We start from the raw sequence: 57,671 nt of genomic DNA, 5'->3' as shown, positions 1-57,671 counted from the left end.
AAGCCCTTCACCTGCCGGCCAAGCGCCTTCACCTGCTTCGGGCTGGACGCGACGATGATCTCGCGAGCGATCTGATCGTCGCCGAACAACCGGGCCTTCTCCGCCATCATCCAATGTTCGGCGCTTGGATAGGTCGTGCCTTCGATCGTGAAATCGGCCGGCCACCACTGGCTGAAGCAGGATGCGCCAATGCTCCCGTCCCGGGCGGGCTGATGCCCCCAGAAAAGAAGATAGCCCAGGTCGGATCCGGCTGTGTATTCGGCCTCAAGCCATGGTCGATCATAGATCATCGGCCGACTATACGGAGAAGAAGCCCAATCGCGTCAAGCGGCGACGTTCCGCAGGCTCCAGCTACACTCGGTCGAGCGCCGCGGCGACATCGTCACGCAGATCCTCGAACGCCTCGATCCCGCAGGAATAGCGGACCAGCGTTTCGGGAATGCCGAGCTGCGCGCGTTCCTCCGCGCTGCATTCGACATGGCTGGTCGTACAGGGCGGGCCGGCAAGCGTGTTGACCGAGCCCAGGCTGGCGGCGCGGTGCGCGAGCTTGAGCGCGTTCAGGAAACGCTTGGTCGCGTCGAAATCATCGCCGACCGAGAAGCTCAGCACGCCACCGAATCCCCGCATCTGGCGCGCCGCGATATCATGCGCGACATGGCTCTCGAGGCCGGGATAGAAGACCTGCTCAACCTTGGGATGCGCGCTCAGATAGCGGGCCATCGCCAGCGCGGTTTCGTTCTGCCGCGCGACGCGCAGTTCCAGCGTCTTCATGCCGCGCAGCAGCAGATAAGCCTGGAAGGCGCCGAGATTGCCGCCGGTGATCTCGCGATAATGATAGACCTGACGGACAAGTTCGGCGCTGCCGACAAGCGCGCCGCCCATGGCGTCGTCATGGCCGCCCAGGAATTTGGTGGCGCTGTGCACCACCAGATCGGCGCCCAGCAGGATCGGGTTCTGGTTGATCGGCGTCGCGAAGGTGTTGTCGACGATCGAGATCGCCCCCGCCCGCTTGGCCGAGGTGATGGCGCGTTCCAGATCGATGATCTTGAGCGTCGGGTTGGTCGGCGTTTCCAGATAGACGATCCTGCATCCGCGCGCGATCGCTGCATCCAGCGCATCGCCATCACCGGTTTCGACCAGTTCCACCTCGACGCCCATCTGCGGCAGGAATTCCAGGAACAGTTTCGACGTGCCGCCATAGCTGTCGGAGATCGAGACGATGCGGTCACCCGGCCGCGCGAAGGTGAACAGCGTGTTGGAAATGGCAGCCATGCCGCTGGCGAAGGATGTCGCCGCCTCCCCCTGTTCGAGCAGCCGGATCTTCTCCTCGAACACATCCACCGTGGGATTGGTGTTGCGGCTGTAGATATGGCCGTCGGCGCGAAGCAGCGCCACGTCGAGCCAACTGTCGATATCGGGATAGGCAAAGGGCGCGCTCTGGACGATCGGCACCTGCGCGGCTCCGAAGGCAAGCGGCGTTTCCTCCCCGCCCCAGGCTGCGATCGTTCCCGGCTTGCACGTCTCCAAACTCATTCCACCCTCCGATTGCCCGATTGCCCGATTGCCCGATTGCCCGATTGCCCGATTGGCCCGGGCAAGACATAGGCTGCCGCCCGTGCCGAATGTGGTCAAAATTGATCATTCTCCGGCGTTTTCAGGCGATCTTGCTGCCCCATTCGGCTAATTCGACCGCGAGAGGGAGGATGATTTGAAAACTCTGGATCGTATCGATCGAAAGATTCTCGATATTCTTCAATCGAATAATCAGCTGACCTATGCCGAGATCGCGGGCCTGGCGGCGGTTTCGCCCTCCTCGTGCCGGCGGCGTATCGAAGCCCTGCGCCGTCACGGCGTGATCATCGCAGACGTGGCGGTGATCAATCCGGAGATCCTCGGACCTCGCCTGAAGGTGATCGCACTGGTGACGCTGGAGCGCGACACGCCCGATGGCCATGATGCCTTTCGCCGCGCGATGACCGCGCTGCCGCAGGTCGCGCATTGCCATTTCGTCGCGGGCGGCTGCGATTATTTCGTCCAGTTCGATCTGGAATCGATGGATCAATATGACCGGCTGCTGGAACGCCATTTCACCGCGATGCCGATCGTCAAGCGCGTGGAATCGATGGTTGTGCTGAAGGACGTGAAGAGTGGCGGCATCGGCCGCATCGATTTCGGGAGCGATCGGTGAGTGTCGCCGGCGACCGGTTCGTCGTCATCTCCGGCTGCTCCGGGGGCGGCAAATCGACCCTGACCGCCGAATTGCGCAGGCGCGGCCACGCCGTGGTCGAGGAACCGGGCCGGCGCATCGTCCAAGAAGAGCGGGCGGGCGACGGCGCCGCGCTGCCCTGGGTGGATATGGCAGCCTTCGCGCGCCGGGCGATCGCACTCGCGCTTGCGGATCGCGCGGCCGCCGGCGGCGAGACAGGGTGGGTCTTTTTCGATCGGGGCCTGGTCGACGCAGCGGCAGCGCTCCAGCATGCGACCGGAGAGCCGGTGCTGGGGCCGCTCTGCCGCGCGCATCCCTATCATCGCCGGATGTTCATGGCGCCGCCCTGGCCGGAAATCTACGAGAAGGATCCCGAGCGCCCGCACGCGCTGACGGCGGCGATCGCGGAATATGAGCGGCTTTGCCTTGCCTATGCGCTGCTCGATTATGACGTCACCCCCCTTCCCAAGGCGAGCGTCCGGGATCGCGCCGATCATATCCTGCAGATGCTGGACGATTGATCGGTCGGAAAATATCGCGACGCTGTGCGACAGATCACAGCATTCGTAACAATTGCATGCCAAGCGATCCCCGCCGGAGATGCGTCTCATGCTCCGGTTGTGAGGATGTAACGATGAAGCATACTGCCGTGGGCTGGCCCAGGCCCGAACGAACCGCCGGCAAGACGATGATCGGCTTGCGCGTCGACGATGCTCTGCTCGATGCGCTCGACGACTGGATTATGCGCCAGCCCGGCGGCCTGACCCGCCAGGAAGCCATCAGAAAGATCGTGATCGACCATATCGCCGATTGAGCCTTATCGGCCCGGCATATGATCGCGCCGTTCGGGCCGGGTGCGGCGAAGCATCGACAGCACTTCGCCATTCCCGGCCCGAACGCATGGCCCAGGCTCGCCTCAGCGGCGCCCGCCGAAGCGGAAACTCGCGCTGATCCCGTAAAAGCGCGGCTCTCCGGCAATGAATGTCGGCAGCCCCAGCGCATCGCCGGTATTGCCCGCGTCCTTGATATATTTCTTGTCGAACGCGTTCTCGATGAATGCCTCAATCCGCCAGGCGCCGTCGTCCGCTTCGTAACCGAGGCGCGCATTGACCAGCGCATAACCCTTTTGAAGCTCGTCCTGGATAGTGTCGGCGACGAGCGCGGCGGGCGGCTGCTGAAGCGCAGGCCGGTCATTGTCGTCATCGAAAAAGACGCTGGATTGCCAGGTCAGGCTGGGCGTCAGCACGATGCGGCCCGGCCCGGCGGGCAGCGACAGGACCGCGCCGACCGAGGCCGAATGATCGGGCGACAGGCGGAAACGATTGCCGTCGCGCACGCCCGTCCTGAAGCGGCTGTGATTATAGGCATAGCTCGCGAACAGGCTGATCGCATCATCGGGCACCCAGCGCATCTGCCCCTCGAAACCGTAGCTTTCGGCCTTGCCGGCATTGGTCGTGACAAACTGCGTGCCCTGCTGCACCGTCGTCTGGAAATTGTCGTACTGATAATAGAAAATCGATCCGTCGAGGAACAGCGTGCGATCGGCCAGCGCCGTCTTGGCTCCCAGTTCGAAGCTGTCGACGGTTTCGGATTCGAGCAGGTCGAAGCGCGCAGCGGCGAAAGGCGCCGACGGCGCGGTGGCCGAAAGCACTTCGGGCCGCCGGCCGCGTGCATAGGTTGCGTAGATGCTCGTATCGGCATTCGGGATATAGCGTGCGGTAAGGCGCCAGGTGAGGCCGCCGTCATTAAGATCCGCGGCCTCGATCGGACCATTGCCCGCCGTCGGCTGGAGCCCCAGGCCGAACAGCGGCACCGGATAGGCTGCCGAAGGCGGGATGCTTGCCGCTCCCGGCGCCGCCAGGGCCTGAAGCAGTGCCGTGCGAACGGCGGCGGGCTGGCCGAGCGCGCCGATAAAGCCCCCGAGGATCGACCGCCCGTTGAGCACCGAGGCGGTCAGCCGGCTGCGCTTGTCGTCATGGCTGTAGCGCGCGCCGGCGCCGATCTCGAAACTGTCCGAAAGCCGGACGGTCACGTCGCCGAACAGATCGAAGGCATTGGTGCGCGAGAAATTGGTGACGGTTTCGCCATGCGCCGCCTTCAGGTTCGCCGCGATCGCCTGCGCCTGGGGCGCGGCAAGCGCGACGCCATAGCTTTGCGCCACGCCCTGGAGCAGCGCGCCGGTGAACACGGTGTTGGCAAGCAGGCTCGCCGGCATCGGATCGGTCGCCGGGCGCCCCGGGATCGGCCCGGCAAGCTGGCCGGTCAGGCGCGCGAGCACCGCACGCTCGTCGAACTGGCTGGGGGTGCGCTGCGATCCCGATTCATGGAAATAATTGGCGCCGACAAAGGCGGTGACCGGCCCACCCTCGAAAGTCAGGCGCAATTCCTGGCTGGCCTGCCGGCCGCGCGCATCCTCCGCCGCGGTCAGCACGGGCAGGGAAATGCCGTCCGCGTCGAAGATCTCGAGCGCGGAGAAGCGGCGATAGGCAGTGATCGAGGTCAGTTTGAAACGATCGTTCAACGTCCAGTTCAGAATGCCGGTCACGCCCCAGACCTTGCGGTCCAGGCCGAGCGGGAGTCCGCCCTCGAAGCCCGCGCCCGGCGCCAGCGCCGCGCCGCTGTTGCGGCCGGCATCGCCGATCACCGCCCCCGTCACCGGATCGGTCGGGCGATAGGCGATCGATTTGAACGCGGTGCCGGCCGGACCGTCCTTCTGATAATTGCCGATCACATCCAGCGTGACGGTGCCGAGATCGGCGTGGAAGGCGCCGCGCACCGCCCATGTGTCTGCCGAGTTGAAGTCGCGACCGCCCAGCAGATTCTCGATATAGCCGTCGCGCTGGCGGATGCGCCCGGCGACGCGAAAGGCGGCGCTGTCGCCCAGCGGCATATTGGCCATGCCGTCGAGCATCCACGCATTGTAATTGCCGTAGGATGCCTTGCCCGCCACCTGCCAGTCGCGCGGATCGGCCTTGTTCTGGATCAGGTTCACCGCACCGATCAGCGCACCGCGCCCGTACAGCGTCGATTGCGGTCCCTTGGCCACTTCGATCCGCTCCATGTCGAACAGTTCGACATAGGACCCGCGCGATTTCGAGATCGATACCCCGTCCTGAAAGACCGACACGCGCGGCTCGTTGAACGCGCTCCCGCTATCCGATGTGATGCCGCGCATCACGAATCCGGGATTGTTCGGCGACTGGTTCTGCACTTCGAAGCCCGGCACGAAGCGCGAGAATTCGTCGAATTCCTCGATGCCCATCCGATCGAGCTGCTCGCCGCCGAAAACGCTGAGCGCGATCGGCACGTCGATCGGATCCTGCTCGCGAAGCTGCGCGGTGACGACGATCTCGTCGCGATCCGCCGATTCGGGGGCACCTTGTGCGTGAACGGCAGGCGCCGAGAGGGCGATCAGGCTGGTCGCTGCGAGCGTGAAGGAGCGGACGGACATACGGATTTCCCCATTTTGAAACGCACATCGCCGCTAGAGCGCAACTGTGAAAGAGACGTGACGCCAGGGCGCGATAGTGGATAAGAGGCGCCATCGCCTACCCCATCCAACCATCAGGAGCCCCCATGCAGCCCACCGCGCAGGACGCCGCCGCATTGCTCGATTCACTAGGTGTGACGCGTTCGAACGAGGGGCGTCCGGTGCGATCGCCGATCGACGGCGCGATCATCGGCCATGTGCCCGATTCGAGCATCGCGGATGCCGAAACGCGCGTCGCGGAGGCGATGACGGCTTTCGGCAACTGGCGCGAGGTTCCCGGCCCCCGCCGCGGCGAGCTGGTCCGGCTGCTCGGGGAGGAATTGCGGGCACACAAGGATGCGCTTGGCCGGCTGGTCACGCTCGAATGCGGCAAGCCGCTGTCCGAAGGGCTCGGCGAAGTCCAGGAGATGATCGATATCTGCGATTTCGCGGTCGGCCTGTCGCGCCAGTTGTACGGGCTCACCATCGCCAGCGAGCGGCCCGGACACCGGATGAGCGAGACCTGGCACCCGCTGGGGCCCGTCGCGATCATCACCGCCTTCAACTTCCCGGTCGCGGTCTGGGCCTGGAATGCGGCACTGGCGCTCGTCTGCGGCGATCCGGTGATCTGGAAACCGTCCGAAAAGACGCCGCTCACCGCGCTCGCGGTGATGGCGCTCGCGGCGCGTGCGCTGGCGCGGTTCGGCGATGCGCCTGCGGGGCTGATCGGGATCGTCACCGGTGGCGCGGAGATCGGCGCGGCATTGGTCGATCATCCGGGGATCGCGCTGGTTTCCGCCACCGGCAGCACGCGGATGGGCCGCATCGTCGCGGAACGCGCCGCGAAGCGCTTTGCCCGTACATTGCTCGAACTGGGCGGCAACAATGCGTCGATCGTCACCCCCGCCGCCGATCGGGATCTGGCGCTGCGCGCCTCCGCCTTCGGGTTCATGGGAACGGCTGGGCAGCGCTGCACCTCGCTGCGCCGGCTGTTCCTGCATCGTTCGATCCATGACGCCTTCCTGGAACGGATGCGCGCCGCGGCGGCGTCGATCACGATCGGCGATCCGCGCGACTCCACCAATCTGGTCGGGCCGCTGATCGACGATGCCGCGCTTCAGGGCATGCGGGCGGCACTCGATGCCGCACGCGCGATGGGAGCAACGGTGAGCGGCGGAGAAGTGATCGACGGGCTTTACGTCCGCCCCGCCGTGGTCGCGATGCCCGCTCATGCCGGGCCGGCGCTGGAGGAGACCTTTGCGCCGATCCTCTATGTGTTCGCCTATGACACGCTCGAAGAGGCGATCGCATTGCAGAACGCGGTACCCCAGGGGCTTTCGTCGAGCATCTTCACCACCGACATGCGCGAGGCCGAACGCTTCGTCTCAGCCGCCGGCAGCGATTGCGGCATCGCCAATGTCAATATCGGCACGTCGGGCGCGGAGATCGGCGGCGCGTTCGGCGGAGAGAAGGAAACCGGCGGCGGACGGGAATCGGGCTCGGACAGCTGGAAGGCCTATATGCGCCGCCAGACGAGCACGGTGAACTGGTCCGGCGCCCTGCCCCTTGCGCAGGGCGTCAAATTCGACATTTGAAGCGCAATTGGCGCAGCGTTCAGCGCTGCGCCTCCGCGACCGCCAGCAGCGCAAGCAGGCCGACAGCCAGTCCCTTGACGCTTTCGCCTTTCTCGACGTCGATATATTCGTCGGGCGCATGGGCCCGACCGCCCTTCCCGCCCGAACCGATGGTCAGCGCCGGAATGCCCAGGCTGATGGGGATGTTCGCATCGGTGGAGGACGCGTTGAATTCCGGCGTGAAGCCCTGCGCCTTGATCGCCGCCGCCGTCAGCAGCGCGATCTGCGCGTCGGCTGGGGTGGTGCCCGCCGGGCGATCGCCGATCTTCTTCTTGTCGGCGCTCACCATGCCTTCGCGGGTGGAACGTGCCGCATTCTCGCCCGCCACTGCCTTGTCGATGATGGCGAGCAGCTTCTTTTCCAATCCGTCGAGTTCGGCAGGGCTTTCCGAGCGCATGTCGAATTCCATGAACACCGAATCCGGAATGGAATTGACCGAGGTGCCCCCGCCCGTGACCGCGGCGGCGTAGGTGGTCTTGGGATGCGCCGGCGGCACGATCTCGTAAAGATCGGTCACCGTCCTCGCCATCGCCGCCATCGGGTTGACCAGGCCGAACGCACCGAAACTATGGCCGCCAGGCCCCTTGAACGTCACCCGATAACGCTTCGACCCGACCGCGCCGTTGACGATGCGCGCGGGATTGAGGCCATCCAACGAGAAAAAGGCGGAAGCGCGATCCTTGTAGGATCCCTTGGTGAAGAAATGGCGCACGCCGCGCAGGTCGCCCGGCCCCTCTTCACCCACGGATGCCAGGAAAAGGATATCGTGCTTCGTCCGGATCTTGGCCGCGTCGAGCGCGCGCGCATAGGCGAGCAATGCCGCGACCCCGCGCGTGTCGTCGCCGATGCCGGGCGCGGAAAGCCTGGTGCCCTCGCGCTTCACCGTCACATCGGTGCCTTCGGGAAAGACAGTATCGAGATGTGCGGAGATGACGACCAGCTTGCCTCCCGCCGGGCCGGTGCCCCGCCGGAGCGCGATGACATTGCCGACGGCATCGGTCTCGATGTCGCTCAGGCCGAGCGCCGCGAACTTCTCCCGCACGACCGCGCCGCGCCTGGCCTCGCCGAAGGGAGGCGCCGGGATCTGCGTGAGTTCGACAATCTCTTCGACGAACCGGTCATGATCGCGATCGAGCGTCGCCGCAGCCTGCTTCCAGGCCGGCATCGCGCGCAGCGAGGCAATGGTGCGGTCCGCCGGCACACGCGACTGCGCGCCCGCCGCCACGGGGGCGACGAGCGCGAAGACCGTTGCGATGCGGAGCGCGGCGCGAAAAGTCCGGCCGCGCACTCCGATCACTTCTTGCCGAGCGTGAGGCCGCCGAAGCGCTTGTTGAAGCGCGCCACCTGACCACCGGTGTCGAGCATCTGGCCGCGACCGCCGGTCCAGGCCGGGTGTGCCAGCGGATCGATGTCCAGCTGCATCGTGTCGCCTTCCTTGCCCCAGGTGGAGCGGGTTTCGAACACGGTGCCGTCGGTCATCTGCACCTTGATCATGTGGTAATCGGGATGGACGTCTTTTTTCACGTTTAAGCTCCGAAATTGGCTGGTTTCCGACCAGCCGGGGATGCGAAGGCGCGGCCTTAGGCCAGAATGCCCGCGCATTCAACCTTCAATGATATTGGATTGGAATCACCTGCCTGCCGGCAGATCGCCGATCAATCCTGCGGCGGATCCGCGATCATCGCGGTGAATTCGCACTCAGCCGCCAGTTCGCCGTCGATCAGCGCCTTGCCCGCGAACTTGCAGACGCGCGCGCGCTTCTGGATGAACTCGACCTGCAGGGTCAGCAGGATACCGGGTTCGACCGGCTTGCGGAACTTCACCCCGTCGATGCTCATGAAGTAGACGAGCTTGCCCGAACCGCTGAGGCCCAGCGATTCCACGGCAAGCACGCCTGCAGCCTGCGCCAGCGCCTCGACCACCAGCACGCCGGGCATGATCGGGCGACCGGGGAAATGCCCCTGGAAGAACTGCTCGTTGATCGTCACCGCCTTGATCGCGCGGATCGACCGGTCGGGGATGATCTCCTCGACACGGTCGACCAGCAACAGCGGATAACGATGCGGCAGCGCCGCCATCACCCGCCGGACGTCCAGCGGGCCGATGGCGGGCTTCTGCGTTGCGTCCTCGCTCATCGAGCCGGGATCAACGGCCCTGGGGCTGCTGCGGCTGCGCGGGCGGCGGCGGCGCGGTGACGTTGACCGAGGGGAGCGCGGTGTTGAGTTGCGCCAGCACGTCGTTGGTCACATCCACGCCCGGGCCGATCGCCAGCGTCGCCTGCACGTCGACCGCGAAGTTCGCGCCGCGCGCCGCCATCACCTTCTGGATGATCGGGTTGAGCGCGGTGTTGATCTGCTGGCCGACATAAGCGCGGTTGCGCTGGATGGTCTGCTCGCTGTTGGCGAGTTCCTGCTGCGCGGCGGTCTGCTTCTTCTGGAGTTCGTTGATCCGGTTCTGCAGCGCCGCATCGGGCGCCTTGCCGCCGGCAGCCGTGCGGATCGCATCGGCTTCGGTCTGGAGCGGCTGGCCAAGCTGCTGCGCGCGGGTCTGCAAGGTGGTGAGCTGCGTCTGGAGCTGCGTGTTCGCCGCCTTGCAGGCATTGCATTCGCTGAACACACGATCGCTGTTGATCACGACCACGACGGCGGGGGGCGCCTTCTGCGCAAGCGCCGGCGAAGCGAAGGCGAGACCGCAGGCGGCAAGCAGCGCCTTCTTCGAATATTTGATCATCAGAATTGGGTTCCTACGTTGAAAGTGAACAACTTGGTGTCGTCGCCACGCTCCTTGATCAGCGCGCGCGCGATATCGATGCGGAACGGGCCGAAGGGCGAGTTCCAGTTGACGCCGAAGCCGACCGAAACGCGTGGCTTGGGCGAGTTACCCAGGAATTGTTCCTCGAACGGCGCGATCGTATTGCCGTAAAGGGTCGTGCCGTCCGCGCATGCACCAGTCGGCTTTGGCGTAAGCGCGCCGGTGGTGCTGTTGACGCACTGTTGACCGCCATTCGAATCGAGGATCGGAATGGTCAGCGATGTCGGCTTGCCGTCGCTGCCGACCGGGAAATCCGCCAGCGTCGTCAGCTTCGGCTTGCGAACGCCCCAGACCGAACCGACATCGACGAAGATCGACGGGCGCAGCCCCATTTCGCGCGCGCCCGATCCCAGCGGAATCTCCAGTTCGGCGCGGCCCATATAATAGGTCCGGCCGCCCAGCGCGTCGTCGACGATCGAGTTTCTCTGAACGTTAAGTTCGCCGGTCGTCGAATCATATTGCAGGCGCTGCACGCGGGGGCCGACGCCGCGAATGTCGAAACCGCGGATCTGCGGCTCGCCCAGGAAGAAGCGATCGGTCAGCCGGACCTTCTCGATCAGATTGCCGAGCGCATCGACCCGCTGGTTCTCCAGCGACATGATATGGCCGCCCTCAAGGCTCAGCGAGAAGATGAAGTTGCCGAAGACTTTCCAGTATTTGGACGCGTTGGCGACGGTACGCAGATATTTGACGTCACCGCCGAGGCCCGCGAAATCCTGGCTGATGCTGAGACGGTTGCCCGCCGACGGACGCAGGCGGTTGTTCGTATTGTCGAACGCCAGCGTATAGCCGAGCGAGCTGGTCAGCCGCGTGCCGATCGCGTCGCAGAGATAGCGGCCCGCGAGCAACGGTTCGCAAACGCCGTTGTTGAAGAAGGTATTCTTGTTCAGCGTGACGTCGTCATGAACAAGCTGGTAGCGGATCTGCGCCTGCCAGAACTCGGTAAGCGGCACGCCCGCGCGGATCGAGAAGCCGGTCGAGACCTGCTGATAGGTGGTGTTGCGCTCGCTGCCGAGATAGTTGAACGAGTTATAGTCGCGACGGAAGATGTCGCCACCCAGCGCGATGTTGCGATCGAACAGGTACGGCTCGGTAAAGCCGAGTTCCACCGACTTGGAATAGCTGGAATAATTGATGCTGGTGCGCAGCAGCTGCCCCTTGCCGCGGAAGTTGCGCTGCGTGATCGAGGCGTTGATGATGAAGCGCTCAAGGCTCGAGAAACCCGCCGAAAGCTGGAGTTCGCCGGTCGACTTTTCCTGGACGTTGGTTTCCAGGATGATCTTGTCGGGCCCGGAGCCGGGCTTCTGCTCGATCTCCAGATTCTCCTGGAAGAAACCGAGCGAATTGATGCGGTCCTGCGAGCGCTTGACCTGGAAGCTGTTGAAGGCGTCGCCTTCCGCCAGGCGGAATTCGCGCCGGATCACCTTGTCCTGCGTCTGCGTGTTGCCGTTGATATCGACCCGCTCGACATAGACGCGCGGCGCGTTCGCGACCCGGAAGGTCAGCGACATCGTCTTGTCTTCGGCGCTGCGCCGGAAATTGGGGCTCACATCGGCGAAGGCATAGCCGAACAGGCCGGCCGTCTCGGTGATGCCGTCCACCGTGTCCTCGACGCGCTTGGCGTTGTACCAGTCGCCCTTCTTGATGGTGACGAGCCGGTTGACCGTGTTGTTGTCGAAGTCGCGCAGTTCGCTCTCGACCGCGACGTCGCCGAACTTGTAGCGTTCGCCCTCCTCCACCACATAGGTGATGATGAAGTCGCGCTTGTCGGGCGTGAGTTCGGCAACTGCCGAGATCACGCGGAAATCGGCATAGCCCTCGGTCAGGTAGAATTGACGCAGCTTCTGCTGGTCATAGGCCAGACGATCGGGATCGTAGCTGTCGCGCGAGCTGAAGATGCGGAACAGGCGCGACTGCTTGGTCGCCATCTGTGAGCGCAGATCGCCATCGGAGAATTTCTCGTTCCCCAGGATGTTGATCTGGCGGACCTTCGAGCGCGGCCCTTCATTGACCTCGAACACGATATCGACGCGATTCTGGTCGAGCTGGACCATTTTCGGTTCGACGGTCGCCGCGAAGCGGCCTTGACGGCGATACAGCTCGATGATGCGGGCAACGTCGGCGCGCGCCTTCGAACGTGTGAAGATCTGCCGCGGCGCCAGGCGGATCTCCGGCCGGATCTTGTCTTCCTTGATCCGCTTGTTGCCCTCCAGGATGATCCGGTTGATCACCGGATTCTCGCGGACCTCGATGGTCAGCACACCCGCATCGTCGCGGATCTGCACGTCCGCGAACAATTCGGTCGCGAACAGGTCCTTCAGTGCCTGGTCGATATTTTCGCGCGTATAGGCGCCGCCGGGGCGCAGCGCGGTATAGGAGCGCACCGTATCGGGCTCCAGCCGCTGCGAGCCGACCACGTTCACGGCGCGAATCGTCCCCGAAACGGGGGGCGCGGGCGCGGGCGCCGGTGCGGGAACTGCCGGCGCGGTCTGCGCGAAGGCAGGAAATGCCTGGCCGGCGAGCATGGTGCCGACCAGCAACACCGCCATGTTCCGACTGCCGAAGCCGATGTTGTTTTTCGCCTTCACGCCCATCCTACCCTGAAATAACGCACCGCCCCGCCGGCGGCTGAACCTTGGTTTAGCGGATCGCCCCACCACCGAAAGCAGATGCTTTCAGTGGATATGATCCACCAGCAGCGCACTGCCCTGCCCGATCACCGTCAACCGATCAAGCGCGACAGGCTTTCCCAGACACCGAAAGACGACAAATCGTTGAAGGTGACGAACATCATCAGCGCCAGCAACGCGAGCATGCCCGAACGGAACGCCCATTCCTGAGCCACCGCGCCGACGGGTTTCCGCCGAACCGCTTCGATCGCGTAGAAAAGCAAATGTCCGCCATCCAGCATTGGAACTGGCAACAGGTTGATGAATCCCAGATTAATCGAGATGAGCGCGACGAACCAGATGAAGGTCTCCGGCCCGATCGACGCCATCTCTCCCGAAGCCTGCGCGATCTTGAGCGGTCCGCCAAGCTCCTTCACGGAGCGCCGTCCGGTGATGATCTGACCGATTCCATCGACCATCATCGTCAGGATGCTCTTGATTCGCGACGCCGCGACGCCTGGTGCCTCGATCAGCGAAACCGGCTCGATCACCGGCCGCGCATTGATGATGCCGAGCTGGCCCAATGCGTGGCGATTGCCGAACCGATCCTCCTCGAATCGCACGCCGGCGACGATATCGAGCGTACGAACCGCCCCGTCGCGCTCGATCCGCACCGCCATATGCTCGTTCGGCCGCATCCGCACATAGCCCGCCACATCGTCGAACACCGCCATCGATCGCCCATCGATCGCGATCACCCGGTCCCCCGTGATCATGCCGCCCTTCGCGGCCGCCGATCCGGCGACAACCTGCTCTGCGACCGGCAGGGTCCGGCTTTCGCCATAGGCCAGCGCAAAACCCATCAGGATCAGGAAGGCGAACAGGAAGTTGATCGCCGGTCCTGCGAACACGATCAATGCGCGCTGCCAGACCGGCTTGGCCTGGAAGGTCCGCGCGCGTTCCTGCGGCGGCAGCGCCAGCCAATCGGGCGATGGCTGGCTGACCGCGTTCATGTCGCCCGCGAAACGCACATAGCCCCCCAAAGGCAGCCATGCGAGCTTCCAGCGTGTGCCGCGCTTGTCGGTCCAGCCCTTGATCTCCCGGCCGAAACCGATCGAGAAGGCCTCGATCTTCACGCCGAACCAGCGGGCGACGAAATAATGGCCAAGCTCGTGCACGAAGACGAGCGGCCCGATGACCAGCAGAAAGGCCAGGATCGTCAGCGGAATTCCAGGGTTTTCAGTCACAGGCAATGTGTCTTGAGGCCCTCTTCGGCCAGAATGCGCGCTTCGCGGTCAATCGCGAACACCTCTTCGAGCGTCGCGGGGTCCGCAGGGTCATAGCGCTCCAGCGTGTCCACCACAACCGCCACGATATCGAGAAAGCCGATCCGGCGATCGAGAAAGGCGCGGACGGCGACTTCGTTCGCCGCGTTGAGGATCGCGGGGCGCGCGGCGCTGCCTTCCAACGCGTCTCTCGCCACCGCCAGAGCGGGAAAACGCTCCATATCGGGCTTTTCGAAATCCAGCCGCCCCAGCGTCGTCAGATCCAGCGGTTCGCACGGCGTTCCCATGCGCGCCGGCCAGGCGAGCGCATATGCGATCGGCGTGCGCATATCGGGCGTGCCGAGCTGCGCCAGCACCGAACCGTCGACATAATCGACCATCGAATGGATGACCGACTGGGGATGGACAACGATTTCGATCCGTTCGGAGCCCACTGGGAAAAGGTGATGCGCCTCGACCAGTTCGAGCCCCTTGTTCATCATCGTCGCCGAATCGATCGAGATCTTCGCGCCCATCGACCAATTGGGATGCTTGACCGCCTGTTCAGGCGTGACCGACGCCATGTCCGCCCGGCGCCATTCGCGAAATGGCCCGCCGCTGGCGGTCAGGATGATGCGACGGACACTGTCTAGATCGCTGCCCTCCAGACATTGGAAGATGGCATTGTGTTCGGAATCGACAGGCAGCAGCGTCGCCTGATGCCGCCGCACGGCATCGGTCATCAGCGTGCCTGCCGAAACCAGCGCCTCCTTGTTGGCCAGCGCGATCGTCCCGCCCCGGCGAACCGCCTCCATCACCGGCGGCAGCCCCGCGCAGCCGACGATCGCCGCCATCGTGAGATCCGTGGGGCGGGCAGCCGCCTCGGCAACCGCCCCGGCCCCCGCCGCCGTTTCGATGCCGGTCCCCGCGAGTGCATCGCTGAGCGCCCGATGGCAGGTTTCGTCGGCAACGACGGCGAGCTTTGCCCGCGTCCGCCGCGCGGCGGCGGCCAGCCGCTCGACGTCGCAATTGGCGGTCAGCGCCTCGACGCGAAACCGCTCGGGATTTCGCTCGATCAGATCGAGCGTCGATCCGCCCACCGACCCGGTGGCGCCCAATATCGTGATGCTTTTCATAACATGCCGTCTGCGAGAATGAGCAGCGCGACCATCGGCGCGACCGGCACCAGGCCGTCGAGCCGGTCGAGCACGCCGCCATGGCCAGGGAGCAGCGTTCCGCTGTCCTTCACCCCGGCACGGCGCTTGAGCGCGCTTTCGAAAAGATCGCCGCCTTGCGCGACCACGGCAAGCACCAGGCTTGCAAGCGCCAAGCCCAGCGGAATGCCACCCCAGTGCGCGAATGCGAGTCCCGTGAACACTGCCGCGATCATGCCCCCGGCCAACCCCGACCATGTCTTGCTCGGGCTCACAGCCGGCATCAGTTTCGGCCCGCCGATCGACCGGCCGGCGAAATAGGCACCGATATCGGTGGCCCAGACGATCGCCAGCGTCCAGAAAGCGAGGATCAGGCCGCTATCCTGGCCCCGGATGAACAGCAGCGCCATCGCCGGCAACGAGACATAGACGACGCCGGCCGCAAGCTGGGTGCGCTGAGTAACGATGCCGGTGAAAAAGGTCGCAGCCGCGATCAGGCCAACGGCGAAGAAGCCGGGGCCGGCGGCCAGCGGCGAGATGATAGCGAGCGGGATCGACGCGGAGAACATCGCGATCCGCTTCTGCGACTGGCCGGCGCCCGCGAGATCCGCCCATTCGGAGAGCATGAGCAAGGATGCGACGCTGATCAGGATCCAGAATATGGTGCCGCCCGCGTAAAGCGCTGCGACCGCGACGGCGATCAGGATGATCCCGACAACCGCGCGACGGGGAAGATCTGAAGGTTTGCGCGGTTCAGGTCCCGGTTCAGACGCTGGCTCGGGCGCGGTCATAACCCTCCGAAACGCCGCTCGCGCTGGCCGAACTGCCCGATCGCGGCGGCAAGCGCGTCGCGGTCGAAATCGGGCCAAAGCGTGTCGACGAACATGAGCTCGGCATAAGCGGCCTGCCACAGGAGAAAATTCGAGAGGCGCTTTTCGCCCGATGTGCGGATCAGCAGATCGAGCGGCGGCAAGTCGCTCGTATCGAGGCGCGCCTCGACATCGGCATCGTTGATCGTCTGCGGATCGATTCGCCCCGCCACCGCATCGGCTGCGAAGCTGCGGATCGCGCGGACCAGTTCGTCCTGCGCGCCGTAATTGAGCGCGATCACGAGTGTCGTCCGGCTATTCTCCGCCGTACGGGCGATCGCCGAGTCGATCAGCGAGACGATATCGGGGGACAGCGCACGATAGTCGCCGATCACGCGCAGCCGTACGCCCGCCTCGGCCAGTTCGTCGATATCGTCGATGATGAAGCGGCGGAGCAGCCCCATCAGATCGCCGATTTCGCTGGCCGGGCGACGCCAGTTCTCCGAGGAGAAGGCGTAGAGCGTCAGCACCTCGATGCCGAGATCGCCCGCCGCGCGAACCGTGCGTCGAGCCGCCTCCACGCCTTGCTTATGACCCGCGACGCGCGGCAGCAGCCGCTTCTTCGCCCAGCGGCCGTTGCCGTCCATGATGATGGCGACATGGCGCGGCGCACCGCCCTTACCCGCCGCCGAGGCTGGATCGGCTTTGGCGACCGCCTGATTCACTGACCGAGGATTTCCTTTTCCTTGGCCTGCGCTGCGGCGTCGATCTCGCCGATCGTGCTGTCGGTAAGCTTCTGCACCTCGGTCTCGAGGCGCTTGCGCTCATCCTCGCTGATCTCGTGCTTCTTTTCGTCGGTCTTCAGGCTGTCCATGCCGTCGCGGCGCACATTGCGCGCCGCAATCCGTGCCTTTTCAGCATATTGGCCGGCAAGCTTCGCAAGTTCCTTGCGCCGTTCCTCGGTCAGATCGGGGATCGGCAGACGCAGCGTCTGTCCGTCGACGATCGGATTGAGGCCAAGGCCGGCGGAGCGGATCGCCTTGTCGGTGGGGCCGACATTGCTGCGATCCCACACCTGGACCGAGATCATGCGCGGCTCGGGCACCGAGACCGTCGCCACCTGGTTGAGCGGCATATGCGCGCCATAGACCTCCACGGTCACCGGATCGAGCAGCGATGCGGATGCACGGCCGGTCCGCAGGCCGCCCAGATCGTGCTTCAGCGATTCGACAGCACCGTGCATGCGGCGCTCCAGATCGGCCTTGTCATAGGCGGGCATCGGTCATCCTTTCTCGTTCTGAACGATCGTGGCGGTTCCATCACCCGCAAGCACGCGGGCCAGATTGCCCTCGTCGCGAATGTTGAAGACCACGATCGGGATATTGTTGTCGCGGCACAGCGCCACCGCGCTGGCATCCATCACCTTCAGATCGTCCGACAGGACCTTGTTGAAAGTGACTGTTTCATAACGGGTCGCGGTTGCGACCTTCTTGGGATCGGCATCATAGACGCCATCGACCGACGTGCCCTTGAACAGTGCGTCGCACTTCATTTCGGCGGCACGCAGCGCCGCCGCGCTGTCGGTCGTAAAATAGGGATTACCGGTGCCGGCCGCGAAGATGACCACGCGGCCCTTCTCCAGATGCCGCTCGGCGCGCCTGCGGATGAAGGGCTCGCACACCGTGCTCATCGGAATGGCGGACTGGACGCGGGTGTCGACGCCGATCTGCTCAAGCGCGTTCTGAACCGCCAGCGCGTTCATCACCGTCGCGAGCATGCCCATATAATCGGCGCTGGTACGCTCGAAACCGGCATCGGCCGCAGCCAGGCCACGGAAGATGTTGCCGCCGCCGACGACGATGCAGAGTTCGAATCCGTCCTCCCGCGCCGCCTTGATCTCGCCCGCGACGCGAGCGACGGTGCCGGGGTCGATACCGAATTGCCCCTGCCCCATCAGCACCTCGCCCGAGAGCTTGAGCAGGATGCGATTGAAGCGTTGCCGGGTCATCAGCGCCAAATATTCCGATCAGGACAGGAAAGTGGCGCGGACCTTAGTCAGCCCGCGCCCCAAAGCCAAGTGTGGCTATTGGTGGATTTTTTGTGCAGCCATGCTGCATCCGCGCGCCACCCCCGAACCAACGGAGATGGCGCGCGGGAAATGCGCGATTTAGGCGACGCCTGCAGCCGCGGCGACTTCGGCGGCGAAGTCGCTGGTTTCCTTCTCGATGCCTTCGCCGAGCTGGAAACGGACATAGTCCTTGAGGACGATCTCGCTACCGGCTTCCTTGCCGGCGGCGGCGACGACGTCCGAGATCTTCGTCTTGTTGTCCATGACGAAGAGCTGGCTGAGCAGAGCGTTTTCCTTGCGGAACTTCGCGATCGAACCCTCGACCATCTTGGCGACGATCTCGGCGGGCTTGCCCGATTCGGCGGCCTTTTCGGTGGCGATCGCGCGTTCGCGCTCGACCATCGCCGAATCCAGGCCATCTTCGTTCAGCGCCAGCGGGAAAGCGGCGGCGATGTGCATCGCCAGTTGCTTGCCCAGCGCTTCGAGCTTGTCGGCCGGCGCGGCGCTCTCGAGCGCGACGAGCACGCCGATCTTGCCCATGCCCGGCGCCGCGGCGTTATGGACATAGGAGACGACGGCGCCCTGATCGACCGACAGCGCGCGCGTGCGACGCAGATTCTGGTTCTCGCCGATCGTGGCGATGTTGCTGGTCAGCTTCTCGGCGACGGTCTCGCCATTGCCGAAAGCGGCGGCGGCCAGCGCGTCGATATCGCCATTGGCGTCGAGCGACAGCTTCGCGACGGTGCCGACGAATTCCTGGAACTGCTCGTTCTTGGCGACGAAGTCGGTCTCGGAATTGACCTCGACGGCAGCGCCCTTGGTGCCGGCGACAGCGACGCCCACCAGACCTTCAGCGGCGGTGCGGCCCGCCTTCTTCGCGGCGGCGGCCAGGCCCTTGGTGCGCAGCCAGTCGATCGCGGCCTCGATGTCGCCGTTGGTTTCGGCGAGCGCCTTTTTGCAATCCATCATGCCCGCGCCGCTGCGGTCGCGCAGCTCCTTCACGAGTGCGGCAGTGATTTCCGCCATGGTCTCTTCCTTTTCAGATCGGTTGAATGGAGGCGGGCGCCGTGAAGCGCCCTACCCCGCCAATATTTCAGTCAGACGACGCTCAGGCGTCGCTCTGAACCTCGGTCTCCGCGGCAGCGGCGGCCGGAACCTGCTGGTCCTCGGTCAGCGCGGGCTCGGCCGGCGGCACGGCGAAGGCGCCGATGTCCTGGCCACGCGCCTGGGCAGCGCCCTGGTTGCCACGGGTCGCGGCAGCGGCGACGGCGTCGCAGTAAAGGCGGATGGCGCGGCTGGCGTCATCGTTCGCCGGAACCGGGAACGCGATACCGTCGGGCGACACGTTCGAATCGAGGATCGCGACGACGGGGATGCCGAGCGTGTTGGCTTCCTTGATCGCCAGCTCTTCCTTGTTGGCGTCGATCACGAACATCACGTCGGGAATGCCGCCCATGTCGCGGATACCGCCGAGCGACAGCTCGAACTTGTCGCGCTCACGGGTGAGCTGCAGCACTTCCTTCTTGGTCAGGCCGTGCGTGTCGCCCGAAAGCTGCTCCTCAAGTGCCTTGAAGCGCTTGATCGAGTTGCTGATCGTCTTCCAGTTGGTGAGCATGCCGCCCAGCCAGCGATGGTTGACATAATGCTGGCCCGCGCGACGGGCGGCCTCGGCGATCGGCTCCTGCGCCTGGCGCTTGGTGCCGACGAACAGCACCTTGCCGCCACGGGCAACGGTCTGGTCGATGAAGTCGAGCGCGCGCGCGAACAGCGGCACGGTCTGCGACAGGTCGATGATGTGCACCCCGTTACGGTCGCCGAAGATGTACGGCTTCATCTTGGGGTTCCAGCGGTGGGTCTGGTGGCCGAAATGCGCGCCGGCCTCGATCAATTGCTGAATGGTGACGACAGGTGCCGCCATGGTCTTTCTCCTTCCGGTTGGTCCGCTGGGAAGCAAGAACCGTGAACAGGCCACGGCACCGGTATGTGCGCTTCCCATGTGGGATGGGCGGGGCGCTTAGCGCCGTACCGAGTGGAAATCAAGCCCGGGGGGCCGCTTGACAACGGAACAAATCAAGAACATAAGCGATGAAACCGGAACAAATCGGCACGCAATCGCGTTGTCCGCAGCAGTTCCGGCCCCGTGTCCGCCTGGCGGACCGGAGATGCAGGAGGATCGCAATGGCTGGGTTCGCGTCTTATTTGCTGTTCGTCGCCGGACTGATGACCGGCCTTGGCGTCATCGTCTTCACGCTGGTCGATCGCTGGGATGCGATCCTGGCGGCGCTTGCCGGTGAGCAGATTCCCCACCGCGCGCAGGTGGTCTCCCGCCATGTCGTGCGCATGCGGCCGAAGGCCCGCACCTATCGCCCCGTTCCTAGCCGGCAGCAGATCCGGCGCGCAGCCGCCTGACCTTGGCATAGCTGCGTACGCCGAACGGGATCATCGCGACATAGAGCACGCTGATCGCGGACAGGGTGGCCCAGGGCGCGGACAGCAACGCCGCACCGAGCAATCCGACAATGGCGATCGCTTCCAGCCGGATGTTCCGGCGCAAGCGGAGTGATGACCAGCTGAAGGTCGCGACGTTCGAGATCATCAGGAACGCGACGAAGACCAGCCAGGGCGCGACCACCCAGACTTCGCGCATCACGGCAGCCGGTTCGCCCAGCCACAGCCATACGAACATCGGCAGCAGGGCAAGCCCCGCTCCGGCCGGCGCCGGCACGCCGGTCAAGAAGCCAGCCGATTTATGCGGCTGTTCCGTGGCGTCGATATTGGCGTTGAAGCGGGCGAGGCGAAGCGCACAGCACACGGCATGGGCAAGCGCCAGCACCCAGCCGAACTGGGGCAGATGTTGCAACGACCAGAGATAGATGATGATCGCAGGCGAAACGCCGAAGGCGATCACGTCCGACAGCGAATCGAGCTCGGCGCCGAAACGGCTTTCCCCCTTGAGCAATCGGGCGATGCGCCCGTCCATGCCGTCCAATATGCCCGCGACGATGATCGCGGCGGCCGCCCTTTCCCAATCCCCGGCGATGCCGAAACGGATGCCGGTGAGCCCGCAGCACAGCGCGAGCGCCGTGACCGCATTGGGGGCCAGCGCACGCAGCGGAATGCCACGGCGCGGCGGCGCGATGCGCTCCTCGCTCATTGCGGAATGGCGTCCTGCGGTTCTCCGCGGCCCAGCACGCCCAGCACGGTCTCCCCTGCGACGCAGCGCTGGCCGAGCGTCACGCGCGGCGCGGTTCCCTCCGGCAGATAGACGTCGACACGGCTGCCGAATCGGATCAGGCCGACGCGCTGACCGGCCGCGACGATGTCACCGGGTTTCACGAACGGCATGATGCGGCGCGCGACGAGGCCGGCGATCTGGGTGAAGCCGATCCGCACACCGTCCCGATCCTCGACCAGGATATGCTGGCGTTCGTTATCCTCGCTCGCCTTGTCGAGATCGGCATTGAGGAATTTGCCCGAAATATAGACGACCTGCTTGATCGTGCCGCCGATCGGCGCGCGATTGATATGCACATCGAACACACTCATGAAAATCGAGACGCGGGTGAGCGGCGCATCGCCCAGCCCGCCCGCCCCTGCCAGCTCGCGCGGGGGCAGCACGGTCTGGATCAGCGTCACCATGCCGTCGGCGGGCGCGATGATCAGCCCTTCGCCGCGCGGAACCGAGCGCACGGGATCGCGGAAAAAGGCGGCGATCCACAGGGTGATCCCGGCCATCGGCCAGGCCAGCGTCTCCCACGCCATGAAGGCGAAGAAGGCGGTGATCGCACCCGAGATGAGGATGAATTTGCGACCCTCCGGGTGAACACTCGGCCAGCGCCATTTGACGCCGCCGGCCATCGCCGTGCTTTCCGGCTGTTTGATTTCCTTCATCCACTCTCTTTAAGGGGGCATCCGACGGGTGACAACGCTGCTGTACGGCACGCGCCCTTGCGCCCTTCCCGACGCCGTCCCGGTTGATTGCCGGTGCCCGCGCCTATAGGGGGCTTGCAAACTCCCTGGGAAAGAAAGCGAGCAACGCATGGCGAAGATCAAGGTGAAAACTCCCGTCGTCGAGATCGACGGCGACGAAATGACCCGAATCATCTGGCAGTGGATCCGGGAACGCCTGATCCTCCCCTATCTCGATATCGACCTGGAATATTACGACCTCGGCATCGAGAAGCGTGACGAGACCAACGACCAGATCACCGTCGACGCGGCGAAGGCCATCCAGAAATACGGCGTCGGCGTGAAGTGCGCCACCATCACCCCCGACGAGGCGCGCGTCGAGGAATTCGGCCTGAAGAAGATGTGGAAGTCGCCCAACGGCACGATCCGCAACATCCTGGGTGGCGTCGTCTTCCGCGAGCCCATCGTGATCCAGAACGTGCCCCGCCTTATTCCGGGCTGGACGGATCCGATCGTCGTCGGCCGTCACGCCTTTGGCGACCAGTATCGCGCCACCGATTTCCGCGTGCCCGGCCCCGGCAAGCTCAAGATGGTTTGGACCGGCGAGGACGGCCAGCAGATCGAGGAGGAAGTGTTCGACTTCCCGTCGTCGGGCGTCGCGATGGGCATGTACAATCTCGACGATTCGATCCGGGATTTCGCGCGCGCCAGCATGAACTACGCGCTCGACCGCAAATGGCCGCTCTACCTCTCCACCAAGAACACCATCCTCAAGGCTTATGACGGCCGCTTCAAGGATCTGTTCCAGGAAGTGTTCGACGCCGAGTTCAAGGACAAGTTCCGCGACGCCAACATCGTCTACGAGCATCGCCTGATCGACGACATGGTCGCATCCGCGCTCAAGTGGAACGGCCGCTTCGTCTGGGCCTGCAAGAATTACGACGGCGACGTCCAGTCCGACCAGGTCGCGCAGGGCTTCGGTTCGCTCGGCCTGATGACCTCGGTCCTGATGACGCCCGACGGCAAGACGATCGAGGCGGAAGCCGCGCACGGCACCGTCACGCGCCACTACCGCATGCACCAGCAGGGCAAGGCGACGTCCACCAACCCGATCGCGTCGATCTTCGCGTGGACGGGCGGCCTCAAGTTCCGCGGCAAGTTCGACGACACGCCCGATGTGGTGCGTTTCGCCGAAACGCTCGAGGAGATCTGCATCAAGACCGTCGAGGACGGCGGCATGACCAAGGACCTCGCGATCCTGATCGGCCCCGATCAGGCGTGGATGACGACCGAGCAGTTCTTCGAGGCGATCCGCGTGAACCTCGAAAAGGCGATGGCCGACTGGAAGTAATTCCGGACGGACCCGCGAAAACAGGGGCCTCGGCGAAAGCCGGGGCCCTTTTTTTGTTCCGGGTGCGATCCCTTGGCCCTATTGCGCGTTCTTCGCACGATGGCCCTGGCCACCTATGACAGAAAGGCAGTTCCGATCCATGGCGCGCACCGGCAAGACCCGTCTCGAAGTCCGCAACGCGGCGCCGTCGGATGTGGTGGGCATCCAGCGCCTGATCGCGCGCGCCTATCCCGAATTGCCCGGCTACACCCAGGGCGTACTTCGCGGCCAGATCAACAATTACCGGGAAGGCGTGTTCGTCGCGGTCTATGACGGCAAGATCGTCGGCTATTGCGCGTCGATGCGCGTGCCGGCCGCGCTGGCTCTGGGCGCGCATGACTGGGACGAGATCACCGGCAACGGCTTCGGCTCGCGCCATGATCCCACCGGCGACTGGCTCTACGGCTACGAGATGTGCGTCGATCCCAAGCAACGCGGCTTCAGGATCGGCCAGCGGCTATATGATGAGCGCAAGGCGCTGGCCGAGCGGCTCGATCTGTCGGGCATCGCCTTTGGCGGCCGAATGCCCAATTATTCGCGCCTCAAGCGCCGGCTGGACGGCCCTGACGACTATGTCCGCAAGGTGATCGAAGGAAAGATCGCTGACCCCGTCATCGGATTTCAGCTGAAGAACGGCTACGAATATATTGGAATATTGAAGAATTATCTGCCTGAAGACAAGAAATCCGCTGGCAATGCCGCACATATGGTGTGGCGCAATCCCTATGTCGAAGCGGATGCGCCCAAGGAATTCAGGGTTCCGCGCGGCGTGGAAAGCGTGCGGCTGGCGACCGTCCAGTTCCAGGCGCGCGCCGTGGCCAGTTTCGAGGAATTCGTGCGCAGCGTCGAATATTTCGTCGACGTCGCATCCGAATATCGTTCCGATTTCGTTGTCTTTCCCGAGCTGTTCACGCTGCCGCTATTGAGCTTCGAGACGCGCAAGCTGTCGCCGATGGAGGCGATCGACGCGCTGACCGCCTATACGCCCCGGATCACCGCCGAACTCAACCGCATGGCGCTGGAATACAACATCAACATCATCGGCGGATCGCACCCGACGCGCGCCGAGGATGGCGACATCCAGAATGTCGCCTATGTCGCGCTGCGCGACGGATCCACCCATGCGCAGGAGAAGATCCACCCCACGCCCAACGAGCGCTACTGGTGGAACATCAAAGGCGGCGATTCGATCGACACGATCCAGACCGATTGCGGGCCGATCGGCGTGCTGATCTGCTATGACAGCGAATTCCCCGAACTCGCGCGGCGGCTGGTCGATCAGGGTGCGCGGATCATCTTCGTCCCCTTCTGCACCGACAGCCGCCAGGGCTATCTACGCGTCCGTTACTGCAGCCAGGCGCGCGCGATCGAGAACCAGTGTTTCATGGTGCTCTCGGGCAATGTCGGCAACCTGCCCGGCGTCGACAATATGGACATCCAATATGCGCAGAGCTGCATCCTGACGCCCTGCGATTTCCCCTTCGCCCGCGACGGTATCGCGGCGGAAGCCACCGAGAATGTCGAGACGCTGACCATTTCCGACGTCAATCTGGCGGATCTCACCTGGGCGCGCGCCGAAGGCACCGTCCGCAATCTCAACGACCGGCGCTTCGACCTTTATCATATCGAATGGGACACCGCCCACGCGCATCCGGATACGCTTCCTGTCGGCCCCGCCCCCGCCGAGAAGCACAGCCCCGGCGGCGGCTGACGGCTTCGCTCAGCGGCCGATCAACGCCTGATCGATCATCTTGCGGGCGATTTCGCGCTCGCCCATGATCGTCAGGTCCGCGCCGAGCTTCTGGAGATGCGCGATCTCGTCATCGGAATGCGCGCGCGCGACGATGCGGATCTTCGGGTTGAGCTTGCGCGCCTGCGCGACGATCTGCCCGGCTTCGAAACTCTGGGGAATCGCGACGAACAACAGGCGGGCATCACCGATCTCGGCCCTTTTGAGCAGATCGGCATTGGCGGCGTTGCCGCATAGCACCGTCGCCTTTTCGTCGTCGGGGAGCGCCAGCGCATCATCCTCCATTTCGACGATGGTGACCTTCTCGCCAGCCTCCAGCAGGCTCTCGCCCACCGTCCTTCCCACGCGGCCATAGCCGACGAGCACGACATGGCCGGCGATCGCGGGCCTGGGGGGCCCGCCGATCGCATGCCCACCCTCGCCCACGACCTTTCCGATCACCCTGTCGATGATCACGAACAGCAGCGGATTGAACATGATCGAAATGATCGCGCCCGCCAGGATCAGATCGCGCGCGTCCGCCGGGATCAGCTTGAGCGACGATCCCAATGTGGCGAGAATGAACGAGAACTCGCCGATCTGCGCGAGGCTGGCCGAGATGGTCAGCGCGGTCTTGTCCGAGCGGCCAAAGGCGCGGACGATCGCATAGGCCGCGACAGACTTGCCCAGGATGATGATCGCGACGGTCGCGACCAGCGAAAGCGGATCGGTGATGAGGATATAGGGATTGAACAGCATCCCGACCGATACGAAGAATAGCACCGCGAACGCATCGCGCAGCGGCAGGGTTTCCTCACCCGCGCGCTGGCTGAGCGGCGATTCCGCCAGGATCATGCCCGCGAAAAAGGCGCCGAGCGCGAAGGAGACGCCGAACAGCATCGCCGCGCCGAACGCCACGCCCAGCCCGATCGCCAGCACCGCCAACCGGAACAGTTCTCGCGATCCGGTATGCGCGACATGGTGCAGCGCCCAGGGAATGACGCGCCGGCCGACGATCATCATGAAGGCGACGAAGGCGACGACCTTGCCGATCGTGATCGCCAGCGTCGTGCCGATCGAATGGTCGCCGCTGCCGCCGCCCGCGAGCGCCGGCAGCAGGACGAGCGCCAGGACCATCACGAGATCCTCGACGATCAGCCAGCCGATCGCGATCTTGCCCCGCTCGGTATCGAGGATCCGGCGTTCCTGAAGCGCGCGCAACAGCACCACGGTACTGGCGACCGACAGGGCCAGGCCGAATACGAAGCCGGCGGTCGTGTCCCATCCCAGGAGATAGGCGAGCCCCATGCCGAGCAGCACCGCCACCGCGATCTGCACCAGCGCGCCGGGAATCGCGATATTCTTGACCGAGAGGAGATCGCGGACCGAGAAATGCAGCCCCACCCCGAACATCAGCAGGATCACGCCGAGTTCGGCCAGTTCGTTGGCGATCGCCTGATTGGCGACATAGCCCGGCGTGAAGGGGCCGACGACGACGCCGGCGAGCAGATAGCCGACCAACGGCGAAATCCGGAGGCGGAAGGCGAGCGCTCCGAAGATGAAAGCGAGCGTCAGGCCCGCGACGATGGTTGCGATCAGCGGCGTTGCGTGAGGCATCAGTTCTCCAAGAATGTTCCTCTTTGCTAACGACTGGATTCGAAGATTGCGACCCCATCGCAATGCTTTTTCTACCCAAAAGCTGGAAATCGGCGATCGCAGCCGCAATGATGCCTCATGGCAATTCCCGTTGAATCACATGCGCTGAGCGATTCGCTCGTCATTCTGGGCGCCGCCGGTCTGGTGATCCCGGCCTTTGCGCGTTTCCGTATCAACCCGGTGATCGGGTTCATCCTGGTCGGCATGCTCGTCGGTCCGTCGGGACTGGGATCGCTCGTCGGCCAGGCGCCCTGGCTTTATCATTTCACGATCACCGACGCGCATTCGATCGAACCCTTCGCGGAACTCGGCATCATCCTGCTGCTGTTCTCGATCGGGCTCGAACTCTCGTTCAAGCGCCTGTGGAACATGCGCCGGCTGGTGTTCGGGCTGGGCGCCGCCGAACTGGCGCTGTCGGGCCTGGTGATCGCGCTGGCCCTCGCGATGATCGGGCAGAGCTGGGCCGGCGCCATCGGGCTGGGGCTGGCGCTGGCGCTGTCATCCACCGCACTGGTGCTGCCGATGACGGGCACGACAAGCCCGGTGGGCCGGTCCGCTTTCTCGATGCTGCTGTTCGAGGATCTGGCGCTCGTCCCGATCATCTTCGCGCTGGGCGCGCTGGCGCCCTATGCCCAGAGCGACGGCGTCGACAATCTCGTCAGGACGCTCTGGCTGGGCGGCCTCACCGTCGCCGCGATGATGGTGCTCGGCCGGCTGCTGCTGCCGCGCCTGTTCGCGCAGGCGGCACGCACCAAAAGCCCCGAACTGTTCCTGTCCGCCAGCCTGCTCGTCGTCATCCTCGCCAGTATCGCGACCACCGCCGTCGGCCTGTCGCCGATCGTCGGCGCGTTGCTCGCCGGCCTGCTGATCGCCGAGACCGAATATCATACCGAAGTCGAGGTGATGACCGCGCCGTTCAAGGGGCTGGCGCTGGGCGTGTTCCTGATCACCGTCGGCATGAGCCTGGACGTTCGCGTGATCGCGGAGAACTGGCTGCCGCTGCTGACCGCAGTTGTCGGCGTGGTGATCGCGAAGACGGTGATCACCACGCTGATCCTGCGCTTCAGCGGCGAACGGTCTGCGGTCGCCGCCGAAACCGGGCTGCTGATGTCGTCGCCATCCGAAACCACGCTGATCGTGCTCGCCGCTGCGGTGAAGGCGCAGCTCATCACCCAGCAGACGGCAGCTTTCTGGCAGATCGTCACCGCGCTGGGGCTGACCATCACGCCATTGCTCGCGCGTGTCGGCCGCGATGTCGCTCGCCGCGTCGAACTGCGCGACGCACCGGCGGAGGAAGCGCATGACGAGAGCACGCCGCGCGCGATCGTCATCGGCTTCGGCCGCGTCGGATCCTTGGTGTCGGACATGTTGAAGGCGCATGGCAAGCCGATGGTCGCGGTCGATGCCGATATCGATGCCGTCGCGCGGGCGCGGAAGGCGGGCTATCCCGTCATCTTCGGCGATATCGGCCGGCCGGGCATGCTCGACCGGCTGGATCTCGGCAATGCCGGCGCGGTGATCCTGACGATGGACGATCCGGTGCAGGTCGTGCGCATCACCACTCAGGTCCGCAAACGCTACCCCGATCTCACCATCGTCGCGCGCGCGCGCGACACCGATCATGCCGCCGAGCTCTATCGCGCGGGCGCCACCGATGCGGTTCCCGAAACGCTGGAAAGCTCGCTCCAGCTATCCGAAGCGGTTCTGGTCGACCTGGGCGTCGCCATGGGGCCCGTCATCGCCTCGATCCACGAAAAGCGCGACGAGTTCCGCAAGCTCATCAAGGATCATGGCGAGCTCGACCGCGAACCGCGGCTGAGGCGCACGAGGCTCAGTGAAGTGAAGGGCTGAACGGGCCGTCAGGCCGGCACGGACTCCAGAACGCTCCGCACCGCAGACAGGGCATCAGCCGCCTTGTCGCCATCCGGACCGCCGCCTTGCGCCATGTCCGGGCGGCCGCCACCGCCCTGACCGCCCAGCGCCGCGACCGCCGCCTTGACGAGATCGACCGCACTGACCGCGCCGGTCAGATCGGCGGTGACGCCGACCGCGACCGAGGCACGCCCGTCATTGACGGCGACCAGCGCAGCGATGCCCGAGCCGAGCCGCGTCTTCATCTCGTCGACCGCGCCGCGCAGCCCCTTGGGATCGAGCCCTTCGACCACCTGACCCAGGAAGGCGTGACCGCCGACCTGATCCGGCCCCGCCGCATCGCCCCCGGCGGCACCGCCGCCGCCCAGCGCGAGCGCCTTTTTCGCGTCGGCCAGTTCGCGTTCGAGCCGCTTGCGCTCGTCGAGCAGCGCGGCGACGCGCGCCGGCACTTCGTCGGGCGAGGATTTGAGCGTGGCCGCCGTTTCCTTCAGCCGCTCGTCGCGGGCGTTCAGCCACACGCGCGCGCCCTCGCCCGTCAGCGCCTCGATCCGGCGGACGCCGCTCGAAACCGCGCTTTCGGAGATGATCTTGAAGATCGCGATATCGCCGAGCGCGTTGACATGGGTGCCGCCGCACAGCTCGACCGAATAGCTCTTGTCCGCGCCCGCCCCCATCGAGAGCACGCGCACCTCGTCGCCATATTTCTCGCCGAACAGCGCGAGCGCACCGGCCGCGACGGCATCGTCGGGCGTCATCAATCGCGTCGAAACGCTCTGGTTGCCGCGGATCTGCGCATTCACATCCGCCTCGATCTCGGCGATCTGCGGCGACGTCAGCGCCGAGGGATGCGAGAAATCGAAACGCAGACGATCGGGCGCGACCAGGCTGCCCTTCTGCGTCACATGGCCGCCCAGCCGATCGCGCAAAGCCGCGTGCAGCAGGTGAGTGGCCGAGTGGTTCGCGCGCAGCGCGTCGCGGCGCGCGACGTCGATCGCAAGGCGAACCGTATCGCCGACAGCGACGCTGCCCGTATCGATACGCGTCTTGTGCGCATGCAGCCGGCCAAGCGGCTTCGACGTGTCCTCGACCACCGCCTGCAGGCCGCGATCGCTGGAGATCGTGCCGGCATCGCCCATCTGGCCGCCGCTCTCGCCGTAGAAAGGCGTCTGGTTGGTCAGGATGGTGACCGCATCGCCCGCCTCGGCGCTGTCGACGCGCGCACCGTCCTTGACGATGGCAACCACCTGCCCTTCGCCATCGCTAGCGGTGTAGCCGGTGAATTCGGTGCCGCCGAGTTCCTCGGCGATATCGTACCAGACCTCGTCCGACGCCTTGTCGCCCGATCCCTTCCACGCCGCGCGCGCCGCCGCCTTCTGCGCCGCCATCGCGGAATCGAAGCCGGCCCGATCGACGGTCAGGCCGCCGACGCGGAGCGCATCCTCGGTCAGGTCATAGGGGAAACCATAAGTGTCGTAGAGCTTGAACGCGGTCTCGCCGGGCAGCACATCGCCTTCGTTCATGCCCGCCGTCGCCTCGTCGAGCAGGCGCAGCCCGTTCGACAGCGTCTGGCGGAATCGCGTCTCTTCCTGCAGCAGCGTCGCCTCGATCAGCGGCTGGGCGCGCACCAGTTCGGGGAAGGCGCCGCCCATTTCGGCCACCAATGACGAAACCAGCCGGTACATCAGCGGTTCCTTGGCGCCGATCAGATGCGCGTGGCGCATCGCGCGGCGCATGATCCGGCGCAGCACATAACCACGCCCTTCATTCGCGGGCAGCACGCCATCGGCGACCAGGAAGCCCGCCGAACGCAGGTGATCGGCGATCACCCGATGGCTCGCCTTGAATTCGCCATCGGTGGCGGTGTGGGTCAGCGCGCCGCTTTCGGCGATCAGCGCCTTGAACGTGTCGGTATCGTAATTGTCGTGAACGCCCTGAAGCACGGCGGCGATGCGCTCCAGCCCCATGCCGGTGTCGATGCTCGGCCTGGGCAGGTCGCCGATGATCTGATCGGCCTCCTGCACGAACTGCATGAAGACGAGATTCCAGATCTCGACGAAACGATCGCCATCCTCGTCGGGCGAGCCCGGAGGGCCGCCGGGGATATGATCACCATGGTCGTAGAAGATTTCCGAGCACGGCCCGCAGGGCCCGTCCGATCCCATCGCCCAGAAATTGTCCTTGGTCGGAATGCGGATGATCCGGTGATCGGGCAGGCCCGTGATCTTCTTCCACAGATCGAACGCCTGATCGTCGGTATGATAGACGGTGGCGGTCAGCCTTTCGGCGGGGATGCCCCATTCGCGGGTCAGCAGCGTCCAGGCGTGGATGATCGCCTGTTCCTTGAAATATTCGCCGAAGCTGAAATTGCCCAGCATCTCGAAAAAGGTGTGATGCCGCGCCGTATAGCCGACATTGTCCAGATCATTGTGCTTGCCGCCGGCACGCACGCATTTCTGGCTCGACGTCGCCAGCGAATAAGGCCGCTTCTCAAGCCCGGTGAATACGTTCTTGAACGGCACCATGCCCGCGTTCACGAACATGAGCGTCGGATCATTATGCGGCACCAGTGGCGCGGACGGCACGCGCGCATGACCGGTGCTCTCGAAATAGTCGAGGAATGAGCGGCGGATGTCGTTGGTCGATGTCATGAGCGCGACTTAGAGCAGATCGTGAAAAAGTGGGAACCGGTTTTTGTATCGGCAAGCGCCGCGCCCGAAAATTCCCGATTTTCCGAAGAAAACGGCGCCGCGGTCGGAGAAAATGACCGCGATCCATCGATATGCAGTCGCCCCTTGCATTCCGGCGCGCACAGGCAGAGCATGATTCGCACGCGGGGAAGAGGAGAAACAATCCCACGAGTTAGGAGAGGTCATATGGAGCATCAGGCAGGCGCTAGAGCCGTCGCGCTGGTCGGTCCGGCCGGCGCGGGCAAGACCAGTCTTGCGGAGGCATTGCTGTTCGCATCGGGCGCGATCCCGAGGCAGGGCGCGGTATCGGCGGGAACCAGTGTGGGCGATGCGAGCGCGGAAGCGCGATCCCGGGGCGGATCGACCGAACTCAACCTGATGCGTTTCGACTATCTCGGCGACAGTTTCACGCTGCTCGACACGCCGGGCGCGATCGGCTTCCAGGCGGACGGCGACGCCGCCGTGATGGCGGCGGACCTTGCGGTGATCGTGATCGATCCCGATGAAGCCCGCGCCGGCCTGGCCGAACCGTCGCTGCGCAGGCTGGAAGCGCTCGGCGTGCCCCATGCGATCTTCGTCAACAAGATCGACCAGGGGCGCGGATCGATCCGCGAATTGCTCGATGCGCTCCAGCCGCTCAGCCGCGCGCCGCTGATCGCGCGCCAGATCCCGATCCGCGACGGCGAGAAGGTGACCGGCTGCGTCGATCTCGCGCTGGAGCGCGCCTATCATTATCGACCGGGCAAGGAAGCCGAGCGCATCGAGATTCCGGGCGAATTGAAGGAGCGTGAAGCCTCCGACCGTTTCCGCATGCTCGAGCGATTGTCCGATCACGACGATTATCTGCTCGAGCAATTGCTGTCGGACGAAACGCCCGAACTCGAAACGGTGATATCCGATCTGGCGCGCGAGGCGCGCGACGGGCTGGTCGTGCCGGTGGTGTTCGGTTCCGCGCTCAACGGCTTCGGCGTGCACCGACTACTCAAGATGCTGCGCCATGAAACCGCGACCGCCGAGGCCGCGGCCGAACGGCTGGACTTGTCGGGCAGCGGCGCGTTCGTCTTCAAGGTGTCGCACGGCAGCGCGGTCGGCCGGCTCGCCTATGCGCGCATCTTCGGGGGCAGGCTGCCCGAGGGCGCGGAGTTGCACGACGCGGCGGGAGACAGCTTTCGCGTCGGTGGCCTCTTCTCTGTGCAGGGCGCCACGACCGCGAAGCTCGGCGCCGCCGAACCCGGCGCCATTGTCGCGCTCGCCAAGCTCGACGAGGCGCGCGCGGGCCGCTGGCTCGGCATCGGCGTCCGCCCCAAGGGCGAGCCTCCCGCCCTTGCCCGGCCCGCCACCAACGCCGCCGTCGCCATCGTGACCCGCGATCGCAAGGACGATGTCCGCCTGTCGACCGCGTTGCAGAAACTGATCGAGGAAGATCCGTCGCTTGCCTGGGAGCAGGACGAGGCTCTCCACGAAACGCTGTTGCGCGGGATCAACGACGAGCATCTGAACATGACGCTCGCCAGGCTCAAGCGGCGCTACGGCGTTGCGGTCGAGACGCGCAGGCCGGGCATCGCCTATCGCGAATCGATCCGCAAACCCGCCACCCAGCGCGGCCGCCACAAGAAGCAATCGGGCGGTCACGGCCAGTTCGGCGATGTCGTCATCGAAATCCGCCCGCAATCGCGCGGCGAAGGCTTTGCATTCGCGGATCGCATCACCGGGGGCGCCATTCCCAAGCAATGGATCCCGGCCGTCGAGGACGGCGTACAGGACGCGATGACCAAGGGGCCGCTGGGCTTTCCGGTGGTCGATGTGGCCGTGATGCTGACCGACGGCTCCTTCCATTCGGTCGACAGTTCGGAACTCGCCTTCCGCACCGCCGGGCGGATCGCGATGGCGGATGCCCTGCCGCAATGCGCGCCCTATCTGCTCGAACCGGTTTGCCGCGTGACCGTCTCCACGCCAGGCAGCGCCACGTCGAAGGTCAGTTCCACCGTCTCCAGCCGGCGCGGTCAGGTGCTGGGGATCGACACGCGCGACGGCTGGTCGCGCTGGGACGTGGTCGAGGCGCTGGTGCCAGAGGCGGAACTGCACGGCCTCGACGCCGAACTGCGCTCGCTCAGCCAGGGACTGGCCAGTTTCGAGGCCCGCTTCGATCATCTCGCCGAACTGAGCGGCAAGCATGCCGAGGATGTCGTGAAACAGGCGAAAGCGACGGTTTGAACCATAAGCGCTTGACCGCCGCGCCATGATGCCCTTCCTAGGGCGCTTCGTTGGACCTTGATCGTGCCGGGCGTTCGCCCGATGCGGTCAAGGTCCGATCATATCGAGCAGGATCCGGCTCGATTGGAGGCGAAGGCGCGTGGCGCCATTGCCCATATGGCCGGAATCACCTTGGGGGAGAACATCGTGGCCAAGCGCCTGACGACCTATATTCTGATCGGGCTGGCGCTCGGCCTCGTGATCGGCTGGGCAATCAATGCCGGTATCGCCGACGGCAGCGAGGCGGCCAATGAGCGCCTCAAGGAAATCGCGGGCTATTTCTCGATCGTAACCACCTTGTTCCTGCGGCTGATCAAGATGATCATCGCACCGCTGGTCTTCTCCACGCTGGTCGTGGGCATCGCGCATATGGGCGACACCGCGGCGCTTGGGCGCGTCGGCCTGCGTTCGCTGACCTGGTTCATCGGCGCCAGCCTGGTGTCGCTGACCCTCGGCCTCGTGCTCGTCAACCTGCTCCAGCCCGGCGTCGGGCTCAACCTGCCGCTGCCGCCCGTCACCGAATCGGCCGGGCTGGCGAAGGCCGGTTTCAGCCTGAAGGATTTCATCACCCATCTGGTGCCCGCATCGATGATCGAGGCGATGGCGACCAACGAGATCCTGCAGATCGTCGTCTTCTCGGTGTTCGTCGGCGTCGCGATCACTGCGGTCGGCGAAAAGGCCGCGCCGCTCGTCAAGGCGACCGAAGCGCTCGTCCACGTCATGCTGCAGATCACCGATTATGTGATGCGCTTCGCGCCCATCGCGGTGTTCGCGGCGGTCGCCGGCACGCTCACCGAGCGCGGCCCGGGGGTGATCGGCGATCTCGCCTATTTCATGGGCAGCTTCTATCTGGGCCTCATCATCCTGTGGGCCTTGCTGCTCGGCGTCGCCTTCCTGGTCGTCGGCAAACGCACCGGCCTGCTTGTCCGCTATCTGCGCGAACCGATCCTGCTGGGCTTCTCCACCGCATCCTCCGAAGCCGCATTCCCGCGCACGCTGGAAGCGCTGGACCGCTTCGGCGTGCCGCCGCGCATTGCCAGCTTCGTGCTGCCGCTGGGCTATTCGTTCAATCTCGACGGCTCGATGATGTACATGACCTTCGCGGCGATCTTCATCGCCCAGGCCTATGGCATCGACCTGACGCTCAGCCAGGAAATCACGCTGCTGCTGGTGCTGATGGTGACCAGCAAGGGCATCGCCGGCGTGCCCCGCGCCAGCCTGGTGGTGATCGCGGCGACGCTGCCGCTGTTCAAGATCCCCGAAGCCGGCCTGTTGCTGATCCTGGCGGTCGACCATTTCCTCGACATGGGCCGCACCGCGACCAACGTCATCGGCAATGCTGTGGCAAGCACGGTGATCGCGAAATGGGAAGGCGGGCTCGATCCGATCGAACCCGCGGAATCCGATCCGCCGAAGGCGCCGAGCAATGTTCCCGGCGCGGCGGAAAAGGCACCGGACAGCTTCCGCGACGTTTGACCCGCGTTCGGGAGCGGAAACATCCACACGTCCTTCCGGCAAAAGCCGGAATGACGTGTTGGCTCCTTCAAGCGTAGGCGTACGGCCCGCCCCGCTCCAGCGCGGCGGCATAGGCGGGCCGGGCATGGATGGCATCGAGCCATGCGATCGTCGCCGGGCGCGACGCATCGAGACCGGCACGCTGCCGCGACGCTTCCAGCGGAAAGCTCATCATCACATCGGCGGCGGTGAAGACATCGCCCGCGAACCACGGCCGCGACGCCAGCTCGGCCTCGACGAAATCGAGATGCTGATCGACCATCGATTGAATGCGGCCACGGGCGGGACGCCCCAGCAGGCCGAGCTTGTTGATGACGAGCATCACCAGCAGCGGCGGCATCATCGAGCCTTCGGCATAATGGAGGAAATGGCGATAGCGTAGCGCCGCTTCCCGATGCGCGGGCGGGCCAAGGCGGCCATCGCCGATCTCGACCAGATATTCCAGGATCGCCGCCGTTTCAGCGACGATGCGTCCGTCATGTTCGATGACGGGCGATTTGCCGAGCGGATGAACCGCCTTGAGCTCCGGCGGCGCCAGCATGGTCCTCGGATTTCGTTCGTAGCGCTTGACCGTATAGGGCAGGCCAAGTTCCTCGAGCATCCAGAGAACACGCTGCGACCGCGAATTTTCAAGATGATGGACGGTGATCGTCATCGGCGTCTCCCGGCCGCCCGTTCATGAATAGAGCGGCAGGCGGCGTCGAGCCACAGTCTCGCATCTTTCGCACGAATGGCGAGAGGGATTTCTCGAGAGCTGCTCAGCCGCTTCGGGATTCCATCAGAACATCCCTCGCCGTCATTCCCGCGCACACGGAAATCCAGGGACACAGAGCTTGATGATCGACATTTTTCTGGATCCCCGCATGCGCGGGGATGACAGGAAAGTCGCGTCAAACACGAAAGGCCCGCCGACATGCGACGGGCCTTCCCTGTGCTTGAAGCGTAAGCCGATCAGATATCGTCGTCCGCCTCGGGTCCGGTCATCATTTCCTCGGACACCTTCTCGGTGCGCGCACGGATCGCGCCCTCGAGTTTCGCGGTGAGCTCGGGGTTTTCCTTGAGGAAGGTCTTGGCGTTCTCGCGCCCCTGCCCGATCCGGACCGAGTCGTAGGAGAACCAGGCGCCCGATTTCTCGACAAGCCCGGCCTTCACGCCGAGATCGAGGATTTCGCCGATCTTCGAGACGCCTTCGCCATACATGATGTCGAATTCGACCTGCTTGAACGGCGGCGCGACCTTGTTCTTCACCACCTTCACGCGCGTGGTGTTGCCGACGATATCGTCACGATCCTTGATCTGGCCGGTGCGGCGGATGTCGAGACGGACCGACGCATAGAATTTCAGCGCATTGCCGCCCGTCGTCGTCTCCGGATTGCCATACATCACGCCGATCTTCATGCGGAGCTGGTTGATGAAGATCACGATGCAGCGCGAACGGCTGATCGAGCCGGTCAGCTTGCGCAGGGATTGCGACATCAGGCGCGCCTGCAGGCCGACATGGCTGTCGCCCATCTCGCCCTCGATTTCGGCCTTCGGCACCAGCGCGGCGACCGAGTCGACGACGAGGACGTCGATCGCGTTGGAGCGCACCAGCGTATCCGTGATCTCCAGCGCCTGCTCGCCCGTATCGGGCTGCGAGACGATCAGTTCGTCGATGTCGACGCCCAGTTTCTTCGCATAGACGGGATCGAGCGCATGTTCCGCGTCGACGAACGCGGCGGTGCCGCCCATCTTCTGCGCTTCGGCGATGACATGCAGCGCCAGCGTGGTCTTGCCCGAGCTTTCCGGGCCGTAGATCTCGATAACCCGGCCGCGCGGCAAACCGCCGATGCCGAGTGCGATGTCGAGCCCGAGCGATCCGGTGGAGATCGCCTCGACCTCCATCGCCTCGCGCGAGCCGAGCTTCATCGCCGATCCCTTGCCGAATGCGCGATCGATCTGGGCGAGCGCCGCCTCCAGTGCTTTCTGCCTGTCCATATTTCCCTTGTCGGATTCGATGAGCTTGAGTTGTGCCGCCATGGCCCGCCCTTTCCGTAGATCGATCGCGTGATCCGTTCAACGCATGATGGCGGTGTATATGATTTGTTCCAAAAGAACAAGAGTGGAACATAATTTTGTTCCAGCAATGTTCCAACACGAAAGGGCGAGGCGTTTCCGCCCCGCCCTTTCCGGCTGAAACATGGGGAGGCGCCCGGCATCCGCCGGACGCCTTCTCCTTAGAAATTCGCGCCCAGGCTGATCAGCTTGAACACGAAAGCGACCCACAGCAACACGAACGCGGCAAGCGCCAGCAGCACGCTCCAGGTCTTGGAGAACCAGCCGCGCCGCGCCTTGAAAGCCCGCACCGCATTCCAGACCGCCAGACCGAACAGACCGGGAATGACGAGGATGCCCAGGATCTGCAGCAGCCAGATACCGGTGGCGGGTGTCGTTCCCTCGAAGGCGACCGAGATCAGGAACATCCAGCCGAGCGGTACCGCCAGCGCGAGCCAGCAGAACAATCGCACCACCCGATAGGTCGAAAGATCGCGTCCGGTAAGCGCCAGCGCGGCGCCATAGCGACGGCGGTTGATCGCCCCTGCCGGCCAGGACAAGGCCGTCAGCGCGATCACGATCAGGCTCGCGATCAGCAGCGGCATCAGCCAGGCGGTGTCCTTGTGCCAAGGCGCCCGGTCGAACACCATGATCGGTGCGATCGGACCATAGGCGACACGGACGACCTTGCCGTTCTCCACCTTCGCGCCGAACAGTTCGCCATCCTCGACCGAACGCCAGATGAAGGGCGCGACCTCCACCCATTTGCGCGGCGCGTCACCCAGCGTGGTGAACGCATCGACCGAAAGCTTGCCGTCCTTGTCGGTCGTCACCTTGAGCTGGCTGAGCAGACCCAGCATCGCTCCGAAATTCTCGACCGCCGCACGGCTGTTCTCGTAAGTGCCGGCGACCATCGCCGCATGTTCCTTCGCCGTCGGCAGCTCCTTGGGCACCGCCGTATCCTTGGCGGGGAAATAACGGTCGGCGAACTGGCGGAAAAAAGCGGTGCGGATCGGGCTGATCGCGCCGTCCTTGCCCGCACTGTTCGCCGAAATGTAGATGCCCACCTTTTCCTGCGGGAACAGGATCAGTTCCGAATGGAACCATTTGGTGTCGCCGCCATGCGCGATCGCACTCTGGCCGTTCACCTTCTGCTCGTAGAAACCGAGCATCATCCGGTCGAGCCCCGGGATCGGATCATTGGCCGGCGAATGCATCAGCTTCGCGGTTTCGGGCTTCAGCAGCGGCCCGCCATCGGCGAGGTGCGCGATCATGAACTTGGCCATGTCGCCGCCGCTGATCGCCGAGCTGCCGGCCGGCGCCATCGCGATCAGCTCATAAGGCTTGGGCTCGGTCGAGGCGGCCTGATAGCCCTTGGCCATGAAGGGCTGGAGATTGGCCGGAAGCGGCTGGCGGAAGCTGGCATGCGTCATGCCCAGCCGCTGGAAGATGTTGCGTTCGATATAATCGTCGAACGGCATGCCGGAAAGGCGCTGGACGATATAGCCGGCCAGCGCGGTCGCATAGTTGGAATAGGCGGGCGTCGATCCCGGTGCATAGACGCGCTGCGGCGTCCAGCGCTTCAGCGCGGCCTCCAGCGAGGCGACCGGCCCCTTGTCGACGATCAGGTCCCGCCCCGCTTCCTCGAAGCCCGGGGTATGGGTCATGATGTTCCGCATCGTCAGGGGCTTGCCCTGATAGGCGGGGATCTTGAAATCGAGATAGGTGTTCACATCGGCGTCGAGATCGATCTTGCCCTGCTCGACGAGCTGCATCACCGCCGTCCAGGTATAGAGCTTCGACACCGATCCCGGCCGGAACAGGGTGGTGGCCGGATCGACGGGCTTGCGCGCGGCGACATCGGAGAAGCCGAAGCCGCGCTGCGTCAACACCTGTCCGTCCTTCACGATCACGACGACCGCGCCGGGAATATCCCCGCGCGCCAGCGCGTAAGGCATGAAGCCGTCGAGCCAGGTGTCCGCATCTTCCTTGGTCAGCGCGCGGCGGCCGTCGATCGCCGGCGCGGCGATCGCCCCGCCGGCGGCCGAAGTTGCGGCAGGCGCCGGAACCAGGGCCGGCGATGTCTGCTGCGCCTGCTGGGCAACACCCATGCCGGCGGCAAGCGTCAGCGCCGCCCCGAATAATGACTTGATCAGTCTCATATCGCTTTGAACCCCCGCCCTTATCGTGATGCCGCCGGATCGTCGCCAGCGGCTTGGGGGCATGCTGCCTCTTTTCCAATCGAGATGCAACGATCCCGATTGGAAATCAGAGGCCGATATGACGAAGGCCGATCCTATTCGGCGCGGCGGAATTCCAGGCCGTACATTTTGAGGACCGGTTTGCCGTCCGCCCCCGTCACGAAGCTGGCGGTCTGGCCATTCTCGCCATTGATCATGTCGGTGGGCGAGGTCGGCACGAATGTGAACGACGCGCCCATCGCTTCCAGGATCATGTTGCCGCCGCCGCTCCGGGCAGTGACCGTGACGCGATCTCCGCCGGCCTCGCCGATCCACTGGCCTTCGCGCGCGGCCAGCACATCGGGCGCGAGCGCAACGCTCTTGTGCGCGACCGGCTTGAAATCGGGCCAGCCATAGGCCTTGGCCACGCTGCGGACGATCTCCATCATCACCTGGCCGCCGGAATCGCCATTGGTCATCACCGCCACACCGTCTCCGGTGCGCGGGTGGATGATCCAGAATGCACGGAAGCCTTCGTTCGCGCCGCCGTGCGAAAAGGCGAGTGCGTCGCCCTCACCCTTCACGCTCGGCCCCAGGCCGTAATCGCCCATCACCGGCGTCGCCATCGCGGCCGCGGTCGCCGGGTTGAGCACCGCACCGGCCTCTCCCTTCCAGGCCTTGGTCAGCGCAAGGCCGAATTTCGCAAGATCCGTCGGCGTCGTCCACAGCCCAGCCGCCGCCCCTTCGGGATAGGTGTGCCACCCGCCGGCGATCGGCTTGCCGTCTTCGCCATGGCCGTGCGCGAAGCTGCCCTTGGCAGGCAGGGCATAGCCGCTCAGCGTCATCCCCGCCGGCACCAGCACCCGATCACGCACGACATCCCCGAAAACCTTGCCCGTCGCATCCTCGATCATCTGCTGCGCGATCTGATAGCCGCCGCCGGAATATCGCCAGCGCTCGCCCGGCTTCGCTTCGGAGACCACGGCCTTGGTGTTGGCGGGCGGTGTACCGTTCAGCACCTGGATGTTGGTGGCGACCGGAACGCCCTGGGCATAGCCCGGAAATCCGTGAATGGTCGTGCCGCCGGTATGCGACAGCAGCGCGCGCAGCGTGACGGGCTTGTCCCTGGTGAAATCGCTGGCCGGCAGTTTCCAGCTCTTGAGCGTCGCATTGACGTCGGTATCGAGCGAAAGCGTGCCTTGCTGGACCAGCGAAAGCGCGGCGATCGCCGCCACCGGCTTGCTGATCGACGCGGCCTGGAACCGCGTATCGGGCGTGACCGGAGCCTTTCCATCGGCCGAAACCACGCCATAGCCGCGCGACCAGACGATCTTGCCATTGTCGACCACCGCAATGCTGACGCCAGGCACTTTCCAGCGTGCCATGCGCTGTTCGATCGTCCAGCTTTCCGCCTTGCCGTCGATGATCGTCGCCGCGATCAAGCCTGTTTCGACCGTGCGCTGCTGAGCCGTGGGCGCGGTTTGCGCGACGGCCGGGACAGCGAACAGCACGGCACCGAATGCCGCCGACACCAAAAGATTACGCATCATGCCTCCCCGACTCAAAGTCTTGTCGGGGCGATTGGTCGGCGAGTCAGATCAAGGCGTCAAGAGCGGCCCTGACGCCGTCCATCGTATAGGGCTTCGCAAGCATCGGCGCGGCGCGATGCGCCTCCGGCGCGCCGTCGGCGTTGCCGCCGCTCGCCAGCAGGAACGGCTTGCCCGCCGCTCTCAGCGCATCGGCGACCGGCCAGCAATGTTCGCCGCCGCGCAGATTGACGTCGAGGATCGCGGCGTCGAACGCGCCAGCCTCGACCAGCGGCATCGCCGCCGCGATGCAGTCGGCCGATCCCGCGACCTGATGATCGAGAGCGTCGACGAAATCCTCGAGCATCATGGCGATCAAGGGCTCGTCTTCGACGATAAGGATGCGTAGCCCCGGCATTGGCGGCTTCATAGCAGCCAAAGCATTCCGCGAAAGACCTTTATTTCGCTTCCATCACCGAACGCGCCGCTTCGGCGAGTTGCTGGACGGAGAACGGCTTTGGCAGGAAGGCCACACGATCGAGGTCGATCGATTTGCGAAGCTGCTCCTCGGCATAGCCGGACATGAACAGGATCGGCAGATCCGGCCAGGTCTTGCGGGCGATCCGAACCATCGTCGGCCCATCCATGGTCGGCATCACCACATCGGAGATCAGCATGTCGATCGCCGCGCCGCTGTTCAGCACCTCGAGCGCATCCTCCCCGTTCGAGGCGGTCAGCACGGTATAGCCATGACGGGTGAGCGCACGCTCGGCGACCGCGCGGACCATATCCTCGTCCTCGACGAGCAGGATCGTGCCCGATCCCCAGAGCTCGCCCTGCTTCAGTTTGGTCGGTTTCACCGTCTCCACCGCCGGATCGACATGATGGACGGGCAGATAGATGGTGAAGCGGGTGCCCTCGCCCGGCTTCGAATCCGCGAAGATGAAGCCGCCGGACTGTTTGACGATGCCGTAGACGGTCGAAAGGCCGAGACCGGTCCCCTTGCCCACTTCCTTCGTGGTGAAGAAGGGCTCGAAGATCTTGGGCAGGATCTCCGGCGGAATGCCCGAGCCCGTGTCGGAAATGCTGAGTGCGGTATAATCGACGATCGGCAGCAACTCGCTGCCCATCTGGCGCACTTCGGACGCCGGCACCGCGAATGTCTGGATGGTCACCGTGCCGCCGCCACGCCCCTGCATCGCATCGCGCGCATTGACCGCAAGATTGACGATCACCTGTTCGAGCTGGCCTGGATCGGCGCGCACCGCGCCCAGGTCGCGGCCATGGCTGACTTCCAGAACGACAGTCTCGCCGAGCAGCCGCTTGAGCAGGTTCGACACTTCCGAAATGACGTCGGGCAATTGCAGGATCTGCGGACGCAGCGTCTGCTGGCGCGAAAAGGCGAGAAGCTGTCGCGTCAGGCTGGCCGCGCGGTTCGAATTGCTGCGGATCTGCTGGATATCGTCATAATCGCTGTCGCCCGGCGCATGGCGCATCAGCATCAGATCGCAATGGCCGATGATCGCGGTCAGGATATTATTGAAATCGTGCGCGACGCCGCCGGCAAGCTGGCCGACCGCCTGCATCTTCGTCGCCTGTTCCGCCTGGCGCTTGAGCTTCGATTCCTCGCTGGTATCCTTCAGGCTCAGCAGCACCGCCGCCTCGCCCAACCCGCGCGCACCCGCGATCGTCAGCGCGACGGGCTCTTCCGGATTGGCGCGCAGCCGCACCGCGATATCGCCCGATAGAGCCTGCTGGCCGGTGCCGAAGCGCCGCACCGTATCGGCCACCGCCGCCTTGTCCTCGCGCACCACCAGATCGCCCGGATAGACGGGCATGGTGCCAGGCTCGATCGTCGCCGCGCGCGCGAACGCCTCGTTGATGAACAGGAAGCGGCCGTCGCGATCGGTAAGCGCCAGCCCCAGCGGCAGCATCGAAAGCAAGGTCTGGAGGTGCCGGCCGGTGCCGCTCTTGCCCGCGAAACGCTCAGGCTGGGCCGCATCGTCATCGATCAGGAAGATCAATGTCGGGCTCTCGATCATGCCGGCTTCGAGCGGCATCTGCATCAGCCTGAGCGGATTGCCTTTCGGTCCTTCCTCGGCGAAGCGCAGCACGCCTTCGCGATCGGAGGTCAGCATGGTGACGAAGTCGCGCCCCTCGATCGCCGCGTCGGGACGTCCCGCCGCGCGGACGATGAAGGCGCGGTTGGCGGTGCGCACGCGCCCTTCCCCGCCGACGAGCGCGACCATGATCCCGGCCTCGCCCAGCCGGTCGCCGCCGTCGCCCTCGATCAGCCGGCGCGCCTCCGCCCGCAGGTCGAGCGTGCGATGCCGGGTGAAGCGCCAGAGCAGGTGATCCTCGGCGCGGCCGCTGCGGATGACACGTGCTGCCAGGCGCGCGCCATTGGCTTCGATCAGGTCGACGCTGCCCAGTCCGTCACGCCAGGCCTCCCGGCCGGCGGCGGTCAACTGCGTGACGCCGCCCTGCCCGATCGGCAGGCTCGGCGGGGTCGCGAAGCCCTGAAACCATTCGCCGTAGAGATTGTTGGCGCAGACGAGGCGCCCTGCACGATCGGTGATCGCGATCGCCGCGCCGTCATTGTCGGCGGCCTCGCGCGTCAGCGACCAGTCGATCCCGCCGGCCTGCACATCCGCGGGCGGATAGAGCCGACGGAACACGATCATCAGCGTGCCCGCCGTCACGATCGCCGCCGCGAAAGCGGCCGCCATCACGCTATTTGCCGTGGCGTAGAGAATCAGGAGCGCCGATACGAACGCGCCGCCGCCGATCATCGCCCAGAGCATGCGATCCGGTGCGTCGGGCAACGGATCGGGGCGGTTGGTGAGGAGCGGCGGTGCGGACATGCGTGATCTCCGTCTTCGCCGCCGTTCAGCCGGGCGTCAAGCGCCCCGCGAGCCCATGCCGAAGATCAGGGCGTGTGCACCGGCACGTCGATATGACCATGGCCGCGCCGCCGCCATTTCGCGCCGATCCACCAGCGCCAGAACAGCGCGGCGATCACATAGCCGAGCGCTGCCGCGATCACCGAAATGATGAACAGCCCCGCCAGCAGCGCCGGTGCCGCATCGGAAAAGAACCACGCCGCCCAATCGGCCAGGCTCGCGCCTTCCGAGAACAGGGTCGACAAGGTCGTCACATCGGCATGCAGCCCGAAAGCCCGGTTTCCGACGAAGATCGACGCCGCAAGCAGGAACGGTGTGGTTGCCGGATTGCTGAGGAAGGTCATCGCCGCGCCGATCGGGATGTTCGCGCGGCACGGCAGTGCCAGCATGGCGACACCGATGATCTGGATGCCCGGGATCAGCAGGAATATGCCGACGAACAGGCCCAGTGAAACGCCGCGCGGCACCGATCGCCGCGTGAAGCGCCACAATTCGCTATGCGCGATGCGATGCGCGAACGGACGCAGCCAGCGGCTTTCGATCAGTTCCTCTCGGCGAGGACTGTTGCGGCGCACCCACGCCGCGAATTTTCCGGGCTCCCTAGCCACGGTCGCGCAGGATCCTGGCCTGGTCGCGCTTCCAGTCGCGCTCACGTTCGGTCTCACGCTTGTCGTGCATCTTCTTGCCCTTTGCGAGCGCGAGCTCGACCTTGGCACGCCCCTTGCCGTTGAAATAGATCGAGAGCGGGATGAGCGTCATGCCCTCGCGCTGGACGCCGACGCGCAGCTTGTTGATCTGGCGTTCGTGCAGCAGCAGCTTGCGCGGCCGCTTCGGCTCGTGATTGAAACGATTGCCATGGCTGAACTCGGGCACATTGGCGTTGACGAGCCAGACCTGGTCGTCGCGGACCTCGGCATAGCTTTCCGCGATCGATCCCTCACCGAATCGCAGCGATTTCACTTCGGTGCCGGTCAGCGCGATTCCCGCCTCGAAGAACTCCTCGAGGAAATATTCATGCCGCGCCCGCCGATTCTCGGCGACCGTCTTGACCTTGTCGAATTCGGTGGGGCGCGGACGAGCCATCAGGTGAGACCAGCAATCTCCATCGCCGCATCCACCGCCGCGCGGCTCGCGGCGGACGGAAGCGTCATCGGCAGACGGACGTCGGGGGAGAAATCGTTGCGCATCCGGTTGAGTGCGTATTTCACCGGACCAGGTGAAGCGTCGCTGAACAGCGCGGCGTGAAGCGGATAGAGCCGATCCTGAAGCTGCAGCGCGATATCCCAGTCGCCGGCCGCGCAGGCCGCCTGGAATTCGGCGCACAGCCGGGGCGCGACATTGGCGGTGACCGAAATACAGCCGACGCCGCCCATCGCCATGAAGCCCAGCGCCATATCGTCATTGCCGGAAAGCTGGCAGAAACCGGCGCCGCAAGCGAGCCGCTGCGCCGTCACCCGTGCGACATTGCCGCACGCGTCCTTGACGCCGATCACCGTCGGCAGCGCGGCCAGCCGTGCCATCGTCGCCGTCTCGATATCGGTGATCGTGCGGCTCGGCACATTATAAAGCATGATGGGCAGGTCGCAGCGCTCGGCCAGATACGCGAAATGCGCGTAGACACCCTCTTGATTGGGCTTGTTGTAATAGGGTGCAACGACAAGCGCGGCGGCGGCCCCCGCTGCCTTCGCGACCTTCATATGCTCAAGCGCGACCACGGTGTCGTTCGAACCACAGCCGGCGATCACGGGCACCCGGCCCGCCGCCTGCTCGATCGTGACCTCGATGACGCGATTATGCTCTTCGATCGTCATCGTCGCGGATTCGCCGGTGGTTCCACAGGGCACGAGTCCCTTGCTTCCCTCGGCGATCTGCCAGTCGATAAAGGCACGAAAGGCGCTCTCGTCGAACACCCCGTCGCGAAACGGCGTCGCCAGAGCCGGAATCGACCCGGAAAACATGCCTTTGCTCCTTCAATTCGTCGCAGGACCGCGTCTATAGATCGCGCATGCCACATAGGTTTCGTTGTTCAGCGCCTGATAAGGACCGCACTGCCAAAATGTCCAGCATGGTTGTACGATTGATTGCAGCAGGATTGATGCTTTCGGCATCGAGCGTGGCGATGGCGGAGACGCTGAGCCCCGACCAGAGGAGCTGGTACCAGGCGCAGCTTCAGGGCGTGAGCACCGGCGCACTGCGGCCAGGCCGCACCGATCCGGTGGCCGACGCCGTCGTGACATGGAACCGGCTGCGCCAGTCGGACAATTATTCCTTCTCCGACTATGCAAGTTTTCTTGTCGCGAATCCCGGCTGGCCGGGCGAATCCGCCATGCGGAAAACCGCCGAACGCGCAATCAATCCCAATAATTACTCGCCGCCGCAGGTGGCCGCCTATTTCGAGCGGATGCCGGCGCTGACGACCACGGGCGAAGCCCGCCATGCCATCGCATTGCTGGCGATGGGGCGGACCGAGCAGGCACGCGCCGTGGCGCGGCGTGCCTGGACCGGCGGCACGCTCTCCCCCGAGGACGAAGCGCGAATCATCGGCGCGTTCGGCAGCACGCTGACCAGCGCGGATCACGACCTCCGCATGGAGCGGCTGCTCTGGTCGAACGCCAGCAACGCGGCGGTCCGCCAGCTTTCCTTCATTGCGCCCGACAGGCGCCCGCTGTTCGAAGCGCGAATCGCGATGCAGACCAAGGCGGCCGATGCGGCGACCAAGGCGACGTCACTCGACGACCGGTTCCGGAACGACCCCGGCTATATCGTTGATCGCGCGGGCTGGCTGCGCACCACCGGCAACAGCCCGGCGGCACGCGCCTATCTTGCCGGGCCGCGCAGCCTGACGGTGCCGCCGCTCGATGCGGAGGAATGGTTCGAGACGCTGCTGACCAATGCGCGCGCCGCAGCGAACGATACGCAATGGACGCTCGCCTATAATATCGCGAGCCGGATCGACGATGGTTATGCGCCGGGCATCGACATCCGCGACCGCCCGATTGGCGAACGCGACGATTATACCAGCCTGGCATGGCTGGCGGGCACCACGGCGATGCAGAAACTCGGCCGCCCGGCCGATGCGATCGGGATGTTCGAACGCTATGCGCTCGCCGCGCGTTCGCCGCAGACTCAGTCCAAGGGCTTTTACTGGGCGGGCCGTGCCGCGCTCTCTGCCGGGCAGGCGGAACGCGCCAACGGCTTTTTCCAGCGCGCCTCCGAATTCAACGACCAGTTCTACGGCCAGCTCGCGCTCGAGCGGCTGGGCATGCCGATCCCGCCGCCCTCGATCGGGCCGACGATCACGCCGTCCGCCGCCGAACGCTCCGCCTTTTTCGATCGCAGCGTCGTGCGCGCCGCGCGCATGCTCGGCGAAATGGGCGACTGGCGCGATCAGACCCAGTTCCTGCGCACCATATCCAACGATGCGAAGAGCGATCTCGACCATCATTTCGCCGCCGAGCTGGCCAGCCAGATCCGTCGCCCCGATCTGGGCGTGATGATCGCGCGCAGCGCCCGCATCAACGGCCATAACGACTATGTCCGCAGCGGCTTTCCGGTGGTGACCTTGCCGAGCGGGCATGAATCGAACTTCACCATGGTCCATGCGATCACGCGCCAGGAAAGCCAGTTCGACCGCGAGGCCGTCAGCCATGCCGGCGCGCGCGGCCTGATGCAGCTGATGCCCGGCACGGCGCGCGAAACCGCCGGAAAGATCGGCGAAAGCTACAATCTCGCCAATCTCACCGGCGATCCGCTCTACAATATCCGGCTGGGATCGACCTATTTCCAGTCGATGCTCAACTATTTCGGCGGCAGCTATCCGCTGGCGGTCGCCGCCTATAATGCCGGCCCCGGCAATGTGAACAAGTGGCTGCGCGCCAATGGCGACCCGCGCACGCCGGGCATCGACATGATCGACTGGATCGAACAGATTCCGATCTTCGAGACGCGCAACTACGTTCAGCGCGTGCTCGAGAATGCAGTGGTCTACGACGCGATCAATCCGGACAAGGCGCGCAGCAAGGGCGCACGGACGCCACTGTCCTGGTATCTCGGGAAACGAAGCGCGGGTTAGAGCATTTTCGAGTTGACCTTTTACGGTCAGCGACTCGGAAAATGCGACTGCAAAAAACCAGAGCGTTTCCACTCGACGTGGGAACGCTCTGGCGATGGCGGTGGCCTGGGACCGCCCTTCCAGCTAGAGCGGCCGCGCGAAACCTGAATCGCGAAGTCCGCTCCAGATATTTGTGATCGCATCGTTTTTGCGGAAAACCGGTTCCCACTTTTCCGCGCGATGCTCTATTGCCCATGATATGAGCGCGGACCGTCCCAACTACATCACGCCCGCCGGCTATTCCCGGCTGCACGCCGAATATCAGCAATTGCTGTCCGACGAGCGCCCCAAGCTGGTCGAGGTCATTTCCTGGGCGGCGGGCAATGGCGATCGTTCCGAAAATGGCGACTATATCTATGGCCGCAAGCGCCTGCGCGAGATCGACCGACGCCTGGGCTGGCTCGCCAAGCGCATGAAGGCCGCGAAAGTGATCGATCCCGCGCAGCAGGAAGACCGCCGGCGCATCTTCTTCGGTGCCACGGTGACGATCGCCGACGAGGAGGATCGTACACGAACGCTCACCCTGGTGGGCGACGACGAAGCCGATGCGGGCAAGGGCCTGGTCGGATGGAACGCGCCGCTTGCCCGCGCCCTGCGCGGCGCCGCGATCGGCGATCTTCGTCGCGTGGAACTGCCGGCGGGCGTGATCGAATATGAAGTGACCGGGATCACTTATCCATAAGCGCCGCCCGAACGATCAATCCTCTTCGTCCGCCTTGTCGGGCTTGTAGCCGAACGCCTTGTGCGCCAGCTTCACGACCTCCGGATCCAGCGCCGGCGGCTCCATCTTCACGCCCGCTTCCAGCCGGTCGGCGACATGCATCATCGTGGCGATGCGCGCGGCCTTCTTGTTGTTGGCGTCGATCGCCTTCCACGGCGCCCAGCGCGTGTCGGTGATCGCGAACATGTCGTGCATCGCCTTGATATATTCGGCCCGGCGCGCGCGATTTCGGAAATCCTCCTCGCCGGTCTTCCAGCGCTTCCACGGGTGGTCGAGCCGGCTCGCCAGGCGCTTGTCCTGTTCGTGCTGCGTGATGTGAAGGAACAGCTTCACGATCGTCGTGCCGGCATCCTTCTGCTGCGCCTCGAACTCGTTGATCTCGTCATAGCCGCGCCGCCATTCGGATTCGCTGGCGAACCCCTCGACGCGTTCGACAAGCACGCGGCCGTACCAGGAGCGATCGAAGACCGCGATCTCGCGCGCACGCGGCAGGCGGCGCCAGAACCGCCAGAGGAAATGACGCTCCTTTTCTTCGGGCGTCGGCGCCGAAATCGGCCAAACCTCGAAATAACGCGGGTCGAGTTCGGCGGTCATCCGGCTGATCGCCCCGCCCTTGCCGGCCGCATCCCAGCCTTCGAACAGGATGATGGCGCGCGCGCCATGGCAGATATAGGCGGCCTGCACGCGCGCTAGCCGCTCCTGCGCGGCCTTCAGCGCCTCGTCATAATCGCCTTCGAACTTCTCGCCTTTTTCATAGTCGCTGAGGTCGATGGGCATGGCAGGCTCCTTGATCCCACGCCGAACGGGCACGGGATGTCCTGACATGCCCTCACCCGGCCCCTCCCGCAAGCGGGAGGGAACGGCGTGATCAGCTCTTTGCCGGCTGCTCGACGATCCGGATGTTGAGTTCGCGAAGCTGCTTGTCGGTCACGGCGCTCGGCGCGCCCATCATCAGGTCTTCCGCCTTCTGGTTCATCGGGAAGACGATGACTTCGCGAATGTTCGGCTCGTCGGCCAGCAGCATGACGATGCGGTCGATGCCCGGCGCCGATCCGCCGTGCGGCGGCGCACCGAACTTGAACGCGTTGATCATGCCCGCGAAATTGGTGTCGACCTCTTCCTGGCTGTAACCGGCGATCTCGAACGCCTTGTACATGATCTCCGGACGGTGGTTCCGGATCGCGCCCGAGCTCAACTCGATGCCGTTGCAGACGATGTCGTACTGATAGGCGAGGATATCGAGCGGATCCTTGGTCTCCAGCGCTTCCAGCTCACCCTGCGGCATCGAGAAGGGATTGTGGCTGAAGTCGACCTTCTTGTTGTCCTCGTCCCACTCGAACATCGGGAAATCGACGATCCAGCAGAATGCGAAGGCGTTGGCATCGATCAGGCCGAGTTGCTCGCCGGCCCGCGTGCGCGCCAGACCCGCCAGCTTCGCGGCGTCGGCTTCCTTGCCGGCGGCGAAGAACACGCCGTCATCGGGGCCGAGGCCAAGTGCCTCGATCAGCTTCGCGGTCGCTTCGGGACCGTGATTCTTGGCGATCGGGCCGCCGGCTTCACCACCCTTGATGTTGATATAGCCGAGACCCGAATAGCCTTCGGTGCGCGACCAGTCGTTCATCTCGTCGAAGAATTTGCGGCTGCGCTCACCCGCCTTGGGCGCCGGGATCGCACGGATCGTGCCGCCGCCCGCGACGATGCCGGCGAAGATGCCGAAGCCCGAGTCGCGGAAATGTTCGGTAACGTCGACGATCTCGATCGGGTTGCGCAGATCGGGCTTGTCGTTGCCGTATTTCAGCATCGATTCGCGATAGGGAATGCGCGGGAACGGCGCGGGCGTGACGCTGCGGCCGTTCGCGAATTCCTCGAACACGCCGTGCAGCACCGGCTCGATCGCGGCGAACACGTCGTCCTGCGTGACGAAGCTCATCTCGAAATCGAGCTGGTAGAATTCGCCCGGGCTGCGATCGGCGCGCGCATCTTCGTCGCGGAAGCAAGGCGCGATCTGGAAATAGCGATCGAAACCGGCGACCATCAGCAGCTGCTTGAACATCTGCGGCGCCTGCGGCAGCGCATAGAATTTTCCAGGATGGACGCGGCTGGGCACCAGATAGTCGCGCGCGCCCTCGGGGCTCGACGCGGTCAGGATCGGCGTCTGGAACTCGGTGAAGCCCTGGCCGATCATGCGCTGACGAATCGAGGCGATCACCTTGCTGCGCAGCACGATATTGGCGTGGATCCGCTCGCGGCGCAGATCGAGGAAGCGATAACGCAGGCGGATATCCTCGGGATATTCGGCGTCACCGAACACCGGCAGCGGCAATTCCTGCGCCTGCGACTGGATCGCCACGTCACGGGCGCGGATCTCGATCTCGCCGGTCGGCAGATTGGGGTTCACCGTCTCCGGCGAACGCGCGACGACATCGCCCGTCACCGTGATCACCGATTCGGCGCGAGCCTTGTCGATCACCTTGAACGCTTCCGAATCCACGTCGGTAACGATCTGGGTGATGCCGTAATGATCGCGAAGATCGACGAACAGCAATCCGCCGTGATCGCGCTTGCGATGGATCCAGCCCGAGAGGCGAACGCTCTCTCCAACCTGTGCGGCGCGCAATTCCGCGCATTTATGGGTGCGATAGGCGTGCATGATGCTCGTTTTTCCGGTTGTTCGTCGGCAATGCCGGTGAAAGGCCGCTAACACAGGGGCGAAGCGGCTTTGTCAACCCGCGAGACGGGTATAAGGGGACGCGATGCACGTTCATCCGCTCATCACCGACTCGAAGACCCTCTCCGATCTCTGCTCCCGCCTCGCGCGATCGCCCTTCGTGGCGGTCGATACCGAGTTCATGCGCGAGAACAGCTATTGGCCGGATCTCTGCCTGATCCAGATCGCCGACGAAAGCGAGGCGGCCGCGATCGATCCCAAGGCCGAAGGCATGGATCTGTCGCCGCTGCTCGAGCTGCTGGTCGATAATGAGGATGTGCTGAAGGTCTTCCATGCCGGCGGGCAGGATATCGAGATCGTCCATAATCTGACGGGCAAGACGCCACATCCGCTGTTCGACACGCAGATCGCGGCGATGGCGCTGGGGCAAGGCGATCAGGTCGGCTATTCCAACCTGGTCGACAGCTGGCTGGGCATCACGCTCGACAAGGGCGCCCGCTTCACCGACTGGAGCCGCCGCCCGCTCGACCAGCGCCAGATCGACTATGCGATCGGCGACGTCACGCATCTGGTGAAGATCTTCCCCAGGATGCTCGCGAAACTGCGCAAGACCGGCCGTGGCGACTGGCTGGATCAGGAAATGGAGCGGATCGCCGATCCCGACAATTACGTCACCATTCCCGAACAGGCATGGCAGCGAATCAAGGTGCCCAGCCGCAAGCCCGAAGTGCTCGGCCGGCTGAAGGCGCTGGCCGCGTGGCGCGAGCGCGAGGCGCAGAACAAGAATCTGCCGCGCGGCCGCATCGCCAAGGACGAAACGCTGGCCGACATCGCCGCGCATCCGCCGCGCGTCCAGTCCGATCTCGCCAAGGTCCGCGGGCTTTCCGGAAGCTGGGCGGGCAACGATATCGGCGCGCGCATGATCGCGGCGCTCGCGGCCGCGACGCCGCTGCCCGCCGCCGAGATGCCCGTCCGCGAAGATCGCACGCCGGGGCTGGGCAAGGACGGCACGCTGGTCGCAGACCTCCTCAAACTGCTGCTGAAGATCCGTGCACGCGAATCGAGCGTCGCGCCGCGACTGCTGGCGCGAACCGACGAGCTGGAAATGCTCGCCGCCGGCCGCCGCGACGGCCTGGCGATCCTGGAAGGCTGGCGGTTCGAACAGTTCGGCCGCGATGCCCTGGCGCTCGTCGAGGGCCGGCTTGCCTTTGCCGTGCGCGGTGGCAAGCTGATGATGACGATGGCGGATACGGAGGGCACGGCATGATGCGTTTCGGGCTGATCGGATGCGCGTTGCTGGCCGGGTGCGCGACGGTTCCGGCGGAGACAGCGGCGGGGGGCGGCGAATGCCGCAATGAGGGGCTGGCCGCCTATGTCGGGCGGACGGTGAGCGCCGAGCTGGGTGCGGAACTGCTCAAGATTTCAGGGGCACGCACCTTGCGCTGGGGACCGCCCGACAGCGCGATGACGATGGACTTCCGGCCCGACCGGCTGACCGTCAGCTACGATCGCGACAACAAGATCACCACGGCAAGCTGCGGCTGACGCTTCGCGAAGCGCTCAGGCGAGCGTCATCTCGCTGCCGAGCCCCATCGCGACGGCGAGTTGGCGATGTCGGCGCTCGACCGCTTCGCCATACAGTTCGGCATCCGGTGTCGCGATCGCCAATTGCAGCCGGTCCCCCACAACCGACAGGCGGCTCTGGCGAAGCGGCCCGGCGACACCGCCGCTGAAACGCTGGCCCAGCCGCATCGCCAGGCCCCAGAGCGCGGCCTTTTTCAGCGCATCGGGGCGTGCGAGCGGGGCAAGCTGCGCCAAAGGCGCGCTCCCCGCGCCGAAACTGGTGGCGAGCGCCTGCCCCATCATCGCGCGGCCCGTGGCATCGACGGCCGCCCAATTGCCGTGCAAGGCGATTTCAAGCCCGCGTTCCGCGCGGAATTCGGGGTTCGCATGCCAACCCACATCGGCAAGCAGGCACGCGGCATGCCGCAGGCGCGCGGTGGCCGGCGCCTCCTCCCCGAACAGCGGCGAAATCCACCGATCGAGCAGGTCGCCATGCTCCGGGAAACGGCTGAGCCGAGCCCCTTCCATCCGGGTCGCCGCGATCAGCGGATCGATGCGTCGCGTCTCCGCGTCGAGCCTGCCGAACATCAGTCCCTCGCGCAGACCCGACGCCGAAACGATCAACTCGCTTGGCCCAAGATGCGCGACCACTGCGGACAGCAAGGTCGCGGCGTCCCCGAGCGTCGGGATACGCGATGTCGAGAGCGTCGCAAGGTCCTGCAGCTTCTTGCGGTCGACCTTGGCGAGCGACCGCACCAGATGCGTCGCCCGGTCCGGCGGCATGCGATAATGATGGATGATGGGGAGCGGATAGCCGGTGAGATACATGTCGAGCCGCGCCAGCGCGCGCCACGAACCACCGACCAGATAAAAGGGCAGCCCCTCCGCCTGATCGAGCCAGCGCTGTTTCCGGACCATCTTGCCGAGCGTCGTGCGCAACGCCGATTTGCCCTTTGCGCGGATCGCCGCGAGCCTCAGCACGCCCAAGGGCAGCGAAATCGATTCATGCGTCGCGCCATCACGGACGCGGATAAGCTCCAGACTGCCGCCGCCCAGGTCCCCCACGATGCCGTCCGCGTCGGGAATCGCCGACAGCACGCCGAGCCCGGCCGCTTCGGCTTCCTGCTCCCCCGAAAGCAATTCGACGTCGAGGCCGAGTTCGCCGATGCGCCCAAGAATGTCGGCCGAATTCGCGGCTTCGCGGATCGCGGCGGTGGCGACGGTGCGCAGCCTCGCCACGTCCATCTCGTCGGCCAGACGGCGGAAGCGGCGCAATGCGCGCAGCATGACCTCGATCGAGGCCGAATCGATGACGCCATCGCGCGACAGGTTGCGCCCCAGACCCGCCATCACCTTTTCGTTGAAATAGATGTCGGGCAGCCGCTCCGGACCGTCGAAGACCACGAGTCGGATCGAGTTCGAGCCGATATCGATGATGGCGCGGCGCGGAATGCTGTTCTTGCCGCTCACCTCAGTCCGAACCCCATTTCATCGCCCGGACGAAGCCGGGGTCCATCCATCCATGGCGACGCACTGCGTCGCCCGGCTCTGCATAGGCTGCACGATCCGCCGGATCGACAAAAAAGTGCGGCTATTACCGCCGGCGTCGGAGGCTGAGCTTGGGCACCGCATCGCTGTTGTGCAGCGATGCGCCACGGCCCGAAAGCGAGGGGTTCGTCATGAAATAGCGATGAAGGTTGAACGGCCGGTCGTCGGGAATGATGCGGTCGTAATCGCCATCGGCGTTCAGTTCCCAGCTCTGCTCATTGTCGAGCAGGTTGGCGAGCATCACCTGATCGAGCACCTGATCGTGAACGGTGCGGTTCTCAATGGGCAGCATATATTCGACGCGCCGGTCGAAATTGCGCGGCATCCAGTCGGCCGAGGAGATATAAACCTTCGCGCCGTCATTGGGCAGCGCCTTGCCGTTGCCGAACGCCCAGATGCGGCTGTGCTCCAGGAAGCGCCCGATCACCGATTTCACGCGGATATTCTCGGACATGCCGGGAACGCCCGGGCGCAGGCAGCATATGCCGCGCACGATCAGGTCGATCTCGACGCCCGCATTGCTGGCTTCGTACAGCTTCTCGATGATGTCGGGATCGACGAGCGAATTCATTTTCGCCCAGAGCGCGCCGGGCCGGCCGGCGCGGACGTGATCGATCTCCGCGTCGATCAGCGCGCAGAGCGACGAGCGGAGGTTCTTGGGCGACATCGTCACCACCTCCAGCCCCGGCGGATCCACATAGCCGGTGATGTAATTGAAGATCTGCGCGGCGTCGCGGCCGACGCGCGGATCTGCGGTGAAGAAGCTGAGATCGGTGTAGATGCGCGCGGTGACGGGGTGGTAATTGCCCGTCCCGAAATGGCAGTAGGTGCGATAGGTGCCGGCCTCGCGCCGGACGACCATCGAGATCTTGGCGTGGGTCTTCCAGTCGATGAAGCCATAGACCACCTGCACGCCGGCGCGTTCGAGCTGCGCCGCCCAGAGCAGATTCTGCTCCTCGTCGAAACGCGCCTTCAGCTCGACCACGGCGGTGACGGACTTGCCCGCTTCCGCCGCGTCGATGAGCGCGCGGATCACCGCCGATTGCTTGCCCGCGCGATAGAGCGTCTGCTTGATCGCCACCACGTCGGGATCGTCCGCCGCCTGCTTCAGGAAGGCGAGCACGACATCGAACGTCTCGTAAGGGTGGTGGATGACGATGTCCTTGTCGCGGATCGCCGCGAAGCAATCGCCGCCGTGCTCGCGAATCCGCTCGGGAAAACGCGGCGCATAAGCGGTGAACTTCAGATCGGGCCGATCCTCGTCGACCAGTTGCTCCAGTTCGCCGATACCCAGGAATCCCGCGGTTTCGGTGATCAGGGCATCCTCGCCGCCCAGTTCCTGCTTCACCAGCTTCTCGACGTCGGGCGTCATGCCGCTTTCGAGCTTGAGGCGGATCACCCTGCCCCGCCGGCGGCGCTTGATGGCGCTGCGGAAATAGCGGACGAGATCCTCCGCTTCTTCCTCGATCTCGATATCGCTGTCGCGGATGATACGGAACGCGCCCGAACCGACGACATCATAGCCGGGGAAAAGCTGCCCCGCCGAATGGCGGATCACCGTTTCGAGCGAGACGTAGCAGGCCGTATCGCCGCCCGGTACGCGAACGAAGCGAGGCACCGCCGCCGGCAGCATCAGCAGTTCCCGAATCGATTCGCCATCGGAACGGCGCTTGAGATCGAAGACGACGCTCAGCCCCTTGTTCGGAATGAACGGAAAGGGATGCGCCGGATCGAGCGCCTGCGGAGTCAGGATCGGGAAAATCTGCTCGCGGAAATGGACGGCGAGCCAGTCGGAAACCGCGCCATCGATCTCGTCGACGCCGAGCACGCGAATGCCCGCCTGGCGCAGTTCGCCCCGGATCTCGCGCCAGATCGCCTGTTGTTCGGCCATCAGTCGATCCGCCTGGCGCGCGATTTCGGCGAGCTGCTGCGAAATCGTCATGCCATCGGCCGAGCGTTGCTCGACCGCCTGAAGCTGCTGTCCCTTCAGCCCGGCGACGCGAACCATGAAGAATTCGTCGAGATTGTTGCCCGAGATCGACAGGAAGCGCAGCCGTTCGAGCAAGGGATGCGCCCGGTTCGTCGCCTCTTCCAGCACACGGCGGTTGAAAGCGAGCCAGCTCAGTTCCCGGTTGAAATAGCGCGCGCCGGGCTGAACCGGCACATCGGGTTCGTCGTCGTTGCCAAAGGGAATGGGGGCGGGTCTGCTGCTCATGCCCGCAGCCTAACCGCTGGAATGTGACTCGTCGATGACTCCCATCTCCGCCAGCACCTGCCGTGCGAGCGTGATATTGATGCGGCGACGGCGGGCGAGCGCCGCCTGATCGATCAGATCGACGAAGCGGAGCACCGCGATAAAGCTGCGCTCGATCCGCGCCACCACGAACGCACGGAACTCGGGCGTGGTCACGATGCCGCGCGTGCCAAGCTGCTTTTCGATCAGCATGTCAATCAGCCCGTCGTCCGGATCCTCCAGGCGGATGATCGGCGTCGCCGCCAGCCTGGAGCGCAGATCGGCCAGACGGGGACGCCAGTCGCCCGGTGTCCGGTCGGTGACGATCAGCAATGGCTTCCGGATCTCCTGCGCGGCGTTCCAGGCATGGAAGATCCTTTCCTCGGACTGTTCCTCGGCATTGTCGATCAATGTGCCCTTGGATTTCAGCGCGAAGATGCGCCCAAGCAGGCTGCGGCCGGACTTGCGCGGCCCGGTCAGCACCGTCGCCCAGACCGGCCAGGTCCCGACATGCTCCAGATGGCGGACGGCCGCGGCATTGGACGCACTGACAAGGAAATCGGCATCGGTCTCGTCCGCCGGCCAGTCGAGCGGAAGAGCGATCTGGCTCACATGCAGGCCTTCATTGGCGTGCCGTGACCTGATCTTCGGGCGGCGGCGTCGCCGTGGCGCGGCGGATGCGCAGCACCCCGCCCCCTTCGTCGACGCGCCAGCCGCGTGCGGCGAGCGCCGTGCGCAGCGTCGCGATGTCGCCGGCATAGACCACGCGCATCACCGAGATGCCGCCAAGCGCCAGGCTGGTGGTCGATGCGCTCGACACGCCGGGAACGGCGCGGAGCGCACCTTCGGCACGCGTGACCGAGCCGACATCGGGCGTATCGAACTGGATCGTGACGTTGAGTGCGCCGGTCGGAACCGACAGGTCCGTCGCGGCACCAGCGGCATCCTCCGTCGGCAACGCCTCTTCGAGCGCGCTCGCATCCACGGGTTCCTCGATGATCAGTGTCGGATCCGGCCGGAGCATGCCGAACGCCTGCGCACGCGAATAAGCCTGATCGAGCCGGCGCACGCCTTCGTCGAGCATCTTCTCGAGCGCCGCCGAATTCTCGGCGCGCAAGGTGAACTGGTCGAGAATGCGGCTGTCGGGC

50 protein-coding genes (2 of these 50 running past the window's edge) are annotated in these 57,671 nt (G+C 64.9%); 14 read left to right on the top strand and 36 right to left on the bottom strand.

Features of this window, described 5'->3' with window-relative positions:
- The 3 genes from ybiA to K7G82_RS30170 all read right to left on the bottom strand — a co-directional run.
- Window positions 1-290, bottom strand: partial view of a riboflavin biosynthesis intermediates N-glycosidase gene (gene ybiA, locus K7G82_RS03685; protein ID WP_222988493.1) — the 5' portion only. It extends 277 nt beyond the left edge of the window; 290 of the gene's 567 nt are visible here — the first part of the coding sequence; the start codon lies at window positions 288-290; its stop codon lies beyond the left edge, outside the window.
- A gap of 61 nt (window positions 291-351) precedes the next feature.
- Entirely contained in the window at window positions 352-1,533 is a 1,182-nt protein-coding gene (locus K7G82_RS03680; RefSeq protein WP_222988492.1) for a cystathionine gamma-synthase family protein, read from the bottom strand.
- 121 nt (window positions 1,534-1,654) lie between these two features.
- The gene (locus tag K7G82_RS30170; RefSeq protein WP_246623238.1) at window positions 1,655-1,849 is read right to left on the bottom strand and encodes a hypothetical protein; all 195 of its coding nucleotides are present in this window, start codon (window positions 1,847-1,849) and stop codon (window positions 1,655-1,657) included.
- Between K7G82_RS30170 and K7G82_RS29995 the strand changes: the two genes are divergently transcribed.
- From K7G82_RS29995 to K7G82_RS03665, 3 genes are all read left to right on the top strand, one after another.
- On the top strand, window positions 1,769-2,188 hold the full coding sequence (locus K7G82_RS29995) for an Lrp/AsnC family transcriptional regulator (RefSeq protein ID WP_425517243.1): 420 nt from the start codon (window positions 1,769-1,771) through the stop codon (window positions 2,186-2,188). The two genes, K7G82_RS30170 and K7G82_RS29995, sit on opposite strands and share 81 nt — an antisense overlap.
- Window positions 2,185-2,727: an AAA family ATPase gene (locus K7G82_RS03670; RefSeq protein WP_222988490.1), complete on the top strand. Its 543-nt coding sequence runs from the start codon at window positions 2,185-2,187 to the stop codon at window positions 2,725-2,727. The genes K7G82_RS29995 and K7G82_RS03670 overlap by 4 nt, the downstream gene beginning before the upstream one ends.
- A 113-nt stretch (window positions 2,728-2,840) precedes the next feature.
- Window positions 2,841-3,020 (top strand): hypothetical protein, encoded by a 180-nt coding sequence (locus K7G82_RS03665; RefSeq protein WP_222988489.1) that lies wholly within the window; start codon window positions 2,841-2,843, stop codon window positions 3,018-3,020.
- Window positions 3,021-3,122: 102 nt separating this feature from the next.
- Here K7G82_RS03665 and K7G82_RS03660 read toward each other — a convergent pair whose 3' ends face one another.
- Window positions 3,123-5,657, bottom strand: coding sequence for a TonB-dependent receptor (locus tag K7G82_RS03660; protein WP_222988488.1), 2,535 nt, complete (start codon window positions 5,655-5,657; stop codon window positions 3,123-3,125).
- A gap of 125 nt (window positions 5,658-5,782) precedes the next feature.
- On the opposite strand from K7G82_RS03660, the gene amaB reads away from it, so the two are divergent.
- Window positions 5,783-7,270, top strand: coding sequence for an L-piperidine-6-carboxylate dehydrogenase (gene amaB / locus K7G82_RS03655; RefSeq protein WP_222988487.1), 1,488 nt, complete (start codon window positions 5,783-5,785; stop codon window positions 7,268-7,270).
- 19 nt (window positions 7,271-7,289) lie between these two features.
- On the opposite strand, the gene K7G82_RS03650 is transcribed toward amaB, so the two are convergent.
- From K7G82_RS03650 to rpsB, 13 genes are all read right to left on the bottom strand, one after another.
- Entirely contained in the window at window positions 7,290-8,597 is a 1,308-nt protein-coding gene (locus tag K7G82_RS03650; RefSeq protein ID WP_222988486.1) for a M20/M25/M40 family metallo-hydrolase, read from the bottom strand.
- Window positions 8,598-8,602: 5 nt separating this feature from the next.
- Window positions 8,603-8,833, bottom strand: a complete 231-nt coding sequence (gene rpmE, locus K7G82_RS03645) for a 50S ribosomal protein L31 (protein ID WP_222988485.1) — start codon at window positions 8,831-8,833, stop codon at window positions 8,603-8,605.
- Between the two features lie 131 nt (window positions 8,834-8,964).
- Window positions 8,965-9,444 carry a 3-hydroxyacyl-ACP dehydratase FabZ gene (gene fabZ, locus K7G82_RS03640; protein WP_222988484.1) on the bottom strand — a complete coding sequence of 160 codons (480 nt, stop codon included), beginning with the start codon at window positions 9,442-9,444 and terminating at the stop codon, window positions 8,965-8,967.
- Between the two features lie 10 nt (window positions 9,445-9,454).
- On the bottom strand, window positions 9,455-10,039 hold the full coding sequence (locus K7G82_RS03635; RefSeq protein WP_222988483.1) for an OmpH/Skp family outer membrane protein: 585 nt from the start codon (window positions 10,037-10,039) through the stop codon (window positions 9,455-9,457).
- Window positions 10,039-12,714 (bottom strand): outer membrane protein assembly factor BamA, encoded by a 2,676-nt coding sequence (gene bamA, locus K7G82_RS03630; RefSeq protein ID WP_222988482.1) that lies wholly within the window; start codon window positions 12,712-12,714, stop codon window positions 10,039-10,041. The genes K7G82_RS03635 and bamA overlap by 1 nt, the downstream gene beginning before the upstream one ends.
- A 128-nt stretch (window positions 12,715-12,842) precedes the next feature.
- Window positions 12,843-13,976, bottom strand: a complete 1,134-nt coding sequence (gene rseP / locus K7G82_RS03625; RefSeq protein WP_222988481.1) for an RIP metalloprotease RseP — start codon at window positions 13,974-13,976, stop codon at window positions 12,843-12,845.
- Window positions 13,973-15,130: a 1-deoxy-D-xylulose-5-phosphate reductoisomerase gene (locus K7G82_RS03620; RefSeq protein ID WP_222988480.1), complete on the bottom strand. Its 1,158-nt coding sequence runs from the start codon at window positions 15,128-15,130 to the stop codon at window positions 13,973-13,975. Before K7G82_RS03620 ends, rseP begins: the two co-directional genes overlap by 4 nt.
- On the bottom strand, window positions 15,127-15,939 hold the full coding sequence (locus tag K7G82_RS03615) for a phosphatidate cytidylyltransferase (protein WP_222988479.1): 813 nt from the start codon (window positions 15,937-15,939) through the stop codon (window positions 15,127-15,129). The genes K7G82_RS03620 and K7G82_RS03615 overlap by 4 nt, the downstream gene beginning before the upstream one ends.
- Window positions 15,936-16,682, bottom strand: a complete 747-nt coding sequence (locus K7G82_RS03610; RefSeq protein WP_222988478.1) for an isoprenyl transferase — start codon at window positions 16,680-16,682, stop codon at window positions 15,936-15,938. The genes K7G82_RS03615 and K7G82_RS03610 overlap by 4 nt, the downstream gene beginning before the upstream one ends.
- On the bottom strand, window positions 16,679-17,236 hold the full coding sequence (frr, locus tag K7G82_RS03605) for a ribosome recycling factor (RefSeq protein ID WP_222988477.1): 558 nt from the start codon (window positions 17,234-17,236) through the stop codon (window positions 16,679-16,681). Before frr ends, K7G82_RS03610 begins: the two co-directional genes overlap by 4 nt.
- A 3-nt stretch (window positions 17,237-17,239) precedes the next feature.
- Window positions 17,240-17,965, bottom strand: a complete 726-nt coding sequence (pyrH, locus tag K7G82_RS03600) for a UMP kinase (RefSeq protein ID WP_222988476.1) — start codon at window positions 17,963-17,965, stop codon at window positions 17,240-17,242.
- 159 nt (window positions 17,966-18,124) lie between these two features.
- Window positions 18,125-19,051 (bottom strand): translation elongation factor Ts, encoded by a 927-nt coding sequence (gene tsf / locus K7G82_RS03595; protein WP_222988475.1) that lies wholly within the window; start codon window positions 19,049-19,051, stop codon window positions 18,125-18,127.
- Window positions 19,052-19,133: 82 nt separating this feature from the next.
- Complete coding sequence (rpsB, locus tag K7G82_RS03590; protein WP_222988474.1) at window positions 19,134-19,943, bottom strand: 30S ribosomal protein S2; 810 nt, start codon at window positions 19,941-19,943, stop codon at window positions 19,134-19,136.
- Window positions 19,944-20,203: 260 nt separating this feature from the next.
- Here rpsB and K7G82_RS03585 point away from each other — a divergent pair, with 260 nt between their 5' ends.
- Window positions 20,204-20,434 carry a hypothetical protein gene (locus K7G82_RS03585; RefSeq protein ID WP_222988473.1) on the top strand — a complete coding sequence of 77 codons (231 nt, stop codon included), beginning with the start codon at window positions 20,204-20,206 and terminating at the stop codon, window positions 20,432-20,434.
- Here the strand turns inward: K7G82_RS03585 and K7G82_RS03580 are convergent.
- The gene (locus tag K7G82_RS03580) at window positions 20,400-21,179 is read right to left on the bottom strand and encodes a CDP-alcohol phosphatidyltransferase family protein (protein WP_222988472.1); all 780 of its coding nucleotides are present in this window, start codon (window positions 21,177-21,179) and stop codon (window positions 20,400-20,402) included. The genes K7G82_RS03585 and K7G82_RS03580 overlap by 35 nt on opposite strands.
- Window positions 21,176-21,907: a phosphatidylserine decarboxylase gene (locus K7G82_RS03575; protein ID WP_425517242.1), complete on the bottom strand. Its 732-nt coding sequence runs from the start codon at window positions 21,905-21,907 to the stop codon at window positions 21,176-21,178. Before K7G82_RS03575 ends, K7G82_RS03580 begins: the two co-directional genes overlap by 4 nt.
- Before the next feature lie 157 nt (window positions 21,908-22,064).
- Between K7G82_RS03575 and K7G82_RS03570 the strand changes: the two genes are divergently transcribed.
- Both K7G82_RS03570 and K7G82_RS03565 read left to right on the top strand, forming a co-directional pair.
- Complete coding sequence (locus tag K7G82_RS03570; protein ID WP_222988470.1) at window positions 22,065-23,285, top strand: NADP-dependent isocitrate dehydrogenase; 1,221 nt, start codon at window positions 22,065-22,067, stop codon at window positions 23,283-23,285.
- Window positions 23,286-23,424: 139 nt separating this feature from the next.
- On the top strand, window positions 23,425-25,035 hold the full coding sequence (locus tag K7G82_RS03565; RefSeq protein ID WP_222988469.1) for a bifunctional GNAT family N-acetyltransferase/carbon-nitrogen hydrolase family protein: 1,611 nt from the start codon (window positions 23,425-23,427) through the stop codon (window positions 25,033-25,035).
- Between the two features lie 9 nt (window positions 25,036-25,044).
- Here the strand turns inward: K7G82_RS03565 and ybaL are convergent, their stop codons facing one another.
- A complete protein-coding gene (gene ybaL / locus K7G82_RS03560) occupies window positions 25,045-26,670 on the bottom strand; it encodes a YbaL family putative K(+) efflux transporter (protein ID WP_222988468.1) in 1,626 nt (541 codons plus the stop codon).
- A 117-nt stretch (window positions 26,671-26,787) separates the two neighbouring features.
- Here ybaL and K7G82_RS03555 point away from each other — a divergent pair, with 117 nt between their 5' ends.
- The gene (locus K7G82_RS03555; RefSeq protein ID WP_222988467.1) at window positions 26,788-28,560 is read left to right on the top strand and encodes a cation:proton antiporter domain-containing protein; all 1,773 of its coding nucleotides are present in this window, start codon (window positions 26,788-26,790) and stop codon (window positions 28,558-28,560) included.
- Window positions 28,561-28,568: 8 nt separating this feature from the next.
- Here K7G82_RS03555 and alaS read toward each other — a convergent pair whose 3' ends face one another.
- Entirely contained in the window at window positions 28,569-31,229 is a 2,661-nt protein-coding gene (gene alaS / locus K7G82_RS03550) for an alanine--tRNA ligase (RefSeq protein WP_222988466.1), read from the bottom strand.
- Window positions 31,230-31,454: 225 nt separating this feature from the next.
- Here alaS and K7G82_RS03545 point away from each other — a divergent pair, with 225 nt between their 5' ends.
- Both K7G82_RS03545 and K7G82_RS03540 read left to right on the top strand, forming a co-directional pair.
- Window positions 31,455-33,482, top strand: a complete 2,028-nt coding sequence (locus K7G82_RS03545) for an elongation factor G (protein ID WP_222988465.1) — start codon at window positions 31,455-31,457, stop codon at window positions 33,480-33,482.
- Between the two features lie 186 nt (window positions 33,483-33,668).
- Window positions 33,669-34,997, top strand: coding sequence for a dicarboxylate/amino acid:cation symporter (locus K7G82_RS03540; protein WP_222988464.1), 1,329 nt, complete (start codon window positions 33,669-33,671; stop codon window positions 34,995-34,997).
- A gap of 67 nt (window positions 34,998-35,064) precedes the next feature.
- Here the strand turns inward: K7G82_RS03540 and K7G82_RS03535 are convergent, their stop codons facing one another.
- From K7G82_RS03535 to dapA, 9 genes are all read right to left on the bottom strand, one after another.
- Window positions 35,065-35,691 (bottom strand): glutathione S-transferase family protein, encoded by a 627-nt coding sequence (locus K7G82_RS03535; RefSeq protein WP_222988463.1) that lies wholly within the window; start codon window positions 35,689-35,691, stop codon window positions 35,065-35,067.
- 296 nt (window positions 35,692-35,987) lie between these two features.
- Window positions 35,988-37,055 carry a recombinase RecA gene (recA, locus tag K7G82_RS03530; RefSeq protein ID WP_222988462.1) on the bottom strand — a complete coding sequence of 356 codons (1,068 nt, stop codon included), beginning with the start codon at window positions 37,053-37,055 and terminating at the stop codon, window positions 35,988-35,990.
- Between the two features lie 197 nt (window positions 37,056-37,252).
- The gene (locus K7G82_RS03525; protein WP_222988461.1) at window positions 37,253-39,232 is read right to left on the bottom strand and encodes a serine hydrolase domain-containing protein; all 1,980 of its coding nucleotides are present in this window, start codon (window positions 39,230-39,232) and stop codon (window positions 37,253-37,255) included.
- A 134-nt stretch (window positions 39,233-39,366) separates the two neighbouring features.
- Entirely contained in the window at window positions 39,367-40,797 is a 1,431-nt protein-coding gene (locus K7G82_RS03520) for a serine hydrolase domain-containing protein (protein ID WP_222988460.1), read from the bottom strand.
- Between the two features lie 46 nt (window positions 40,798-40,843).
- A complete protein-coding gene (locus K7G82_RS03515) occupies window positions 40,844-41,194 on the bottom strand; it encodes a response regulator (RefSeq protein ID WP_222988459.1) in 351 nt (116 codons plus the stop codon).
- 40 nt (window positions 41,195-41,234) lie between these two features.
- Complete coding sequence (locus tag K7G82_RS03510; RefSeq protein ID WP_425517240.1) at window positions 41,235-43,640, bottom strand: hybrid sensor histidine kinase/response regulator; 2,406 nt, start codon at window positions 43,638-43,640, stop codon at window positions 41,235-41,237.
- Between the two features lie 65 nt (window positions 43,641-43,705).
- A complete protein-coding gene (locus K7G82_RS03505; protein WP_222988458.1) occupies window positions 43,706-44,287 on the bottom strand; it encodes a DUF2062 domain-containing protein in 582 nt (193 codons plus the stop codon).
- Window positions 44,280-44,762: an SsrA-binding protein SmpB gene (gene smpB / locus K7G82_RS03500; protein ID WP_222988457.1), complete on the bottom strand. Its 483-nt coding sequence runs from the start codon at window positions 44,760-44,762 to the stop codon at window positions 44,280-44,282. The genes K7G82_RS03505 and smpB overlap by 8 nt, the downstream gene beginning before the upstream one ends.
- Window positions 44,762-45,637, bottom strand: a complete 876-nt coding sequence (gene dapA, locus K7G82_RS03495) for a 4-hydroxy-tetrahydrodipicolinate synthase (RefSeq protein ID WP_222988456.1) — start codon at window positions 45,635-45,637, stop codon at window positions 44,762-44,764. Before dapA ends, smpB begins: the two co-directional genes overlap by 1 nt.
- Before the next feature lie 137 nt (window positions 45,638-45,774).
- Between dapA and K7G82_RS03490 the strand changes: the two genes are divergently transcribed.
- On the top strand, window positions 45,775-47,751 hold the full coding sequence (locus tag K7G82_RS03490) for a lytic transglycosylase domain-containing protein (protein WP_246623236.1): 1,977 nt from the start codon (window positions 45,775-45,777) through the stop codon (window positions 47,749-47,751).
- A 238-nt stretch (window positions 47,752-47,989) separates the two neighbouring features.
- Entirely contained in the window at window positions 47,990-48,472 is a 483-nt protein-coding gene (gene greB, locus K7G82_RS03485) for a transcription elongation factor GreB (RefSeq protein WP_222988454.1), read from the top strand.
- A 15-nt stretch (window positions 48,473-48,487) separates the two neighbouring features.
- Here greB and K7G82_RS03480 read toward each other — a convergent pair whose 3' ends face one another.
- Both K7G82_RS03480 and aspS read right to left on the bottom strand, forming a co-directional pair.
- Window positions 48,488-49,288, bottom strand: coding sequence for a polyphosphate kinase 2 family protein (locus tag K7G82_RS03480; RefSeq protein ID WP_222988453.1), 801 nt, complete (start codon window positions 49,286-49,288; stop codon window positions 48,488-48,490).
- Window positions 49,289-49,379: 91 nt separating this feature from the next.
- Window positions 49,380-51,161, bottom strand: coding sequence for an aspartate--tRNA ligase (aspS, locus tag K7G82_RS03475; protein ID WP_222988452.1), 1,782 nt, complete (start codon window positions 51,159-51,161; stop codon window positions 49,380-49,382).
- Window positions 51,162-51,264: 103 nt separating this feature from the next.
- Between aspS and rnd the strand changes: the two genes are divergently transcribed.
- Both rnd and K7G82_RS03465 read left to right on the top strand, forming a co-directional pair.
- Window positions 51,265-52,446 (top strand): ribonuclease D, encoded by a 1,182-nt coding sequence (gene rnd / locus K7G82_RS03470; protein ID WP_222988451.1) that lies wholly within the window; start codon window positions 51,265-51,267, stop codon window positions 52,444-52,446.
- On the top strand, window positions 52,443-52,724 hold the full coding sequence (locus K7G82_RS03465) for an I78 family peptidase inhibitor (RefSeq protein ID WP_222988450.1): 282 nt from the start codon (window positions 52,443-52,445) through the stop codon (window positions 52,722-52,724). Before rnd ends, K7G82_RS03465 begins: the two co-directional genes overlap by 4 nt.
- Before the next feature lie 15 nt (window positions 52,725-52,739).
- On the opposite strand, the gene K7G82_RS03460 is transcribed toward K7G82_RS03465, so the two are convergent.
- From K7G82_RS03460 to K7G82_RS03445, 4 genes are all read right to left on the bottom strand, one after another.
- Window positions 52,740-54,212 (bottom strand): Ppx/GppA phosphatase family protein, encoded by a 1,473-nt coding sequence (locus K7G82_RS03460; RefSeq protein ID WP_222988449.1) that lies wholly within the window; start codon window positions 54,210-54,212, stop codon window positions 52,740-52,742.
- A 124-nt stretch (window positions 54,213-54,336) separates the two neighbouring features.
- Entirely contained in the window at window positions 54,337-56,505 is a 2,169-nt protein-coding gene (locus K7G82_RS03455) for an RNA degradosome polyphosphate kinase (protein ID WP_222988448.1), read from the bottom strand.
- Between the two features lie 9 nt (window positions 56,506-56,514).
- Complete coding sequence (locus K7G82_RS03450; RefSeq protein WP_222988516.1) at window positions 56,515-57,135, bottom strand: P-loop NTPase family protein; 621 nt, start codon at window positions 57,133-57,135, stop codon at window positions 56,515-56,517.
- Window positions 57,136-57,145: 10 nt separating this feature from the next.
- Window positions 57,146-57,671, bottom strand: the final stretch of a protein-coding gene (locus K7G82_RS03445; RefSeq protein WP_222988447.1) for a heavy-metal-associated domain-containing protein. The gene runs 737 nt beyond the window's last position; 526 of the gene's 1,263 nt are visible here — the last part of the coding sequence; its start codon lies off the right edge, out of view; the stop codon is at window positions 57,146-57,148.

Origin of the sequence: Sphingomonas colocasiae, from assembly GCF_019880585.1 — a bacterium.
Classification (GTDB): domain Bacteria; phylum Pseudomonadota; class Alphaproteobacteria; order Sphingomonadales; family Sphingomonadaceae; genus Sphingobium_A; species Sphingobium_A colocasiae.
The sequence above is the reverse complement of the archived record's forward strand: the minus strand, read 5'-3'. Positions and strand labels throughout refer to the sequence as shown.

Coding starts and splice junctions, on each gene's coding strand:
- K7G82_RS03680 (WP_222988492.1), bottom strand. CDS start 1,533: ATGAGTTTGGAGACGTGCAAGCCGGGAACGATCGCAGCCTGGGGCGGG.
- K7G82_RS03665 (WP_222988489.1), top strand. CDS start 2,841: ATGAAGCATACTGCCGTGGGCTGGCCCAGGCCCGAACGAACCGCCGGC.
- K7G82_RS03660 (WP_222988488.1), bottom strand. CDS start 5,657: ATGTCCGTCCGCTCCTTCACGCTCGCAGCGACCAGCCTGATCGCCCTC.
- amaB (WP_222988487.1), top strand. CDS start 5,783: ATGCAGCCCACCGCGCAGGACGCCGCCGCATTGCTCGATTCACTAGGT.
- fabZ (WP_222988484.1), bottom strand. CDS start 9,444: ATGAGCGAGGACGCAACGCAGAAGCCCGCCATCGGCCCGCTGGACGTC.
- K7G82_RS03635 (WP_222988483.1), bottom strand. CDS start 10,039: ATGATCAAATATTCGAAGAAGGCGCTGCTTGCCGCCTGCGGTCTCGCC.
- bamA (WP_222988482.1), bottom strand. CDS start 12,714: ATGGGCGTGAAGGCGAAAAACAACATCGGCTTCGGCAGTCGGAACATG.
- K7G82_RS03620 (WP_222988480.1), bottom strand. CDS start 15,130: ATGAAAAGCATCACGATATTGGGCGCCACCGGGTCGGTGGGCGGATCG.
- K7G82_RS03615 (WP_222988479.1), bottom strand. CDS start 15,939: ATGACCGCGCCCGAGCCAGCGTCTGAACCGGGACCTGAACCGCGCAAA.
- frr (WP_222988477.1), bottom strand. CDS start 17,236: ATGCCCGCCTATGACAAGGCCGATCTGGAGCGCCGCATGCACGGTGCT.
- pyrH (WP_222988476.1), bottom strand. CDS start 17,965: ATGACCCGGCAACGCTTCAATCGCATCCTGCTCAAGCTCTCGGGCGAG.
- tsf (WP_222988475.1), bottom strand. CDS start 19,051: ATGGCGGAAATCACTGCCGCACTCGTGAAGGAGCTGCGCGACCGCAGC.
- rpsB (WP_222988474.1), bottom strand. CDS start 19,943: ATGGCGGCACCTGTCGTCACCATTCAGCAATTGATCGAGGCCGGCGCG.
- K7G82_RS03585 (WP_222988473.1), top strand. CDS start 20,204: ATGGCTGGGTTCGCGTCTTATTTGCTGTTCGTCGCCGGACTGATGACC.
- K7G82_RS03580 (WP_222988472.1), bottom strand. CDS start 21,179: ATGAGCGAGGAGCGCATCGCGCCGCCGCGCCGTGGCATTCCGCTGCGT.
- K7G82_RS03570 (WP_222988470.1), top strand. CDS start 22,065: ATGGCGAAGATCAAGGTGAAAACTCCCGTCGTCGAGATCGACGGCGAC.
- K7G82_RS03565 (WP_222988469.1), top strand. CDS start 23,425: ATGGCGCGCACCGGCAAGACCCGTCTCGAAGTCCGCAACGCGGCGCCG.
- ybaL (WP_222988468.1), bottom strand. CDS start 26,670: ATGCCTCACGCAACGCCGCTGATCGCAACCATCGTCGCGGGCCTGACG.
- K7G82_RS03555 (WP_222988467.1), top strand. CDS start 26,788: ATGGCAATTCCCGTTGAATCACATGCGCTGAGCGATTCGCTCGTCATT.
- alaS (WP_222988466.1), bottom strand. CDS start 31,229: ATGACATCGACCAACGACATCCGCCGCTCATTCCTCGACTATTTCGAG.
- K7G82_RS03545 (WP_222988465.1), top strand. CDS start 31,455: ATGGAGCATCAGGCAGGCGCTAGAGCCGTCGCGCTGGTCGGTCCGGCC.
- K7G82_RS03535 (WP_222988463.1), bottom strand. CDS start 35,691: ATGACGATCACCGTCCATCATCTTGAAAATTCGCGGTCGCAGCGTGTT.
- recA (WP_222988462.1), bottom strand. CDS start 37,055: ATGGCGGCACAACTCAAGCTCATCGAATCCGACAAGGGAAATATGGAC.
- K7G82_RS03525 (WP_222988461.1), bottom strand. CDS start 39,232: ATGAGACTGATCAAGTCATTATTCGGGGCGGCGCTGACGCTTGCCGCC.
- K7G82_RS03520 (WP_222988460.1), bottom strand. CDS start 40,797: ATGCGTAATCTTTTGGTGTCGGCGGCATTCGGTGCCGTGCTGTTCGCT.
- K7G82_RS03515 (WP_222988459.1), bottom strand. CDS start 41,194: ATGCCGGGGCTACGCATCCTTATCGTCGAAGACGAGCCCTTGATCGCC.
- K7G82_RS03510 (WP_425517240.1), bottom strand. CDS start 43,640: ATGTCCGCACCGCCGCTCCTCACCAACCGCCCCGATCCGTTGCCCGAC.
- smpB (WP_222988457.1), bottom strand. CDS start 44,762: ATGGCTCGTCCGCGCCCCACCGAATTCGACAAGGTCAAGACGGTCGCC.
- dapA (WP_222988456.1), bottom strand. CDS start 45,637: ATGTTTTCCGGGTCGATTCCGGCTCTGGCGACGCCGTTTCGCGACGGG.
- K7G82_RS03490 (WP_246623236.1), top strand. CDS start 45,775: ATGCTTTCGGCATCGAGCGTGGCGATGGCGGAGACGCTGAGCCCCGAC.
- greB (WP_222988454.1), top strand. CDS start 47,990: ATGAGCGCGGACCGTCCCAACTACATCACGCCCGCCGGCTATTCCCGG.
- K7G82_RS03480 (WP_222988453.1), bottom strand. CDS start 49,288: ATGCCCATCGACCTCAGCGACTATGAAAAAGGCGAGAAGTTCGAAGGC.
- aspS (WP_222988452.1), bottom strand. CDS start 51,161: ATGCACGCCTATCGCACCCATAAATGCGCGGAATTGCGCGCCGCACAG.
- rnd (WP_222988451.1), top strand. CDS start 51,265: ATGCACGTTCATCCGCTCATCACCGACTCGAAGACCCTCTCCGATCTC.
- K7G82_RS03465 (WP_222988450.1), top strand. CDS start 52,443: ATGATGCGTTTCGGGCTGATCGGATGCGCGTTGCTGGCCGGGTGCGCG.
- K7G82_RS03455 (WP_222988448.1), bottom strand. CDS start 56,505: ATGAGCAGCAGACCCGCCCCCATTCCCTTTGGCAACGACGACGAACCC.